Annotated in this window: 59 protein-coding genes and 1 pseudogene (2 of these 60 only partly in view); 23 read left to right on the top strand and 37 right to left on the bottom strand. The window is 64.5% G+C overall.

Going from position 1 to position 55,712, the window contains the following annotated elements; translation table 11 throughout:
* From ACLJO0_RS36675 to ACLJO0_RS36690, 4 genes are all read left to right on the top strand, one after another.
* Positions 1 to 306 carry the 3' portion of a YfbU family protein gene (locus ACLJO0_RS36675; RefSeq protein WP_410583819.1) on the top strand. Its footprint begins 33 nt before the window's first position, so only the last 306 of its 339 coding nucleotides appear in the window; the start codon falls outside the window, past its left edge; its stop codon occupies positions 304 to 306.
* 58 nt (positions 307 to 364) lie between these two features.
* Positions 365 to 772 (top strand): hypothetical protein, encoded by a 408-nt coding sequence (locus ACLJO0_RS36680; protein ID WP_410583821.1) that lies wholly within the window; start codon positions 365 to 367, stop codon positions 770 to 772.
* On the top strand, positions 732 to 1,046 hold the full coding sequence (locus tag ACLJO0_RS36685; RefSeq protein WP_410583823.1) for a hypothetical protein: 315 nt from the start codon (positions 732 to 734) through the stop codon (positions 1,044 to 1,046). Before ACLJO0_RS36680 ends, ACLJO0_RS36685 begins: the two co-directional genes overlap by 41 nt.
* Before the next feature lie 136 nt (positions 1,047 to 1,182).
* On the top strand, positions 1,183 to 2,115 hold the full coding sequence (locus tag ACLJO0_RS36690; RefSeq protein ID WP_410583825.1) for a hypothetical protein: 933 nt from the start codon (positions 1,183 to 1,185) through the stop codon (positions 2,113 to 2,115).
* Positions 2,116 to 2,734: 619 nt separating this feature from the next.
* Here ACLJO0_RS36690 and ACLJO0_RS36695 read toward each other — a convergent pair.
* From ACLJO0_RS36695 to ACLJO0_RS36710, 4 genes are all read right to left on the bottom strand, one after another.
* Entirely contained in the window at positions 2,735 to 3,082 is a 348-nt protein-coding gene (locus ACLJO0_RS36695) for a hypothetical protein (RefSeq protein ID WP_410583827.1), read from the bottom strand.
* A 4-nt stretch (positions 3,083 to 3,086) separates the two neighbouring features.
* Positions 3,087 to 3,653, bottom strand: a complete 567-nt coding sequence (locus ACLJO0_RS36700) for a hypothetical protein (protein ID WP_410583829.1) — start codon at positions 3,651 to 3,653, stop codon at positions 3,087 to 3,089.
* Positions 3,654 to 3,781: 128 nt separating this feature from the next.
* Positions 3,782 to 4,951 carry a 3'-5' exonuclease gene (locus tag ACLJO0_RS36705; RefSeq protein ID WP_410583831.1) on the bottom strand — a complete coding sequence of 390 codons (1,170 nt, stop codon included), beginning with the start codon at positions 4,949 to 4,951 and terminating at the stop codon, positions 3,782 to 3,784.
* Positions 4,952 to 5,165: 214 nt separating this feature from the next.
* Complete coding sequence (locus tag ACLJO0_RS36710) at positions 5,166 to 6,131, bottom strand: hypothetical protein (protein WP_410583833.1); 966 nt, start codon at positions 6,129 to 6,131, stop codon at positions 5,166 to 5,168.
* A gap of 161 nt (positions 6,132 to 6,292) precedes the next feature.
* On the opposite strand from ACLJO0_RS36710, the gene ACLJO0_RS36715 reads away from it, so the two are divergent.
* Together ACLJO0_RS36715 and ACLJO0_RS36720 are read left to right on the top strand one after the other, a co-directional pair.
* On the top strand, positions 6,293 to 6,838 hold the full coding sequence (locus ACLJO0_RS36715) for a hypothetical protein (RefSeq protein WP_410583835.1): 546 nt from the start codon (positions 6,293 to 6,295) through the stop codon (positions 6,836 to 6,838).
* A gap of 28 nt (positions 6,839 to 6,866) precedes the next feature.
* Entirely contained in the window at positions 6,867 to 7,511 is a 645-nt protein-coding gene (locus ACLJO0_RS36720) for a hypothetical protein (protein WP_410583836.1), read from the top strand.
* A 213-nt stretch (positions 7,512 to 7,724) separates the two neighbouring features.
* Here the strand turns inward: ACLJO0_RS36720 and ACLJO0_RS36725 are convergent, their stop codons facing one another.
* The 4 genes from ACLJO0_RS36725 to ACLJO0_RS36740 form a co-directional block, all read right to left on the bottom strand.
* Entirely contained in the window at positions 7,725 to 8,720 is a 996-nt protein-coding gene (locus ACLJO0_RS36725) for a DUF4238 domain-containing protein (RefSeq protein WP_410583838.1), read from the bottom strand.
* A gap of 498 nt (positions 8,721 to 9,218) precedes the next feature.
* Positions 9,219 to 10,574 (bottom strand): hypothetical protein, encoded by a 1,356-nt coding sequence (locus tag ACLJO0_RS36730; RefSeq protein WP_410583840.1) that lies wholly within the window; start codon positions 10,572 to 10,574, stop codon positions 9,219 to 9,221.
* A 246-nt stretch (positions 10,575 to 10,820) separates the two neighbouring features.
* Positions 10,821 to 11,546, bottom strand: coding sequence for a hypothetical protein (locus ACLJO0_RS36735; protein ID WP_410583842.1), 726 nt, complete (start codon positions 11,544 to 11,546; stop codon positions 10,821 to 10,823).
* 268 nt (positions 11,547 to 11,814) lie between these two features.
* Positions 11,815 to 12,444, bottom strand: coding sequence for a hypothetical protein (locus ACLJO0_RS36740; protein ID WP_410583844.1), 630 nt, complete (start codon positions 12,442 to 12,444; stop codon positions 11,815 to 11,817).
* A 529-nt stretch (positions 12,445 to 12,973) separates the two neighbouring features.
* Here ACLJO0_RS36740 and ACLJO0_RS36745 point away from each other — a divergent pair.
* The 3 genes from ACLJO0_RS36745 to ACLJO0_RS36755 are packed head-to-tail and all read left to right on the top strand — an operon-like array spanning position 12,974 to position 15,272.
* Complete coding sequence (locus ACLJO0_RS36745) at positions 12,974 to 13,237, top strand: hypothetical protein (RefSeq protein ID WP_410583846.1); 264 nt, start codon at positions 12,974 to 12,976, stop codon at positions 13,235 to 13,237.
* Complete coding sequence (locus tag ACLJO0_RS36750; protein WP_410583848.1) at positions 13,234 to 13,920, top strand: RNA polymerase sigma factor; 687 nt, start codon at positions 13,234 to 13,236, stop codon at positions 13,918 to 13,920. The genes ACLJO0_RS36745 and ACLJO0_RS36750 overlap by 4 nt, the downstream gene beginning before the upstream one ends.
* Entirely contained in the window at positions 13,917 to 15,272 is a 1,356-nt protein-coding gene (locus ACLJO0_RS36755) for a sigma-70 family RNA polymerase sigma factor (RefSeq protein ID WP_410583850.1), read from the top strand. Before ACLJO0_RS36750 ends, ACLJO0_RS36755 begins: the two co-directional genes overlap by 4 nt.
* A 243-nt stretch (positions 15,273 to 15,515) precedes the next feature.
* Here ACLJO0_RS36755 and ACLJO0_RS36760 read toward each other — a convergent pair whose 3' ends face one another.
* Entirely contained in the window at positions 15,516 to 16,205 is a 690-nt protein-coding gene (locus ACLJO0_RS36760; protein WP_410583852.1) for a hypothetical protein, read from the bottom strand.
* A gap of 444 nt (positions 16,206 to 16,649) precedes the next feature.
* Here ACLJO0_RS36760 and ACLJO0_RS36765 point away from each other — a divergent pair, with 444 nt between their 5' ends.
* The gene (locus tag ACLJO0_RS36765; protein WP_410583854.1) at positions 16,650 to 16,856 is read left to right on the top strand and encodes a hypothetical protein; all 207 of its coding nucleotides are present in this window, start codon (positions 16,650 to 16,652) and stop codon (positions 16,854 to 16,856) included.
* A gap of 323 nt (positions 16,857 to 17,179) precedes the next feature.
* On the opposite strand, the gene ACLJO0_RS36770 is transcribed toward ACLJO0_RS36765, so the two are convergent.
* The 3 genes from ACLJO0_RS36770 to ACLJO0_RS36780 form a co-directional block, all read right to left on the bottom strand.
* Positions 17,180 to 17,371 (bottom strand): hypothetical protein, encoded by a 192-nt coding sequence (locus tag ACLJO0_RS36770; RefSeq protein ID WP_410583856.1) that lies wholly within the window; start codon positions 17,369 to 17,371, stop codon positions 17,180 to 17,182.
* A 424-nt stretch (positions 17,372 to 17,795) separates the two neighbouring features.
* Positions 17,796 to 19,637, bottom strand: coding sequence for an ATP-binding protein (locus tag ACLJO0_RS36775; protein ID WP_410583858.1), 1,842 nt, complete (start codon positions 19,635 to 19,637; stop codon positions 17,796 to 17,798).
* Between the two features lie 185 nt (positions 19,638 to 19,822).
* The gene (locus tag ACLJO0_RS36780) at positions 19,823 to 20,170 is read right to left on the bottom strand and encodes a hypothetical protein (protein ID WP_410583860.1); all 348 of its coding nucleotides are present in this window, start codon (positions 20,168 to 20,170) and stop codon (positions 19,823 to 19,825) included.
* 166 nt (positions 20,171 to 20,336) lie between these two features.
* Here ACLJO0_RS36780 and ACLJO0_RS36785 point away from each other — a divergent pair, with 166 nt between their 5' ends.
* Both ACLJO0_RS36785 and ACLJO0_RS36790 read left to right on the top strand, forming a co-directional pair.
* A complete protein-coding gene (locus ACLJO0_RS36785) occupies positions 20,337 to 21,476 on the top strand; it encodes an IS701 family transposase (protein ID WP_410583862.1) in 1,140 nt (379 codons plus the stop codon).
* On the top strand, positions 21,473 to 21,637 hold the full coding sequence (locus ACLJO0_RS36790; protein WP_410583864.1) for a hypothetical protein: 165 nt from the start codon (positions 21,473 to 21,475) through the stop codon (positions 21,635 to 21,637). The genes ACLJO0_RS36785 and ACLJO0_RS36790 overlap by 4 nt, the downstream gene beginning before the upstream one ends.
* On the opposite strand, the gene ACLJO0_RS36795 is transcribed toward ACLJO0_RS36790, so the two are convergent.
* Positions 21,626 to 21,796, bottom strand: coding sequence for a hypothetical protein (locus ACLJO0_RS36795; RefSeq protein ID WP_410583866.1), 171 nt, complete (start codon positions 21,794 to 21,796; stop codon positions 21,626 to 21,628). The two genes, ACLJO0_RS36790 and ACLJO0_RS36795, sit on opposite strands and share 12 nt — an antisense overlap.
* Positions 21,797 to 21,875: 79 nt before the next feature.
* Here ACLJO0_RS36795 and ACLJO0_RS36800 point away from each other — a divergent pair, with 79 nt between their 5' ends.
* Positions 21,876 to 22,079 (top strand): hypothetical protein, encoded by a 204-nt coding sequence (locus tag ACLJO0_RS36800; protein WP_410583868.1) that lies wholly within the window; start codon positions 21,876 to 21,878, stop codon positions 22,077 to 22,079.
* Between the two features lie 97 nt (positions 22,080 to 22,176).
* On the opposite strand, the gene ACLJO0_RS36805 is transcribed toward ACLJO0_RS36800, so the two are convergent.
* The 3 genes from ACLJO0_RS36805 to ACLJO0_RS36815 all read right to left on the bottom strand — a co-directional run bounded on the left by ACLJO0_RS36805 (position 22,177) and on the right by ACLJO0_RS36815 (position 24,750).
* Entirely contained in the window at positions 22,177 to 22,674 is a 498-nt protein-coding gene (locus tag ACLJO0_RS36805; protein ID WP_410583870.1) for a hypothetical protein, read from the bottom strand.
* Positions 22,605 to 23,513: a hypothetical protein gene (locus ACLJO0_RS36810; RefSeq protein ID WP_410583872.1), complete on the bottom strand. Its 909-nt coding sequence runs from the start codon at positions 23,511 to 23,513 to the stop codon at positions 22,605 to 22,607. The genes ACLJO0_RS36805 and ACLJO0_RS36810 overlap by 70 nt, the downstream gene beginning before the upstream one ends.
* A gap of 952 nt (positions 23,514 to 24,465) precedes the next feature.
* Positions 24,466 to 24,750, bottom strand: a complete 285-nt coding sequence (locus ACLJO0_RS36815) for a hypothetical protein (RefSeq protein WP_410583874.1) — start codon at positions 24,748 to 24,750, stop codon at positions 24,466 to 24,468.
* Positions 24,751 to 26,135: 1,385 nt separating this feature from the next.
* Here ACLJO0_RS36815 and ACLJO0_RS36820 point away from each other — a divergent pair.
* Together ACLJO0_RS36820 and ACLJO0_RS36825 are read left to right on the top strand one after the other, a co-directional pair.
* Positions 26,136 to 26,501, top strand: coding sequence for a hypothetical protein (locus tag ACLJO0_RS36820; protein WP_410583876.1), 366 nt, complete (start codon positions 26,136 to 26,138; stop codon positions 26,499 to 26,501).
* Positions 26,502 to 26,646: 145 nt separating this feature from the next.
* Positions 26,647 to 27,276 (top strand): hypothetical protein, encoded by a 630-nt coding sequence (locus ACLJO0_RS36825; protein WP_410583878.1) that lies wholly within the window; start codon positions 26,647 to 26,649, stop codon positions 27,274 to 27,276.
* A gap of 42 nt (positions 27,277 to 27,318) precedes the next feature.
* Here ACLJO0_RS36825 and ACLJO0_RS36830 read toward each other — a convergent pair whose 3' ends face one another.
* The 5 genes from ACLJO0_RS36830 to ACLJO0_RS36850 all read right to left on the bottom strand — a co-directional run bounded on the left by ACLJO0_RS36830 (position 27,319) and on the right by ACLJO0_RS36850 (position 31,181).
* The gene (locus ACLJO0_RS36830) at positions 27,319 to 27,663 is read right to left on the bottom strand and encodes a hypothetical protein (protein WP_410583880.1); all 345 of its coding nucleotides are present in this window, start codon (positions 27,661 to 27,663) and stop codon (positions 27,319 to 27,321) included.
* A 186-nt stretch (positions 27,664 to 27,849) separates the two neighbouring features.
* A complete protein-coding gene (locus ACLJO0_RS36835; RefSeq protein WP_410583882.1) occupies positions 27,850 to 28,527 on the bottom strand; it encodes a hypothetical protein in 678 nt (225 codons plus the stop codon).
* A gap of 519 nt (positions 28,528 to 29,046) precedes the next feature.
* A complete protein-coding gene (locus tag ACLJO0_RS36840; protein ID WP_410583884.1) occupies positions 29,047 to 29,634 on the bottom strand; it encodes a hypothetical protein in 588 nt (195 codons plus the stop codon).
* Positions 29,635 to 29,940: 306 nt separating this feature from the next.
* Positions 29,941 to 30,222: a hypothetical protein gene (locus tag ACLJO0_RS36845; RefSeq protein ID WP_410583886.1), complete on the bottom strand. Its 282-nt coding sequence runs from the start codon at positions 30,220 to 30,222 to the stop codon at positions 29,941 to 29,943.
* Between the two features lie 596 nt (positions 30,223 to 30,818).
* Positions 30,819 to 31,181 carry a histone-like nucleoid-structuring protein Lsr2 gene (locus ACLJO0_RS36850; protein WP_410583888.1) on the bottom strand — a complete coding sequence of 121 codons (363 nt, stop codon included), beginning with the start codon at positions 31,179 to 31,181 and terminating at the stop codon, positions 30,819 to 30,821.
* Between the two features lie 648 nt (positions 31,182 to 31,829).
* Between ACLJO0_RS36850 and ACLJO0_RS36855 the strand changes: the two genes are divergently transcribed.
* Positions 31,830 to 32,564: an endonuclease gene (locus ACLJO0_RS36855; RefSeq protein WP_410583890.1), complete on the top strand. Its 735-nt coding sequence runs from the start codon at positions 31,830 to 31,832 to the stop codon at positions 32,562 to 32,564.
* Positions 32,565 to 32,724: 160 nt separating this feature from the next.
* Positions 32,725 to 33,324 carry an NUDIX hydrolase gene (locus tag ACLJO0_RS36860; protein WP_410583892.1) on the top strand — a complete coding sequence of 200 codons (600 nt, stop codon included), beginning with the start codon at positions 32,725 to 32,727 and terminating at the stop codon, positions 33,322 to 33,324.
* Positions 33,325 to 33,348: 24 nt separating this feature from the next.
* Here the strand turns inward: ACLJO0_RS36860 and ACLJO0_RS36865 are convergent, their stop codons facing one another.
* The 6 genes from ACLJO0_RS36865 to ACLJO0_RS36890 form a co-directional block, all read right to left on the bottom strand.
* Entirely contained in the window at positions 33,349 to 34,197 is an 849-nt protein-coding gene (locus ACLJO0_RS36865) for an endonuclease/exonuclease/phosphatase family protein (RefSeq protein ID WP_410583894.1), read from the bottom strand.
* Between the two features lie 5 nt (positions 34,198 to 34,202).
* Positions 34,203 to 34,901: a hypothetical protein gene (locus ACLJO0_RS36870; RefSeq protein ID WP_410583896.1), complete on the bottom strand. Its 699-nt coding sequence runs from the start codon at positions 34,899 to 34,901 to the stop codon at positions 34,203 to 34,205.
* Positions 34,902 to 34,918: 17 nt separating this feature from the next.
* Positions 34,919 to 36,253 (bottom strand): formyltransferase family protein, encoded by a 1,335-nt coding sequence (locus ACLJO0_RS36875; protein ID WP_410583898.1) that lies wholly within the window; start codon positions 36,251 to 36,253, stop codon positions 34,919 to 34,921.
* On the bottom strand, positions 36,250 to 37,491 hold the full coding sequence (locus ACLJO0_RS36880; RefSeq protein WP_410583900.1) for a DegT/DnrJ/EryC1/StrS family aminotransferase: 1,242 nt from the start codon (positions 37,489 to 37,491) through the stop codon (positions 36,250 to 36,252). The genes ACLJO0_RS36875 and ACLJO0_RS36880 overlap by 4 nt, the downstream gene beginning before the upstream one ends.
* Complete coding sequence (locus ACLJO0_RS36885) at positions 37,488 to 38,261, bottom strand: dTMP kinase (protein WP_410583902.1); 774 nt, start codon at positions 38,259 to 38,261, stop codon at positions 37,488 to 37,490. The genes ACLJO0_RS36880 and ACLJO0_RS36885 overlap by 4 nt, the downstream gene beginning before the upstream one ends.
* 127 nt (positions 38,262 to 38,388) lie before the next feature.
* Positions 38,389 to 40,572 (bottom strand): B12-binding domain-containing radical SAM protein, encoded by a 2,184-nt coding sequence (locus ACLJO0_RS36890; RefSeq protein WP_410583904.1) that lies wholly within the window; start codon positions 40,570 to 40,572, stop codon positions 38,389 to 38,391.
* A gap of 194 nt (positions 40,573 to 40,766) precedes the next feature.
* On the opposite strand from ACLJO0_RS36890, the gene ACLJO0_RS36895 reads away from it, so the two are divergent.
* From ACLJO0_RS36895 to ACLJO0_RS36905, 3 genes are all read left to right on the top strand, one after another.
* The gene (locus ACLJO0_RS36895; RefSeq protein ID WP_410583906.1) at positions 40,767 to 41,621 is read left to right on the top strand and encodes a hypothetical protein; all 855 of its coding nucleotides are present in this window, start codon (positions 40,767 to 40,769) and stop codon (positions 41,619 to 41,621) included.
* Entirely contained in the window at positions 41,618 to 42,748 is a 1,131-nt protein-coding gene (locus tag ACLJO0_RS36900) for an aldo/keto reductase (RefSeq protein ID WP_410583908.1), read from the top strand. The genes ACLJO0_RS36895 and ACLJO0_RS36900 overlap by 4 nt, the downstream gene beginning before the upstream one ends.
* A gap of 380 nt (positions 42,749 to 43,128) precedes the next feature.
* On the top strand, positions 43,129 to 43,860 hold the full coding sequence (locus tag ACLJO0_RS36905; RefSeq protein WP_410583910.1) for a class I SAM-dependent methyltransferase: 732 nt from the start codon (positions 43,129 to 43,131) through the stop codon (positions 43,858 to 43,860).
* 1 nt (position 43,861) lies between these two features.
* Here the strand turns inward: ACLJO0_RS36905 and ACLJO0_RS36910 are convergent, their stop codons facing one another.
* The 7 genes and pseudogenes from ACLJO0_RS36910 to ACLJO0_RS36940 form a co-directional block, all read right to left on the bottom strand.
* Entirely contained in the window at positions 43,862 to 44,236 is a 375-nt protein-coding gene (locus ACLJO0_RS36910) for an NUDIX hydrolase (RefSeq protein ID WP_410583912.1), read from the bottom strand.
* Positions 44,237 to 44,300: 64 nt separating this feature from the next.
* The gene (locus ACLJO0_RS36915; RefSeq protein WP_410583914.1) at positions 44,301 to 48,437 is read right to left on the bottom strand and encodes a trypsin-like peptidase domain-containing protein; all 4,137 of its coding nucleotides are present in this window, start codon (positions 48,435 to 48,437) and stop codon (positions 44,301 to 44,303) included.
* Positions 48,438 to 48,441: 4 nt separating this feature from the next.
* Positions 48,442 to 48,894, bottom strand: coding sequence for a CU044_2847 family protein (locus ACLJO0_RS36920; protein WP_410583916.1), 453 nt, complete (start codon positions 48,892 to 48,894; stop codon positions 48,442 to 48,444).
* 383 nt (positions 48,895 to 49,277) lie between these two features.
* Positions 49,278 to 49,436, bottom strand: a pseudogene (locus tag ACLJO0_RS36925) (HNH endonuclease); the annotation flags it as partial.
* A 122-nt stretch (positions 49,437 to 49,558) separates the two neighbouring features.
* Positions 49,559 to 49,711, bottom strand: coding sequence for a hypothetical protein (locus tag ACLJO0_RS36930; protein WP_410583918.1), 153 nt, complete (start codon positions 49,709 to 49,711; stop codon positions 49,559 to 49,561).
* On the bottom strand, positions 49,677 to 49,973 hold the full coding sequence (locus ACLJO0_RS36935) for a hypothetical protein (protein ID WP_410583920.1): 297 nt from the start codon (positions 49,971 to 49,973) through the stop codon (positions 49,677 to 49,679). Before ACLJO0_RS36935 ends, ACLJO0_RS36930 begins: the two co-directional genes overlap by 35 nt.
* Positions 49,970 to 50,347, bottom strand: a complete 378-nt coding sequence (locus tag ACLJO0_RS36940; protein WP_410583922.1) for a DUF1524 domain-containing protein — start codon at positions 50,345 to 50,347, stop codon at positions 49,970 to 49,972. Before ACLJO0_RS36940 ends, ACLJO0_RS36935 begins: the two co-directional genes overlap by 4 nt.
* Before the next feature lie 171 nt (positions 50,348 to 50,518).
* Here ACLJO0_RS36940 and ACLJO0_RS36945 point away from each other — a divergent pair, with 171 nt between their 5' ends.
* Positions 50,519 to 50,824 (top strand): hypothetical protein, encoded by a 306-nt coding sequence (locus ACLJO0_RS36945; RefSeq protein WP_410583924.1) that lies wholly within the window; start codon positions 50,519 to 50,521, stop codon positions 50,822 to 50,824.
* A 96-nt stretch (positions 50,825 to 50,920) separates the two neighbouring features.
* Here ACLJO0_RS36945 and ACLJO0_RS36950 read toward each other — a convergent pair whose 3' ends face one another.
* Together ACLJO0_RS36950 and ACLJO0_RS36955 are read right to left on the bottom strand one after the other, a co-directional pair.
* Positions 50,921 to 51,883, bottom strand: coding sequence for a recombinase family protein (locus ACLJO0_RS36950; RefSeq protein ID WP_410583926.1), 963 nt, complete (start codon positions 51,881 to 51,883; stop codon positions 50,921 to 50,923).
* Positions 51,880 to 52,149: a hypothetical protein gene (locus ACLJO0_RS36955; RefSeq protein ID WP_410583928.1), complete on the bottom strand. Its 270-nt coding sequence runs from the start codon at positions 52,147 to 52,149 to the stop codon at positions 51,880 to 51,882. Before ACLJO0_RS36955 ends, ACLJO0_RS36950 begins: the two co-directional genes overlap by 4 nt.
* Positions 52,150 to 52,446: 297 nt before the next feature.
* Between ACLJO0_RS36955 and ACLJO0_RS36960 the strand changes: the two genes are divergently transcribed.
* Positions 52,447 to 53,679: a DNA sulfur modification protein DndB gene (locus ACLJO0_RS36960; protein ID WP_410583930.1), complete on the top strand. Its 1,233-nt coding sequence runs from the start codon at positions 52,447 to 52,449 to the stop codon at positions 53,677 to 53,679.
* A gap of 133 nt (positions 53,680 to 53,812) precedes the next feature.
* Positions 53,813 to 54,373, top strand: a complete 561-nt coding sequence (locus ACLJO0_RS36965; RefSeq protein ID WP_410583932.1) for an NYN domain-containing protein — start codon at positions 53,813 to 53,815, stop codon at positions 54,371 to 54,373.
* Positions 54,374 to 54,519: 146 nt separating this feature from the next.
* On the opposite strand, the gene ACLJO0_RS36970 is transcribed toward ACLJO0_RS36965, so the two are convergent.
* Positions 54,520 to 55,712, bottom strand: partial view of a Tn3 family transposase gene (locus ACLJO0_RS36970; protein WP_410583934.1) — the end only. The gene runs 1,954 nt beyond the window's last position; only the last 1,193 of its 3,147 coding nucleotides appear in the window; its start codon lies off the right edge, out of view — the gene reads right to left on this strand; the stop codon is at positions 54,520 to 54,522.

Consider the following 55,712-nt stretch of genomic DNA (forward strand, 5'->3'; position numbering starts at 1 on the left):
CTGAGCTTCGCGGGGTTCGACCACAACCACGAGCGGGAGAGAAACCTCGCCAGCTTCGCCGAGTGCCTCATCGCCGCCGGCCGCTGGGAGCCGCTCGCGTACCACTTCGACGACGAGCACGAGGGCGGCAATTCACATATGCCGGTACTGCACCACTACGAGAAGATGCTCGGGGCTTACCGCGCGATCATCGATGCCCGCAAAGCCGACCGCGGCTTCACCAGCCACGACACCTATCACCTCGACGGCGACGACCTGAGGACGATGCTCAACCCGCCCCCGCTGCGCACGTCGCGCGATTGGTGACATCCTCGTCAAGCTCGGCCGCCGAACGCCGAAGCCCTCAGGGAAGGCCGGGACGTTCATGAACGGTGTGCTCCAGAGCGGCGCGTGGATCGCCACGATCCTCGGCGGCCTCTCCGTCCTGGCGGGCGTGGTCGTGTGGATTTGGAAGCAGTTCGGGGAATGGCGTGAGCGTCGGCGTATCCGACGGCATCGTGACTGGCACGGGTACATCGACGTCGGCGGGGTGTCGAGCTGGCACGTCCGGCTCGTGGACGCCCCCGACGCGCCTGCGGGCCAGGTCGTGTTGGACGTGCTCTCCAAACCCGACGGCGCACCAGACCTCAACCGCGCTCATTCGCTTCGCCAGCAGATCATCGGTGACGGCATTCTCGCTCGTGTCCCCACTCCTGATGAAGACGACTTCCTCAAGGCGCTTGGTCGGGAGCGTGGCCGCGGGAACGACCCGGAGGGTTTTCCGCTCCGCTGACCACGGGCCTGTTCGAGAGCGCATCGTCACCGAACTCGCGACCACCAAAGCACCCTCAGCCAACACCGCGACAGCGGCCGAGAGCTACAGCGACCTGCGCAAGGACAACGCCCGGCTCCGCCGGGCCAACCAGGAGCACACCGAGCACCTCGAGCTCGCCATCGCCACCATCCAGCGGCTCAGCATCGACAACGAACACCTCCGCGCCGCTCTCGACAACGCCCGCAATATCACCCACCTGGGGCCCCGACCAGCGCAAACACCGCGCCACTAGGCCGAAAGGGTTACCGTGCGAAGAGAGGGCGACGACGCCGACGCAACGGAGGTGACCGGCCCATGGCCTCCCTGCCCGCACCCGGCCCGTCGCGGCGTCGTCACGCGTCGGAACGTCCGCGTTCGGCAGGTCGATGATGGCCGCGCTGCGCCCGCCGGTGGCGGTGGTGGAGGCCAAGCCGGTTCCGGAGATTCCGACGTCCCGGACGGGACGCTGGGCCTATGAGCCGAAATTCGATGGCTGGCGCTGCCTGCTGTTTACAGTGGACGGGTACTTGCAGTCCCGCCGGGAGACCGACCTAACGGGACGCTTCCCGGAGATCTCGGCGGCCGCGGCAGCGCTCGGCGACGTCGTGCTGGACGGCGAGCTCGTGGCCCTCAAGGACGGACGGCTGGACTTCGGGGCGCTGACCTCCACACCGCGCGGTCGTGCGGAAGCGGGCATCACGATCTACTTCGTCGCCTTCGACCTGCTCGCCGACGGGCGTACCGACCTCCGGCCAAAGCCCTACCGCGATCGCCGGAAACGGCTGGAGAAGCTCTTCGCCGTAGTCACGCCGCCCTTGCAGCTCGCTCCAAGTACCACCGACCAGTCCGTCGCCCTGACCTGGATGGATCCCGGCGCTAGCCAGGTGGGAATCGAGGGATGTGTTGGCAAGCAACTCGGTTCGCCTTATCGAGCCGGGAGGTCCGGATCGTGGGTGAAGATCCGGCAGATGGTCGTCGTCGACGCGGTCGTGGTGGGAGTGACCGGTACCCCGGACTGTCCCGACGAACTCGTTCTGGCCCGCCCCGACAGCACCGGACAGCTCCGCAAGATCGGACTATCCCAGCCGATCACCCCGGAGATCGCCTCCGAGGTCGCAGGCCAGGTGAGGCTGACCGGGGAGCCGCCGCAGAAGGTGTCGTCAGGGGTGTTCGGCCGCGGCCAGACACAGTTCCGGCCGGTGATACCGGATGTGGTGGTGGAGGTCCGGGTAGAGGCCACCATCGCGACGTTCACGAACCGCCTACGACCGAAAGTGCACCGGGTGCGACCCGACCTCACCGTGCACGACCTGCAGGTATGAACCCGCCGAGCTTCTGCGTGGACTCCGGCGGCGGCCCCACCGCGGCCGTGGTCGGCGGGGCCGCCGCCGACGTAGATGCCCGCGAGGCTGGCGCACGCCCCACCTGACGGTGCCCTGCGCGACGTTGCCCGACGGGATGTTCAGGAAGCCGGTACGTCTAGTCGTCCTCGGGCTCGTCGTCGCCGGGAGAAGGAGCCGCAGAATTGCAATTGAAAATGTCCCCCGCTACGGGAACGCCGCCTAGGACGCCGCACAGGAAGTTGCCCTCCCCGCCCTCGCTGCCGCAGTTGCCGAGTACGGCACAGGGAGGCGTCGCGCTCGCCGGCCTGCGCCCGCGATCAGGCCGGCGGTCACCACCCCGACCACCGCTGCCATCGACATAGCCCGATAACGCATCGTCAATACTCCATTCTGTGCAACCATCCGGCCACCACCCGGCCAGCGCCACACATCTTGTTCACCCCCGCCGCCTCGGCTAGCCGCCTCACCCATCCCGGTGTCACCCAGCCAGTCACAACACCTCACGACACCACGGCAGGGCGTTTTCCTGGTCGTCGTGGTGACGGGCCACAAACTGCTCGGCCAGCGAACCGGTCAACTGGCCAGCGGCAAACCCTGTCTACAAAAGGCCTTCGAGTCCGCGGTCCCTCGCGACGTCGAGCAGGGCGTGCGGACCCATGCCGGCGGCCGAGAGGCCGGCGTGGCTGTAGGACGGAGTGATCGCGACGAGGTTCTTATCCGGCGGCTCGATCCCCTCCAGCACCGCCCGCCGCCGCTCGTAGGGTTCATCCAGCAGCCGGTCGCCGCCGAGCTGCAGGACATCGAAGACGAAGTACGCCACGGCCACGTCGCCGCCAGCGGCATTCTGCAGCAGCCCGAAGTCCGGGCGGCCGAGCTGTTCGGGCTTCATGGCCTGCCGTCGGCGGGCTTGGTCCGTGGGCAGTTGCTTGGCAGACGGGGGCAGCACATGGTCAATCGTTGAAGTTGCGCAATGGCGGGAGCTTCCAAGCGTCGTATGTCGCCGAGATGGCGGCGTTTCGGCGCCAGAATTTCCAGCGAGGCAGCGTGTACAGGTGTTCGGCCTTGTTGCGAGCGCGATCAGCGCTTTCCAGGTAGCTAGTGAGGGTTTCAAAGGCGCGGGCGGACTCCGCACCCTTGACGTCGACTCCTCGAAGTTCGGCGACCAACTCGCAGTGGTGGCGGAGGTCAACTACCGCATTCAAGGCGGTCCGACGAAGCTTGCGCGGAACCGTGCTCTCTGCGTTTACCGCTTGTCGGTGGGCTGTCTGGGCCAACGAAACAATCTGAGCTGCCGTCTCGGCCCTCGGCCGCTCACCTACCTGGGTGTCTAAACGTTCCTCGTACAACTGGTGGCCCAGCTCCACCAGGGTGGAAACCAGCGCGCGGAACTCTCGATGCGCGGACACCACCCGGTCCTTGCGCGCTTCCAGCCGTGGCTTCGCGGCGAATTCGATCCCCAAGGTCACGACCGTCGCTGTGACGACGCTGATCAAAGCACTGAGGACGGCGGGGTTCATCAGCAGCTTTTACCACAATTCGTTCCGCGAAGGGTGTCCCTCGTGGCGATCGGTGACGCGCCGTCCCCAGCTTGAACAGGCGGCGTCCCCTCTGACCTTCCCCTGCTCCAGCCCAAGTTGGTGCAGTCTCAAAATGGCGGCGTCGTCGACGACGACGAGGGCTCAGGTGGCGTGATCAGGCTGAGCCGGGCCAGGCGCGCGGTAACGCCGCCTTCGTTTCGGCCGAACTCCTCGACCAATTGCTGAATAGAGGCGCCTTCGGCGTGACGGCGTGCGAGGCGTTGTTCTTCCTCGTCGGTCCAGCGCTTGTGTGAGTTGCGGTGAACGGTCCTCAGCTCGTCCATCGTGTAGGCAGGCTCAGCTTTCGGCGTCGTGTGAGGAGTGACGAGGTCTGAGGGAAAGTCGCCGAGGTCGACTTTATACAGCCGCCAGCGAACAGAGGTTTCCGTGCGGCCAGTACGTTCGGCGATCTCCGTAGCGCTGAGGCCGGCTCGGGCCATCATCTCCAGCTCGGCCTGCTCGTCTGCGGTCCACTCCCCGCGTTTCTTCGGCGGCGGCGGAAGTTCGGGGTTCACGGCCATCTCCCGCAGCCGGGTCAGCATCGCGGCACAGTCGCTGAGCGCCCGGTGACCGCCGTCGAGCCTGTGCGTCCCGTAGCCGTTGCCCTCTGCCGTGCGCTCTCCTGACCACTCGGCGTGGCGGGCCATGGCGTCTTCCCACTGGGCGGACACCCAGTCGGTGGAGACGGCTGTGCTGTAGCTGGGCAACAGTCGGTCAGCCTCAGCAGTGAGGACCCGGCGATCGAAGTCGGCGTTCCAGCACACGATCCGTTTCCCAGCCAGCAGTTCCACCAGCTCGTCGTGCACGGCGGCAAAGATCGGCACGAGGGGCTCCGTAACCATTTCCGCAGTGATGCCGTGCTTGGCGGCCGCGAACGGCGAGATCTGCTCCCCTTCGGGGTTGACAAGGGTCTCCAGCAGCACCTCGCCGCCGCAGGACACCACCGCGATCTCCAGCACACGGCCATGCAAGTCGGTAGTCTCGGTGTCCAGCAGCACGGAAGTGGGATCCTCCAACACTTCCTGCGCCCACACTGCCGCGCGATGCCTGTCAACCGCGCGACGATCGAACTCCTCGACAAACCCTTCGCTGCGCAACCGAGAGTCGAACAGCTCCACCAGCATGTAGGCGTCGGGGCGGCCTGGACTACCGGCGCCCCTCCCTGCCGCGGTCAGCTGTCGGCTGGTCATCAGGTGCTCGGGCACCTCGCTGCGATGGTAAATCGGGACATCGGACATCGGACAGCTCCTCCTCCAGCATCAACGGAACCCTCCGTATACACGAGGGCACCGACAGTTCTAGCGGAGTAGGAAGTCCAGCAATCCGGGCGGGGTGTTCCGTTTCAGCCCAGTTCCTCACGGCGCGCGTCACTGGAGTTCGGTGCGCCAAGGGCGGGGCAATCCGTACCACGAATATGGCACCGCGGCCCCGAGCTGCGCCGCGGGGCGCCGGTCAGAAGATCACGTTGGATAGGGCGTTAATGGCGTCCTGTGCCCAGTCCTGCACACCGGACTGCGTCCCGGCAGCCGCTCCTGCGGCGGCAGCTTGACCAAGGTGGAGCAGCATGCCAGAGAGAGCTTTGGTCGCGCGGCGCACCTTTCCCCGTTGCGGATCCTCCGACTCAGTGACTTCGGCAAGGACATCGAGGGCGGCAGTTTCAACGTCCTGCCGGTTCTCTTCGTCAACATCGCGCTGCTCGGGGAGCTGCTCCAGCAACTGAGCAACGATCCTCGCTAACTCCTGGTACTGCTCGGGGGCCCTTGCGATCGTGTTCTGCTGGTTCTGGGTGACCTGGGCGTTACCGCTGGCAAACTGCGAGTTGGACACCGCACCGTGGATCACCGGAGCGAAGTAGTTGGTGGTGGGTGCTCCGTCCGAGGCAGGCCCGCCGGCGAGGTAGCTCCGGACATCACCGTCATGGTCGAGTACACAATCGCGGCCGGCCGAGGTGAGCCGTGGCTTGAGTGTGCCGTCGGGCCGCTGATCACCGGCGAGCGCCTTGATTAGCCTCTTGTTCGACAAGTAGGTCGCTTCGTGAGCGATGTCGTCCCAGGTGAAGTCTCCGTCGGCATACCTGGCCTGGTCACTATGCAGGAACGATGTCCAATCCAAGATGTCGCGATGGCCCTCCAGCCACAGGAGCATCCGCTGACGTAACACACTAAGGCGTCGGGCCGGTCGTTCTTTGACGAGTCGCTGGGCCTGCTGCTCACCACGGCCGGTCAGACGGCAGGTTGCGATCCCGCCTGACCCGAACAGCGGCTTCACCAGGCCGTCCTGTTCCAGGTCCTTGACCAGGTCCACTGCCTTCTCGTCGCGGAGGCCTCGCTCGGCCAGGAAACTGTTGATGTCTTGAAGGTCGGACTCATGCAGACGGATGAGCAGGGCGTTGCGGTGTTCGTCGAAGTCGGTGGTCATCGCTCTGCCTCCATCATGTGTGTTCACAGGGATATCGTCACCTCATCGCGAAACGCAACAGGATCGTCGAATGTCGCCCAGGTTGACGACATTGTGGACGGTGTTCTGTCGGTGGTCACGCGTACAGTTCCGAGCTATACGTTCAGCGGGAAGGAGTCAGCATGGGCGGGAGCTCGATCGACAAACGCGCCATCGCGAAGTTCACGAAGGACCTCCAGCGCGAGTTCGACAAGCAAGGGCCGATCCGGATCCCGGTCGAAACCGACATGCCTGAGCTGCCTCCTCTGGGCTCCGGCAGCTCAGGCACGACCGTGAACAACTACGGCCCGGTCTTCCACGGTGACGTCTCCGGCGCGCAGATCGCGTGGAACAACGAGACGGTGACCCAGAACCAGCAGAACGCCACCAACACCAGCACTGTCGCACCCGGCTACGAGCCGCTAGCCAAGCTGGTCACCGACCTACTGGAGCAGCTGCCGCAAGTCGGCCTGGACGAGCAGGACCGCCTCGAGACCGCCGAGGCAGCGAACGACGTACTCAAGGAGATTACCGGCGTCGAGTCACCTGAACCGGGCAAGCTACGACGCGCGATCAACCTGCTGCGTGGTGCGCTGTCACCGATCCGCGATGGGCTGATCACCGGTCTCGCCGCCGGCGCCGAAGACTGGGCGAAGGCAGCAATCGCCGGACTGACCGGAGTCAGCTGAACACCAGAACAGGTCACGGGAGGGCACCATGACGACTTCCTTCGATGAACACTGCGACGCGCTGATCTTGCACATCCATGAGACTGGTCAACAAGTCGTCGTCGACGACTTCCTTACCGAGCGTGGATTCGACGAGGCGACGCCAACCGACCTGGTACAGGACCTGGAAAATCGCGGCCTGGTCCACCCCACCTACACCCTGGGTGAGGTGCGCTGCCGACTGACCGGAGCTGGTGTCCGTCGAGCGCAACAGCTGATCAACGAGCGGCCCAAGCGCCGCGCAACGACACTGCGGCACCGTATGCTCCAGTGGCTTGAAGAACATCCCGAGTCCCCCAACTGGGACGAGTTCCTCGCCAGCGACCAAGTCCGCTTCGAGGGAACTGCCTTCACCGAGGCGCAGCTCAAACGCGAAGCAAAACATCTCTACGACCTCAGGTACATCACCGCCGCAACGATCGATGAGGAAGTCGACGGCGTGTTGTGGCCCGACATCACGGCCTCCGGCCGGGACTTCCTCTTCGATGGCAACCAGCGCTCCGGCAACACCTTCACAACGACCATCCACCACGGACCAGTCATCAACGGCCCAGTCACCAAATCACAGCTCGCCTGGGAGAACACCACTGCCCACCAAGACCAGCACCCTCGTGCAAGCAAGGACGACAGATAGCCGCAACGCTTTGATCTGGACGTTATCGATATATTGAGGAAAGTCCAGAACTGTAACCGACCTTAATCAACGCTCAAATAGGTGCCAGCAATTTGGCGCAACGGCCTAGAGCTCGTCTCGCAACGCACTTGACATGTCGACGTGCGGGTGCCTCGTCCAGCGATCGTGTTGTACGGCCCGGCAATCCCGGCGTCACACTCACATGTTCTTCTGCTACCGGTCAAGGAGAGCGGCGAGGTCGTCAGGACCGAACCCGGCCTCCAAGAGCACCTGCCGGTCGTCCTCGGCGATCCAGCCCCACAACTGGGCGTGAACCACGACCTCGCGCTCACGCGGCTGCGACAGATCGAAGCCGTCGAGCGGCGCGTCGTCGGGGTGATGGAACAGGAACCGGCGGGCGCTGTTGACGACGCATGAGTTGCTGTAGAGCGCAGTGGCGACGACGCCTGCCTGCCGAATGTCGCTTCCAGGGGCGGCGAGCTGCGATGGCATGGCGGACGGCTGGTACATGGCCAACGAGTGGCGGCGGGTTAGCGGCACGTGGATGGCCATCGCGTTCTCGATCCCCGTCCCCATGCCCATCCGCAGCATCTCTTCGTTTGGAACGAGGTGGACCGGGTGGTCAGAGGTCGCGAGTGCCTTGCGCTTGAACACCGTCAGAATCCACCAACGGTCGAGGAGGGACTGTGTGACCCGAGGTAGCATGTTGACGAGATGCTGCATGTGATGGTTCGTAGCAACCTCTGCGCGAATTGGGTTCGTGAAGAGTCCGATCCACTCGCGGTTCACCGCGGTGTCGTCTACGGGTTCTCCCCCTGCGCTGAGCGCCTCTCGCAGCCGTGTGCGCCCTCCAAGAATCACTTCCAACAGAAGTGCATGGGACGCCAACTCGCTCATCCTGTTGCGAACGCTGCTCCCGCGCAGTAGCTGAAGCGCGATCCACGCAGCCATGCTCTGCCGGTGCTCGTCGCTAAGCGGCCATGCCCCCGCCGCAACTTCTCGCCATGCCGCCGCCGCGGGTGCCTCCACGAGCGAGAGAGCTTGCTCCACTACGTCGCTCTGCTGTCCCGCTTGGTCGATCACGGTGTAGTAATCGACCTGGACGGACGCGTCACCAATGCTCTGCTGGAACGTGCGATCACCGGGGAGCATGACGGTCGTGACCCGCTCGTTGTCGTTCGCGAAATAGCGCAAATAGAACTTCGACACGACGTGGTGCCGTCTCGCCTGCCCTGGCATTCCTCATCGCCTCGTCCCAGATGTTTGCGTCGAAGGCCTAGACGTCCTCATTCCACACTGACCAACCAGCGCGGCGAGAGACCCCACCGGTACGCGAACCGTCGGACTTAGGAAGCGCCCTCCGCAGGTAGATGCTCCCGCCCGCGCCATTCCAAGCGGACCACACGCGTCAAGCTACGGGAGCGCTCCGCCCCAGCCCCCAGGGCCTCGCGAAGTGCTTCGGCCGAGATCGGCCGCTGGTGTACTTCTCGATGCTGGGCGTCTATCCGTTTAGCCCGCTCAACCAAGTCATCAGCAAGTCCGGCGCACGGACATGCAGCAGGCCACTCCATGTCCTGAGCGGCGGAACCTGCTGTGGCAGAGTGCACCACAATATCGATCTGTCCTGGCGCGACGTATCCTTCTGCGGGACTCGGGAAGCCCTGCGGGCCATCTAGAGGTGTCGCCTTCGGCAAGCGACTTGCTCGGTCACGTGCGCCGCCCACCAGGATTCGTACTCAAGCTACCCGCCCAGCGCTTCAGGGCTCGTTCGGCTAGGAAACGGACGACCTCGATGTCTGCGCCGAGATCACGAGCTTCCTGGTCGTAGGGCAGCAGCAAGTCCTTGTTCTTTCCGCCGTCACTCTCCTTCGCGTGCACGATCCGGCAACGGATTTCGTAGACGCGTTCCGAAAGATCTTGCCGGTAGTTTTTCCCCCGTACTGGGTTTCCGTTCTGGTCGGCTGCCAGTACCCGGACATCTCTGATGACTTGCCGGTCACTCAAGGTTGTTAGCGCATGGCCGCCGCGAAGAAATCCAGTGATCTGCACGTCAGTGACGGAATCGTCGATTACCGCGGCGAGCTTATTTCGCTCGGCATTGAGCCTGTCGTTGTCGCCGGTCGGATAGGGAGTGATCGCCTTGTTGACCTTGTCGACCCCTTGCTTCTTCCTAAGGTCCTCCGCGGCTCGAGGCATGTAGTACTCAAGCACCTGGTAGAACTTCAGGTACCTCTCCAACGGGTCCCGGTCGGCAGCATTGCCGGCTGCGTACAAGGCAGCGGGGATGGGATCGTATCTGTGTACAGGAAACCGAACCTTCCTATCCACATCCGAACTCGCCATACACGTCATGCGGTAGCCAGAGTTCCAGAGCCGAAGCGAGACACCGGACGACCGTGCGATCTCATGCAGGTAGCTTGCCCCATACTCGGCAAGTACCTGTTCCGCGTCGTGCACATCAGACATGCCGAAGTCCCGCAGCTCCACCGCGAGCCAGCGCGCGCCCTGGTACCCGCGCCGATAGAGCGTGCCGAGCTCCGTGCTTGCCAATTTCAACCGCAAGGAACGCTCCTGCCCCGATGATGTGGCTGCGTCATCTGTAACAACGAGGACGCCACTGGAGGACATTAGACCAAGAACGTCACGCCCAAGCGGACTCTCGATCGATGTTCTCGTCCTGGCCTTGAGGTGGGCAATGCGGCGGGCCACCGCACTGATCAGATCGTCGTAGTCTCCAACGAGGCGCGCTACGATGACGTCTTCCCGCGGGTACCACAGGGCATGCCAGCCCGGCATCGGATGTGCACCGCGGACAACAGCGCCGAGGGTTTCCGCCTGCTCAGCCGAACCGATGCGTCTTGCAAGAATTTCGGCTCCGCCCTTATCCAAAAAGGCCAGCCGTGCGTTCTTTCTGGGCCCACGCTGCCCACTCCATTCGAGCTTGACATCCACACGTGAAGCAACGTCCCTTGCCAGGCGGGCCATCGCCTCTGCGTATGTCAATCGCGGTTCGTCGAGCCAGCTGTCATCCCAGTCCTCTTCGTCAAAATCTTCCACGTTCACAATATCCTTAACATTGTTCGATAATTTCTAGCCACGTTCACGGTTGGGCGTCGCTCGCCGCAGCGCGGCCGGATCGAGGCATACCGCTAAAGGTTAGTTAACCGGACAGCCTTCCGATCTGCCAGTACTCGGCCTTGCCCTCGTGCTCGGGCTACCCTCAGGCTCTGTGTCGCCAGTCGGCGACTACACCGGCTAGATAGAGCAGGGGGTTTGCAACGCGGCGCTCGCTTGGAGCTCAGCATCCGGCTATTTTCGCGCCTGCCCAGGAGGTAGGCCTTTCCGGCTCTCCCACATCTCGACGTAGCCAAAGAGTTGCTCGGTTGCTTTCGTCATCGCTGCCAGCAACTCCAACCAAAGCCTTCCAGGGATTACGTCGGGTCGGAGCGGAACGCCGGCGCTGACCTGGGAGCCGGTAATCTGCCACGCGGCGTGGAGATGATTGACGGAGAGATGCACCCAACCCGACGTTTCTTTGTAGACTGGTGGAAGCCACGGGTGATGCGGCGTCGCAAGCTCGACCAGTCGCGCGTCGGTCAGTGGCTTCCCATCCGAATCCTTCATCCTGCGGAACTCGGTTCCCTCCAGCATCGCTGTGACCACGTCATCGGCCAACGCCACACGCGCCACGTAGCAAGCGCGCACGAGGGTGTCGAGTTGCATTCGGAGCAGCGGAGCCGCCGCTGCCAAATTGTACCCGTCAACGCAGTCAATGACCGCTTCCACCAGGCCGTAGCTCCGCTGCATCATCGATATAACTAGGAGGTCAGGCAAGTAGATTTTGCCGTCATCGACTTCAAGCACACGGTGCGCTAGGTCGAGATGGTGAACGCGCAGCCGGTCGAGATACTCACGCGGCGCCTGCAGCTCGGGGAAGCGATGCGCGGCAGTACCGGCTAAGACCGGGCGTGACTCTCGTGCCGGTCGGAACGCGGGCAACTTCACATTTCTGTCGGTCCCTGCTTCGTTCGTCACCCGTTCATGATTTCACCGTGAGACCACTCGAGCATCCCGATTTCGGCATGAGCTACAGGTGAAACGCCGATACCGGCGCCAGCACCCGACGTTCGTCGCCGACCTGGCGTCGACCAGGTGGTCTCACACCACTTTCAATGGCGTACCTGCCGTCGTTGCTCGTCGGTGCCGAGCGCCTCCCACAGGTCCGGGTCGATCGCGGGGTTCGCCGCGTGAACCCTCATGCACACGACTTCGGTTTTGAACGTCGCGAGTTCTTCCCCGCCGTTCAGGATCGCCCGGTTCGCAGGACCAAGCAGGGAGTTGAGCGAGATCCGCTGGCCGAGGTTAAGGTTCGCCGCGGCGAGCGCGTCGACGTCGGTGGGCTCGGACCCGGCGGGGCGGACCATTCGAGGATGCACAAGCGCGGGTCGCCGTCGCCGGTCTCGATGTCGTCGAGCGCCGAGTTCCGAAGCGAGTTCGTGATGGCGACCGCTTGCGCGTCCGGGACCGCGTTCATGGCGTTGGTGGCCGCGCCCCACGCTGACCAATCGGCGTGCTCGCGCAGCTCGTCGAGGATGAGCCGGTTCAGGGTGAGGGACCGTCCGCCGCACCGGTTGGACGCCTTGATCAGATAGCGGCACCCGTCCACGGTCGTGAAGCACTCTTCACCCGCCGCCTTGTGGCTACCGTTCGTCGGGATGTCGACGGCAAGGGACGGCGTCTCTTCCGCGAGATCGATGGCCTTCTGCCAACTCTCCTTCACGTACCCGAGGTTCGTGCTCGTACCGACAATGAGCCTCTGCCGCTCGATGAACTGCCAATACAGCGTGAGCACGACGCACAGGTGGGTCGTGCCATTCTGGCGGCCCACAATAATGAGCACCGTCCGGAACCGCGGCGTCGCGCTGTCCGGCAAACAGCTTGCCGGGCCGGATCACGGCGACCTGTTCCCACGGGTCGAGCGGAGCTTTCAAGACATGCCCGGTGAACCAAATGACGTCGAAGCCGTACGACGGGCGGCAGAACCCGCCGAATTTGGATCGTGTGCCTGGTGGGATCGTCGAGCCTTCGCGAGGCCTCCATGCGGGTGAAGTATGTCCGGCGGGTAGCGACTTCGCCGTTGCGTCGGACATGTAGGCATGTCCTGAACTTCTAGCGCGAGCCTCGCGGAGGAGCCACCCAGGTCGTGGCGAAGATGTTTCGATAATAGGCATTATCAGAACATCGGGCCGTGCCGAAGGGTGCCGATGACGATGACATCCACACCGGGCCCTTTCGTCACGGTGACGAAAGGGCCCGGTGTGGCAGCGCTCGACGCGCAATGGTAGAGCTTCCCCACTGAGAGCAAGTTCTGGGGCTGGCCGGAAGAAATTTCAAGATCTTTCGCCGGTACCGGTTCTTCCTCACCGGTCGGTTCGGTATGGGAGCAGGAAGGGAGGCCAACAATGGACACAGGCCCCGCCAACTCCCCTGATGCAGACTGCATCATGATTCCCCGCCCCCGCTCGGTAATCCGGGCGATCCTGGACGTCGTCACCCTGCACACCAGGCGCACCATGGCCCGCGACCGCCATGACGCCCTCGTCGACGCCACGCAGGTCCTCAGCGACTCCGGACGCGCCGCCCACCTGATCAGCCGCGACCCGGTCGGCGACGAATGGGCCGTCACTCTAGGCCCGGCCGCACCGTCGACCTCGGAGTCCGCATGACGGGCGCCCAACTCACTCCGAGCGGCGATCATGAAAGCCCCGACCCGGACCCCGGCGAGTACGAGCATCAGCCGCGGATCCGGTACGACCGGGACGAAGTCCTCCGCGTCCGCGACGGCGGCGTGCCCGGAGCAATCGCCTACGCGACGAAACGCCTTCACGGCGACCACGCGGCCGCCGAGGAGGTCGTGGCCACCGCTTTCCATGAACTCGTCCGGAGGTGGCAGGAACAGGGATCGCTGCGCGAGCCCCGGATTCTCTTGATCCAGATCGTTGAGATGAGGGTCAAAGACGAGCTACGCAAACGGACGCGGCGTCCGACCCCGAGCACCGAAGAGGACATCTCGGCGGCCCTGCACCGCGATGCAGTGAGGACCAAGGACGCGGCCGAAGACGCCGCGATCCTGCGGGCCACGGCAGCGAACGTCAAGGACGACCCCGACTTCGCGAACGGGCTGTTCACCGACGAACTCCTCGTGAAGGCGCTCCGAACGCTGCCCACCCGGCAACGTCAGGTGCTGATCCGGCTCTACGGCTACGAGGACAGCCTCGACGAGGCCGCGGCGCTTCTCGCAACGACGAAGCCCAGCGTCAAGGCGCTCCGCCAGCGCGGCCTCGCCGAACTCAAGGCTTCCCCCCTGCTTGCGCACTACCGCAGTCCCGCACCGGAGGTTCAGCGATGACCCCACCCCCTGTACCCGACGATCTCCGGTTCGACGTCGACCACGTCATGAACCGCGCCCAGGCGGCCAACGACGCCGACCTCGCCGAGCACGGCCGCGTGATGCCCACCATGGCCCACGTCGCCGAGATCGCCTACCAGGCCTTCGAGATCGGCATGCAGATGATGGCCACCGAGCGATTCGCCGACGCGATCCCGTGGCTCTCCACCGCGGTCGATTACGGCATCGACGACGCCGAGCCGATGCGCGCCATCTGCGTCACGAGTACCGACCCGATCCCGCAGCGACGCGAGGCGCACGCCGACGAGCAAGAGACGAGCCTAGCCGCCCAGCTCACGAAGGACGCTGTCCCTGCCGAAAACCGGGCCGAGGCGGAGACACCGCTCTTCGACCAGGTCGTCGCCGCTCAGCTGAACAACAGCCCCGACGAGCCCACTTCCGCCGCGCTGGTGCCTGACGGGAGTCGGGACATCGTGATCTGGGGCCACCGGACAGGAAAGAGCTGGCAGACGGCCGCACCTCGACTCGGCTTCCACGCGCTCGCAACGACAAATCTGGCGGTGGAACTGAGCCGCCGGTTCAAGTGGGATCGTCTGATCACTCCAACCGACAGTGGTTTCGACTTCACCTTCACCTCCCAGTTAAGCATCTTCTTCACCGACACCAAGTGGCTCTACTGCACGGATCCCGTCAACAGGAACGTCCGCGCCGCCAACGCCCTCGACGCACTCAATCGCGCGGAGGACACATCCACCTCCCCGACTCGACGAGTGTCCACCAAGGACCTCACCAAGTTGGTGATGGACGCCAAGGACGGTCAGCCGCTCGCGGTCCGCGCCCTGCTCGAAGTCATTCAGCCGGCGGTCGTCACGTACTGCCGCGCCCGGCTAAGCGGACAAACGATCTCTTCCCTGACCGCGGACGACGTCGCCCAGGAGGTTTGCATCACGGTCCTCACTGCCCTGCCCCGGTATCACGGCACCGGTGACTCGTTCCTGCGCTTCGTCTACTCGATCGCGAACAACAAGGTCACCGACGTACGTCGCGCAGCTCAACGAGATAGCCGATCCGGACTTGCGCGGCTGCAGGAGCCAGCCGGTGTCGAGCTGTGCTCACACCACGCTCGTGACCTTCAAAGCCGTCTCTCCGGTTCGCTCGGGGCGCTTACCAAGACCCAGCAAGAAGTCGTCACCTTGCGGATGATGGTCGGCCTTTCGGGCAGAGAAACCGCCGAAGCGCTGGGCCTCGCGCCTGGTGCCGTACGGGTCATACAGCACCAGGCGATCGCCCGGATGCGCCAACAACTCGACCGGGGAGAGTCAACGCCGATGACGCTGATCGAGACCGTATAGGCCGCGGGCCGACGGCCTCGCGCCCTGCACGCCTCGTTTGATAGGTGATCCAGGCTGCATCACCTATCAACCGAGGGGGGGTGGGTCACGGTGGATGGAGGTTTACGACATCTCCGGAGAGATGGATGGGGACCAGGAAGCGGTACTTCGCGCCCTTGCGAAAAATGTACGCGGCCCACAGGATGCAACTATCGCCGTACTCAGGCAGGCGAAAGAACAGCTAGAGCCGCAAAACAGTTCGGTCTAGGCAACCGACTCTTCAGCTAGGTCCGACGATCCGCACCATTCAGCACGCACCAAACGCGTCAGAGCGCGAGAGCGCTCAGCCCCCACGCCCAAAGCTTTACGAAGCGCTTCGGCTGAGATCGGCCGCTGGTGTAACTCCCGATGCTGAGCATCCAGCAGCTTCGCGCGCTTAACCAAGCCGTCGTCGAGCCCTGCTGGAGCCACAATCGATCTATCCGACAAGCCTTCCTTCGCCGAGTTCACCGACACAACGACGGCAGGGGATTGAACATCCTTCCGAAGGTCAGGGAGCGCCTGAAGCAAGCCCGGTCCGACCTCGGACCAGCCGATCAGCAACAACGGCCCTACCGCGTCGAACAGCGCCTTGCCGAGCTCGCCAGCAATCAGGGGCTCCGCCACGTTCAACGCCAACGTCACCGCGCTCGAGAGCACAAGGAGCCGTCGCGCCGAGCGCTGCACTTCAGGCGCCGCCCCATGCGCCGAGAGGCGGCGGATCGCAACGAGCAGCGCCACGACCGTCAGGTCCACCGCAGGCGCGACCAAGGGCGCGACCCACACCGGAACCCCCAACCGGAGTGCGAGCGCGAAGACATTGCCGAACCCGAAGAGGAACGTCAGGCCGACCACGGTCCCCACCATCGTGCTCACAGCCGACACAACCGGATCGCGCCGCTCCTCCACCGTCATCGTCCGCACCGCCCAGCGACGCAGTCCTTCAAGGCGGCTGGATTAAGCGACAGAGCCCGACATCCGCGAGCCCGAGACGAGCCCGAGAGATCCGAAACATTCCGACACCAGGCGACATACCCCGACACCGACGATGTGCTGTGACCAGACGAAAAGGTCTTGTCCGGCATCACTCGACATCATCCGACATAGAAAGCAGCTCACTCTTAACCAGCGGGTTGCCGACATGGGCGCTGCCATCGGGTCGCACGCTGCCATCGGGTCGCATCCTGCGGAAGTTCCTGTGTCATGTGGGCTCCGGTCGCAGGTAGTCCGGTTCATAGGGCTGTCTGAGCATGCGCAAGCGCCGCCGGACCTCGGCGGCTTGTGGCGTGGCCGGGTTCACGGACGCAAGCCACCGGGTTCTTCCTCCGGGCCGAAACCGCCCACAGGATGCTGGCCTACATGACCGACATAGGCATCTCCGGCTACGGCGACCGGCCGTCCTGGGAGGTCAGCCACGGCGAGTCCTACCTGCAAGCCATCACTGGCCGCTTCGACGGCCCGGGCGTCTACCTGCTCGACGAGGCCGAAGGGCCGCTGTCGTTCCACTCCGCCCTGCTGCTCCTCAATCACCTGCGCGATCTGGTGACCATCCCAACGCGCAGGTGATCTACTCGCCCCACTCTCCCCTGGTCGCGGCACTACCCGGCGCGCAAATCCTGGAATTGTCCGAGGACGGCATCCACGAGCAGAAGTGGGAAGACCTGGACACCGTGCGGCTATGGCAGGCGTTCCTCCGTCACCCGCAACGGAGGTTCGCAACCGACTAACGGCTCGGGCTGCACTGCATCCGCCGGCACGAGCTGTCGGTCCGCGTGGAGCGCCGACGACTCGGCCTGGGCAGATCGGGCAACAGAACTGGTCCACCGGCTTGCACTGCGCGGGCGCACGGCGAGGTCATGGGCTCACACCGCGGTCCGTAACTGACCGGACTACAGTTCGGATTCGTCGGTGCCTAATTGCCTGATCTGTTCGCGCTGGCCGACGTTGTGATCTCCCGTAGCGACGCTGCTCGCCACGGCAATCATGGCGGCGGGCTTGCACGACGCCGTGACGCGGCTGCTGGCAGAACCGCTACTTCGCTCATGCACCCGATCCAGCTGATCCATCACCACATCGACCACCACCAGAATGATCTACCACAAGCCACCCGAGTGCCGTTGCAGTATTAGAGCGGACCGAAGGAGACCTCGCCGCCGCCCAACACTAGCTCAACACCGACGCCCGCGACGCGTTTGATGCACAGCCGACTACGCACTGGGGCCCGTGGCGACGCCGCACGCGCCGATCAGGACCTCAGCATCGCGCTGGTGAGGATAGAAACCTCGCGGCGGGTGCCCGCTTCACGCCGGTGCGCGGCGGGCAACCACGTCCACGTACTGGGCCAGTTCACTAGAGACATCAAGGATGGCTTGTTGGCAATCATACGGGTCCTCACCGAGGTAGGTCTTGTGGTGAAAACACCTCTTACGAGGGCCGCCGCGCCTTCCGTCAGTGCCACCCCATTCGCCCTCGGAATTGGCGTGCCTGTCGCAACCCTTGCTGAGATCAGCTCAATGCATCGATTGTCTTCTTCTGAATATCGATTGTCCGCTTAAGCGCTTCGATTGATTCGTTTTGCGCTCTGATAGTTCGTTTGTTGTGCTCCAAGCTTTGCCCCTGAGCTGCAATCGCCTCTTTAAGGTGATTAATCGATTCCTTTTGCGAGGCTATAGTCTTCGCATCGGCGCTATTGATCTTAGTATACGCTAACTCCAGATACCGAAGATCTGCGAACCGCATGAGAATATAGAACATAATCTTTAGCGCCTGCTGACTCGGCGCACTGATGCTATACTGGATGGCCAGCAAATTAGCTCGCTCAGCGGCAAGCCATGCAACACCTTCGCCTGAATCGCGAAACTTCAGCGGCGAAATATCAATGGGTGACGGCTTGAGGTCCAGCGGCGGGTAGCGGTGATTAGCAGCAGCCTCCGCGGCATTAGCTGTGATCATATACCAGTATATTAGGCGAAGAGCGACCAGTTCTCGCTCGTCGTTCGTACAGGATTCTTCAGCCATGTCCTTCGCGTACGCTCGCAGCAGATCGTGGATGCGAAACCGGTCCGCTTCGACGTCGACTAGGTGAGCGTTCGCGAGTTGTCGCAACGCATTTCCAGCCGCAGAAACGGTGGTGCCAGCAAGAGCCGCCGCAGCGTCCAGGCTAATGTCAGATCCTGGCCACAGGCCAAGAAGTCGGAACATTTGAGCGACTGCTGGAGACAGAGTGCGAAATGACCAAGAAAAGACAGTACGAACGGCGGTCGGGGCATCTACTTCAATTAAGGTAAGCGAGTCGAGACGCGACCTCTCGTCACTGAGTCCCGCAAGAAGATCGTCGATATGCATTGACGAACTTGCTGCGTGCTCGGCCGCGATCCTCAAGGCGAGAGGCAAGCCGCCGCATAGGTCGGCCAGTCGTTCTAGGGATGCAGCAGGAGTCCTCGTAGCGTCAAGAACATTGGCTAGGAGCTCGGTCGCCTGAACGGTTGGGAACACGTCAAGTCTAAGCCGTTGGGCGCCATCGCGGGCAACCAAGCCCGGCAGGGCGTTCCGACTGGTTACGATTACGCAGCACCCTGACCCCCCAGGAATAAGTGGGCGCACCTGCTCGACGCTCAGAGCATTATCAAGGACCAGTAACACCTGCCGGCCGGAAAGCATCGAATGATACAGGCCCGTCCTGGCGGCAATACTCGTCGGCATCATGATCTCCGGGCCGCCAAGTGCTCGGAGAAGGTCTTCAAGGACGTCTTCCCATTCAACTGGGGTGCCACTCGCGTCATGACCGCGAAGATCAACGTAGAGTTGCCCATCGGAAAATCTGTCTTGGACTCGATAGGCCCAATAGATCGCCAAGGCAGTTTTTCCTACGCCAGGCTGACCCACGATAGCTGCAACGTTCGCCGATTCATTGCTATCCTGAGTGATGATATAGTCAAGTTTTGCAAGACAGTCGCTGCGCCCGGTAAACTTGGTCGGCTTGGGTGGCAGTTGCCTCGGACGCGGGTAGGTGGGTTTCTGATGGATATACAAATCGCGCGCCTGAACGATTACGCCGCTGGAAACACCGGAGAAAACATTGCGAAGATTTTCGCCATCCACTGATCTGCCTTCCTGCTTCATGCTGCCGAGCCAGTGCAGGGTACGACGCGGGACGTGGTCACAAGGAACGGGGCCGGATGACAGGTCTCCAATGTTGGCATCCCTGATGATGTACGACTGTTCCAGGCTCGTTCGAATGGCCCGGAGCACGTCATTCCTCGGCGCCGCGCGGCCCGCCAACGCCGGCCCACTCGTCTCCCGGTGTTGCGTGCCGGCACCACGCGAAACCGCATCAGCGATCGTCAAGACCGTGCCCTCGCGGCGTAAAACTCCCGGTGTTCGGCTCCCAGGGGACTCATCTGTCGGTATCCGACCTTGCCGCCGGTTTAGCATCCTGCCAAGTACAGTACATTCTTGCACGGCGACGGCCGCGGCACTGATAGCGGCCTGGTGATTGCTAGCGGAACAGAACGCCGCAACTCCATCCGAGGTCAGAACGAGATGTTGCCGTGGATGTCGCGGGCCTGCACGACCTTGCCCGTAACCTGGCCATTCACCAAGTTGTTCACTCCTCCAGCATCCGCATGCTGCTTGACACTGACTCGAGTCCACTCCTCTCGCAGTCGGTCACGGAACTCCGGATCTTCCCCTTCGACCCCCTCGATCACGGCCGCGAGATCGAGGATCTCCGACGCGTCCTCCGCCGCACCTTCAGCTGCTTCCAGCACACTTATAGCTTCCGGGCTGTGAGCGAACTTGTCCTTGACCAGGCTATACAAGCTGACGACACCACGGGCAGCCAGCGCAGCAGCGATCGAGATCAGAACGGGTTCGGGCACGGCAACTCCTTCGTAGCAACGGACGGCATGATGATCGACATACAGTTAACTCCGCCACCCTGACGGCTGAGCAGCCGACGTGGCCGGACGCGTCGGTCCCTGGCCAGTGTCGAGCGTCGCTCTAATACCGCAACGGCACTCGGGTGGCTTGTGGTAGATCATTCTGGTGGTGGTCGATGTGGTGATGGATCAGCTGGATCGGGTGCATGAGCGGATCGCGGGTCGGTTCACGCGGTCGGAGCCGCGGGCCCGGGCGCGGGAGTACATGTCCGGGCTGGTCGCGGGTCTGGAACGGAAGAACGGGTGGACGCTGGCCGAGCAGGCCGGCGAAATGTCCCCGGACGGCATGCAACGGCTCCTGCGCTGGGCGGACTGGGACATCGACGGAGTCCGCGACGACGTGCGCGACTACGTGATCGAGCATCTCGGCGAGCCGGGTGGTGTGCTGATCGTGGACGACACCGGGTTCCTGAAGAAAGGTGTGCGGTCGGCGGGGGTGCAGCGGCAGTACTCCGGGACGGCGGGCCGGATCGAGAACTGTCAGATCGGCACGTTCTTGGCCTATGCCTCCGGTCATGGCCATGCGTTGATCGATCGGGCGCTGTATCTGCCCGAGCCGTGGATCGCCGACCCCGATCGTTGCCGGGGGGCCGGGATCCCGGACGGGACCGAGTTCGAGACGAAGCCGCGGCAGGCGATGGGGATGCTGGCGCGGGCGTTCGAGGCGAAGGTGCCGTTCGCGTGGATCACCGCTGATGAGGCTTACGGGCAGGTCAAGTACCTGCGGGCGTGGCTGGAGGCCCACGAAGCCGCGTATGTGCTGGCCACCAAGGTCAACGACCGGCTGGCCACCACTGGCGGCGCCGAGGCCCGGGCGGACGAGCTGATCGAGCAGTTGCCCGCACGGTCGTGGCGGCGGTTGTCGGTCGGTGCCGGTGCGCACGGCCCACGCGAGTACGACTCGGCCCGCCAGCCGATCCCGATCGGGATCGGCTGGCGGGCCGGGCGCGGGCACTGGCTGCTCGCCCGCCGCTCACTCTCAGACCCGACCGAGATCGCCTACTACGTCTGCTACGGACCCCGCCGCTCGACACTGCTGGACCTGGCCTGGATCGCCAGCACCCGCTGGCGGATCGAGGAATGCTTCCAGCAAGCCAAAAACGAAGCCGGACTCGACCACTACCAAGTCCGATCCTGGCGAGCGTGGTACGCCCACATCACCCTGTCCATGCTCGCCCACGCCTGGCTCGCCGTCACCCGATCCCTGGCCATAAGAGGGGAATCGGTGTCAGCGAGCCGGGCATGATCGGATTCACGCTACCGGAGATCCGCCGCCTGCTCACCAAACTCATCCTGCGTGTCACCGACGCCGCCGAGCACGTCTGGGCCTGGTCACGCTTCCGTCGCCGACGACAACACCAAGCCCGCCTCAGCCACTACAAACGACGAGGCTACCTACTCACCTGACTGCCGTTGCAGTACTAGCTCGGTGGTTTCGGTGACGTACTTGAGGAACATCCCGGCCAGCAGGCCTGCCCATGTCGCTGCTTCAACGAATGCGACCGCGGCGAAAACCTTTCCGATGCGGGCGATTGGGCGAGTGGCAACATCGATGTCGAGGGTCACGTTCCACATCCGTTCGTTGGGCAGTCCATTCAGCGATTATCCCGGACAGCCGTGTGGTTCTGTCGGAAGCCCGGCGGGCATGCCCGCCGCGGTCGCCCACGGCCAGATCATGAACGCCTGGCTGGTACCGAGCCCGGACTTCGAGGAGAACGCCAGCGAACCCGACAGCCGCAGTCGGTACCGGTTCTCCGCGTCGATGAAACCTGGTACGCGTGATAAATGGGCTCCCTACCGGCTCACCGCCGCCGAACTCCCGGCCCGCACTCTCGGCCGACTCACCTGAGTCGGCCGTCGGGCGGCGAAGCTGACCACGCAACGCCACCCTGGTTTGCGGAGTGGGCAAAGGTGTCCCCTGCCGCGGTCACCGGGGGCCTCGGCTGTTAGGCGGGTGTGATGGACAGCTCGGTGGCGCCGGCTTGGATGAGGGCGTCAACGACCCGCCTGGTGGCGGCGAAGTTCCAGAATTGGGCGCCGTTGCTGACGTGCAGGTCCTTGTCCGTGTCGCCGTCCTCGATGGCGAGCCCGACGAAAGCGCCGAGTGTCGCTCCCGTCCGGTCGACGACCTCGACCGGGAAAGTCCGGTAGCCGGTGGCGTCGATCGAGGCCAGGACATCCACGAACCGGCGGCTGGCGATCTTGGTGTCACCGGTCGTCCAGATGAGGTCGCCCAGCCGGGTTCCCCGGTTCGTCTGCACGAACCGGGGAACGAAGCCGAGCGCCTCGGTATGTCCGTTGTCGATCAGCTGGAAGACATCGGAGCCGTCGGGCAGCAGCCATGGGACCGGCGGCGGTTTCCCATCGTGCTCGATCAGGACCCAGACGTCACGAGCTGCGGAGCGGGCCTCGAGGATGTAGCGCCGATCGTCTTGGGTGGGCATGTGTAGGTGTACCTGCCTTGGATCGATGCGCGATAGGACAGGACCTCGGCAGCTGTCGGGTTCGGCTTCTGCGCGAAGAACGTGTCCCATAGTGCGTTGTACTCAGCCGCTTTGCTGGGGTGGTTTCCCGGCACACCCGGACGCGAGCACCACCAGCGCAGGTAGATCGGGTCGTGAATCGTCGGGATACCGGCCTTGTTGAACTTCGCCTCGACCTTCTGAGGCAGCGTGTGGTGAGCGGCCGACTCGGCGGGCTGGCCATGCGTCTGCAAGATGAGGTTGTCTTTATAGTAGGCCTTGGTGAACGGCTTGCCGATCCAGTACAGGGACTGTTTCAAGCCGGTCGCCGCGCCGGCCGCCGGCCCCATTTCCGCCGCGAAATCACCGTCATGGGTGATCGACCCCTGATCGGGCTGCGGGGCACACGTCGCGGGCAGCGTGATGCTGGCACTGACCGTTTTGAGGTCCTTACCGCCCTTCGGCGGGTTCGCCGGATCGCCCGGAACCGTGACGATCTGCGGATCGGACCAGGCCGTCAGGAAGTCGATGTCCTTCGTGATGCACTTAGCCCGGAACCTGACCCTCGCCTGTGACGGCGTCGCGCTGTAGTTCCCCAGGGCGATCGACAACGACACTGTCATGCCAGGCAGCACCACCACCCGGGCATTGACGTTCACCGAGGAACCCGGGCTCACCGTATAGGCGGCGGCCGCGGACTGAGCGCCCGCCGCCGGCTGAGCCGACACAGCGGCCGCCGGCGAGGCGACGGTCAGCGCGGCCGCACTGACCGCGGCAGTCAGGACTATGACGCCCTTTTTTACTGTCGCTGAGATTGACATCATTATCGTCCTTTACCCGCAGAAACAATTCGACGACACCCAACGCCCCAGCCCCATTGAGCGTGTGGTGTCACACGAAAACCGATGTGAGCCCCTGATTCAGATACTGATGCGACGCGCGCTCGTGACACGCCGTCTTCGTCACGCACCGCGTTCGGATTTCCTGCGTGCGACACGCGCCCCAATACAGCACAACGAAAGACCCCACGCCGGGCGGGACTTCCCCAGTGCAGCGAACCTTCCGGAACGCGACCGATCAGAATGTGACGTTGTTGCACTACCTGTCACATGACCTTGGCAGGAAATCACCGACTCGTCAAGACAGCAGCGGGCCAGCCGTCACTCCAGCTCCCATACAGGACGGGAGTCGGGATGCTTCGACCGTGTAGCGCCGAGCAGGCGAAGCGCCAACGGCACATGGCCTGTCCGCTCAGTGTGTTCGACGAGTTTCAGGTCGGGCAGCTCCAGCCGATCCTCGAGCGTCGCCTCGCCGGCCTGAATCTCCCGCGTCAGCCCGAGGTCTGCGTCGCGGACCCGGGCCCGCACGATCTACAGGAATTCCTGTTGGTCTTCCACCCCAACACCTTTCGATTACGTCGGCTTACCGGCCTGTGAACTGGGCGCTGCACAAGCGCGACACCCTCGCGGGTATCACGGATCCACGTCATCGACGACGGCATCGACTCCGGCCCGATCCTCGCCGAGGCGCTGTTCTCCATCTAGCCGGACGTCGACGAGGTCGCCGACGTCCGGGATCGGGCCATGGACTACGGGCGGCGGCTCATCTCCGATACCCTGCCCCGGCTCGACGTCATCACCCCCCCCCGACCCCAGGACGAGACCACGGCGACCACGCGTTACCGACGAGACAGCCACCTTCTCGGTATCCGCGATGGCCGGACCAGAAGCATCGCTGGCGCCGGCAGCTGAGGACACCGCTCAGCGACAGCGCCTATCGGTCGCCAGCGGCGCCCAGGACGACATCGACGAGGCGACGCGGCCGATCTCGGTCAGCACCGCCGAAACAGTGGGCCGCCAGCCGAGGTCGGCGTCGTGGGCGAAGCCGAGCGGGTTGGGTCAGCTGTTCCAGCCGTGCCGCCGCGTAGCACAGCTCGTCGCCCGGCTCGACGACGTCGCGGTGATGGGCGACCGGGTCGCCGTCCGCGCGAGCCGCGGCGTCCACCGCGAGCATGTAGCGCAGATTGTCGGCGGTCTGCTCCTGCAGCTCGACATCCATCGAACGATGCTCGTCGTAGCGGCCCCGCAGGTGCCGGTCGCCCCCCCGGCACCTCGCGCTCCCCAGGTCCTGGCTGTCGAGCCACGGCCAGCTCGTCCATATAGACGCTCATGCCGGTCACAGTACGAGCGGGCACCGACACAATCCGTACATCAGGCAAGCGTGTTGTCGGCAAAGGGTGCGGTTAGGGTTTCGATTCGGCGGATGGTGACTGCGACGAGAACTACGGCAACGGTTGGACGCCGCGTGGCGACACAAGGGCTCGGTGCGGTAGAGGTGATCGGGGCTGACTGTGACAGAAGAACAGCGAAGCGGCATCGACTGTCCTTGCTGTTTCAGGCCGATCCTGCGCACCGAGGATCCCTTCTGCGAAGCCTGCGGCCGCCGGTGGAAAGACTTTCCACCCCCGCGGCAAGCGGCGCCCAAACCGGAACTCAAAGAGGCTGCGGGCTACTGCCCTCAGTGCGGCGGACTAATCACTGCGCAGGTGCCCCACAACATGCTAGTGAGCTGTGGGCGCCTCGGGTGCCGGGCGTCCGTCTTTGTCGCCGTCACCGGGGAAACCCGAATCGAGGTCAGCGGTGACAACGCCGAGGAGGTGCAGACCGTCACTCACAACCTCACCGCCGAGGCCCTCCGCCGCCGGCCCGCCGCCGATCCGACTCTCACCGAGCCGCCATCCGCGGCACCGGAGACCTCCAACGAGGTCACCGGGGATGTCAACGGCAATCTCGTCCAAGCCAGGGACATCCATATCCACTACCCCCACCCCGCTAGCACGGCTGCGCACACCACCTCACCGGCGGATGTCTCATCGACCGCACTGCCGCCTTCTGCCTCGCCAAAGGCCGGAGGCTCGCGGCGGCGATGGCTTCGCCGAGCCTGGTCCTGGCGGCGGGATACCGACAACCGGTAGCGGTCAACTACCGCTGCGGGGGGGGGCGGACCGTGAGTGAGTCCGGAAGCCGAGTCCTTCGCGACGACCAGTGATCACGCTTGGGTCAGTTCCCTGCGGTAGCCACCGCGCGGTGGCCGAGTCCCTGCGGCGACATGCGGCTCGTGGACATCCAGGGCCACAATCGGGCCGTCGGCCTGACAGGCGGCGCGAACGGCGGCCGCTCCCTCCCCTCCGCGAAGCAACCGCACTCGCACCTCCGGCCTCTGTGCGCGGACGTCGAGCGACGAGCGCTGGTGCGGGTCACGGTGAGGGGTTGGGGCACAGCAGGCTCCGATCGTTCCTGGCGAGGCTAACGTGTCCCCCGTCGAACCGGATCGACGTGTCCCTCCGCAACTCGCCTTGCGTTCGACGTGCACGAACGCAGCCCATCTGGGCGTGGCCGCCGCGGTGCGAAGTCTCGTATGCCCGTCGCAGTACCCTTGCCCGCATGGTGGCAGCTGACCAGCCGGACGATCTTCCCGCAGGCGACCTGAAACACCTGCTGGCGGTCCGGACAGAACGTTTCGCGACAGAGCAGGCGGTCGCACGCCTGCGTCAGGGGATCAAACTCGGGCACAGCGACCAGATCGCCACCGCTGTGAACGCCGCGATCGAGTCGGTGCATCACCTCGCCGCTCTGGCCGCCGCGCCACCAGACGACACGACGTCCGTGCGACTGCGGGCCCAAGTACGCGAGTGCCAGAACTCCTTCCAACGCGCCCACCTGCGGGGCGACACCGACGGAGTCATCGGTCGCGGCGAGCTCGTCGGCGACGCGGTCATGAACTACGCGATCCACCTGACCAACCTCTAGCCGGGCACTCCCGCTCGCAATTCATACACCGCGCCAAACACCACGGTCGGACTCGACACGCGAATCGACATTCCCGGAAGCCGGTTCGCCACAACGATGCGCGGCCCGTGCCCCTGGCACTCGCCAATCCAGCAGGAGGCCACCGATGCCTGACCCACAGCTTCAGCCCCACCACTCCGCGGAACCGTCGAACGAACCGCCCGACGACCTCGACATCCCCGTCATTCTCGAGGTCGTCGAACTGGCCGCGCACCTGATCAACCGCAGCGACACGCTGACCACGGAGCAACTCGCAGTGGCGCTGTATCGGGTGCCCGGCGATGACATGCCAGTCCTGCTCGACGCCCTGCACCGGCACCAGCTCGTCACCGATCACGCGCTAAGCGGCTTCGTTGGGCTCGCCTGGTCGAACGCCGAACGCCCCGACCTGGCGCTCCCCCGCGACCGCTGGCGGACATTATTCGCAGCTGCGGGCTACACAGAGGACGGGCGCCGGGTCCCGCGCCCCACGCAGCCGTTGCGGCTGTACCGGGGATCGGTCGCCGACCGCCGCGACGACTGGTCCTGGACCGAATCCCGCGACGTGGCCCGCATCTACGCCGCCGGCGGCTTCGGCGGCCGCCTCCCTGGCGCGATCTGGACAGCCCTCGTCGAACCCGGACGCCTGCTCGCCCGCAACACCGACCGGGATGAAGCCGAGTGCGTCATCGATACCGTGGGCTTGGCGATCGCCCCGGTATCCGGCGGTGCTGTCCTGGTGGACCACGGCACCTGAGGCCGTGTGCAACAGCCGGTTCGCGTAGTCACGCCTGCCAGGTCACGTGCGGGGCTCCCGTTTGACCAGACGGACTTGCTCGCCCTCGAGAAGCAGGGAATCGACCAGGTCGTCGGTGACCTCGTCGTGCTCGCTCGCCCGCACCGTCACAGTGATCGCGAAGTCGTGCAGGGCCTGCCGGAGCGGCTGAGGAACGGTGGCGAAATCCGCCGTCTCCTCGGCGTTGCCGCTCAGCACCACCAGTGCTTCCCTTGGCGCCTCAATCCCGGACACGCTGGTGTCCACTATGGACGCCAACCCGGCCTCGCCGACCGCTTTGCTGGCCGATTCACGCAACGCGAGCGCGGCGAGATACTCGATGACCTGGTCACGACCGAACGCGGGCATCGCTGCAGCCGCCACCGTCCTCGCCGAACATCCTCTCCAGGAAGTCGTACCTCATCGCGTCGATCAAATTTCGCCGCGCACCCACGAAGTCCGCCCTCGACAGTGGTGGTCGTCGCCGTCCTCGGCTTCTTCGGTCTCTCTCACACGGCCACGCTGCAGGTGTACTGAATCCAGGCCGACCTGAATTCAGTACACTTGTTGGCGAATCTCGCGCTCAAGCTCGGCTTGCGCGTCGTCGTCGTTGGTCCCCAGGATGGGCGGGTCCGGCTCTTGCGGCGCCGAATCCGCCGCCAGGAGCTCGCGGTACCTTTCCAGCAGTTCATCGCCTGTGCGATATCGGTACAGTCCGCGGGGCTCGGTCAGCTGCAGCGTGTACACCAGGTCTGGCCGGTCCGGCCGCCACTGCAACCGGTACGGACCGAATCCGGCCAGCGCCGACTCCTCACCCCGCAGGTCCCCCGCCCGTACATCTGCCGCCAGCCCGTCACCGTCATGCCTGCGGCGCCCACCTGGCGATGACAGGAACGGGCACACGATCGCCGAGTACACCATGCACACCTCGTGCCCAGGCACCTCGCGGGTCACGATCGGCTGCGCGAACTCCCCAGCCCGGCTCAGGACATACGCGACCCGCCTCGCCGTCGACGTCCCCACGGCATGCCACTCTGTCTCGCCCTCACGCATCCGCCGCCCGCACACCGAACACCGCCGCTGCACCGCGCACAGCACTTGACGACTGCCCGACGATTCGGCCCACTGCGGAACGCCATCATCCCAATGCGTGATCGCCGGTACAGGCACACCCCGGCGATCACGAGGACGCGTCGCGACCGCCTGAGGAACCGGCACAGTTTCGATACGCATACGCGCAATCTAGCCGCAGTGGACCACATCGCCTCACATGTCGGTGGCCTGCACGGAACCCGAACGCCTGCCGGCCCGCGACACCGACCGCCAGGAAGCCGAGAACGTCATCGACACCGACGGCTTGGCAATGGTCTTGGCCGCGAGCGGACACGTTCTTGTCGATGTCGCGCGCCGAGCGTCTCCGCTTCTGCTCGCCTGCCAGCGGTTGGCATGCAGGGGTCCGCGCCCTCGATGCTGGAGAGACCGATCCGAAGGCGAGCCTGGCGGGCCACGGAACGGTGGCTGCCACGCCCTCCGCAGGCAGGATCGCGAGGTGACACTTCTGCACCCTCATCGGAAGCTGCGGGGCGGCAACGACCTTTAGACGACCTGAGACGCTCTTCGCGGGGTGCACATAGCGGGCTCGCACACCACCTCAGCAGACACTTACGTTAATTGGCAGGTATCTTTGAAGACTTTCACACTGGGATTGTTTGCGGCACCAATCTTAAGCTGGACGAGTCCAATAAATGTTTACTATATGGGCTTTCTCCCGATCTCAGTAGCCGGTTTGGCTAGCTCCGCAGCAAGGTATCTCGTCCACGATTGGGCGTTCTTCTCGATCTCAGCAATGCTGACCTGCTGAAACACCTTTGCATTAGTTTCGCTGAGGACAACGTCGAGCGGAAGGAACCCACCGACAAGCTTACGGATGTCCCACGCGCCCACGGCTTTCTTCCCGTCAGCGTCGAGCCGTGTTCTTGCGTGTCCAAGGGACAGGACAGCCTCGTCAAGGTGCGTCAGGCTGTTACGCAGTTTGGCAAGCATGGGTACGGGTTTCGGTGGCTCGGTGCTCGCTACTTTCCTGCCCCAAACCTCGAGCTGATGGGCTGCTGTGACCAGCAGATGCCCGCACGTGAGCACTCTGCCGAAGCGAGCCCGGATCTCGATCTCAGATGCGACGCTGTCCAGGGCATGGGACTCGATCAGTTCGCGGAGCACCTGCCTGTATTCGTTGGCTTGGCGTGGAACGGCACTCGCCCAGTAACTCGCCAGGTCGAGCGCGACCATGTGCTCGAGCACGTCCGCGGCGGTGAACCGGATCACCAAGCCATCGTTCTCCATGAGTGCCCCCATCAGCGCTTGTGGCTACCAAGTCGAGGTAGTCGGCGCATTTGTTACTGCGACGTGCGACTGATCCGACGGCGTCGGGTCGGTCGAAGAGCCTACGAACGGTTTATCCAGCCGTGCGCACTTCGTCGACATCTGCCCACTTGCGTCGCGTCCCGTCCTTGATCCCGAGAACTCCCTGTTCGGCGAGCACGGCTCGACCAGTCACGACGTATTCCGGCGGTAGTGTTTCTTCGCGAAGCCGAGGTCACGCCGCACAGCTAGCACGTAGTCTTTCTGCGCTTCACCGAGCCGGAACATTCATCGACTCGTGTCCTCGAACGACGACGCTGGTACTGTCGCCTTCTTCGCGCCGGGCATTACGTCGAATAGCTCACCGAGTACCGCGGTGATCTCCTCAGCGGCGGCGCGCGGCTCCGGGTTGCCGACCATCCGGATCTCCGACCACGCCACGAGAACCGCCGCCTTCGCCTTTCGCGTATCTGCGGCCTGATAGATGGCGGTCGTGGTGTACCGCCATGCGAACGACTCCCACCGCTGCACAGCCACAGCAAGTCCTCCGATGTGGCTATGCCAGGTCATCAGGTCACCGTAGCGACGAGAAGCCGAGGTAGGCGTCACGACGCTCCTGTTTGCTCTCCGAGCCCTTGTCCGGGCCGGGCGGCATAATCGAGAACACACTGCACGCTGTCTTCAAACCGGCGGCGCTACCGCCGTCGACCTTCGAGATCTCGTCGAAGGCACGCCTAACACATCGGCAGTACATGCACGCAGGCAAGCGCTCGTCGAGGGCAAGCTCGCTTACACTGACGGCACGCAGGATTGACCGAAGCCCAGTCTGTCCTTGTCTGGGCGTGCGGTTGCGCCGGTCAAGGACCGCGGTTCTAAAGCCGCCCGATCTTCATCAGGTCCAGCGTCGCCAAGGCCACCATCGACGAACCTTCACCGATTTGGCAAGTGGCGCGTCCGGGAGCGGCGTACTATCGGGTCCGCTTACGCTGATCCTGCACTGCCAGCCCGTGCGATATAGACGTGCTGGAGCCCAATCGCCAACTGGTGGCTGCGTAGCGTTAGGAGCAGTAGCGGAAGACCGCCGATCCATGGCCTGGGCAGCGATCGATCATCGGAAGGTGCCCTGACCCACCCGGGCTTTCGATAGTCGACCGCTGCATCAGCGGCTACTTCTTCTTGTGATACGCCTCAACGACCTCGGACGGGATGCGACCACGATCCGACACCGAATACCCGTTCTTCCGGGCCCACGCGCGGATTGCCTGGTTCTGCTCACGATCGACGGGTGTCGTTCCCTTGGGTGCTGCGCCGAACGCTGCCGCAGCCGGGATGACCTTAGCTGTGCGCTTGCGGCCGCCTGCCCGTCGACCGCGATCGACGTACTGCGCCAGCGCGTCACGAAGCTCTTCGGCGTTGTCCTGGGAGAGATCGATCTGATATGTCACGCCATCGAGTGCGAATTCGACGGTCTCGTCCGCTTCCGAGCCATCGATGTCATCGACAAGACTCACCAAAACCTGCTGGGCCACGCTGCGTCCTCCAGAATGAGAAATATGAGATTCACTCGATAGTAGTATGCAGCCTGCCCGGTCGCACAGGCATGTCTCGAATTCTGCAATTCGCGGCCTCGGCAGCCTAGCCTTGTGAAGCCGCCAGCCACCCGCGCAACCAACGCGGCATGGCGGAATGCCCGCCATCACCGGCATGGCCGCGCTGACGCCATTCACCGACCGAAGTCCCATGCGCTTGAGCGACCGCGCGACAGAGACAATTAGCACTTTCAGGCCGGTACTCGGACGACTACGCGAGCGCGTTCCCATGGCTGCGATGGGCACCGTGTTGGGTTGGCGAGGTGCCCGAGCGCAACGTTCATCGCGCGGGCATAGGACTGTGCGGCGGTCGACGCGGGGCATGCTCCGGGCTAGAGGCTGGAGACCGGTCTGTGCGCCACCGGTCAGGTCGAGGAAGTCTCGGCGGAGCGGAGTGTTTCTGCCAGAAGCGCGGGCGGGCACGTCCACGCTGCCCTGGAGATTCGGCCGGAAGCGCAGTGTCCTGCACGACATCGGCGGCGACTCGGATGTGCCGTCTGCGTGGGTCAATGGTGGCGTTAGAGTCGGCCCACCATGAGCCGAACATGCGAGATACAGGTGCTCACCTGCAATGTCCAGCGAGCCAGCGTGTCGAGGACTCGCCGGCAAGCCGCGTGGTTCTGCGAGAATGGTGCCGACGTCCTGGTTCTCACTGAGGTGTCGGCCGGCGAGTCCGGTGACGTTCTGGCTCAGTTGCTGGTGGACGCGGACTTCGGTGTGGTGCTCCCCGAGCCGTCCGGCGATGATCGGTACCGGGTTCTCGTGGCCAGCCGCGGTGTCGATCCAGCAGTTGTTGACGTCGGGGCAGGTGCGCTGCGGCACCGGTGTGTCGCCGCACGCATCGGCCTGCCTGCGGGTGAGATCGGGGTTACTGGCCTTTATGTACCGTCGCGAGGCTCTGCGGCTCGGCGCAACGTGGACAAGCGCGCATTTCAGGAGCGGGTCGCAGCGGTGTTGCCGACCGTGGCGGCATGGGATGTTCCTGGACCTGTGGTGATCGCTGGCGACCTCAACGTGCTGGAGCCGTGTCACAAGCCGCGCTATGCGGTGTTTCGTGATTGGGAGTATGACTTCTACCGGGCCTTTAGCCGAACCGGATTTGAGGATGCCTTCCGCCTCGTGGAACCGGACGCGATGGACTACTCGTGGTTTGGCCGGCCTTCCGGGGACGGCGGGCGTAACAGATACCGATTCGATCATGCCTTCGTCAGCCGCTCGCATCGCTCTGCTGTGGTCGCGTGTAGCTACGACCACTCGGTGCGAACAGCTGGTCTGACCGACCACTCCGCTATGACTGTGACACTCGACCTGACTGGCGTGTGATGGCGTAAGCCTTTCGTGCAACGACGCAGGCGGTCGGCGTGGGCTGCGCACACTGCTGTTGGAGCGCTGCTAGGGTCCGCCCCACGCCTTCGGGCGTCAGCAAGCATCGTTGCTGGAACAGTGGGCGAACTGAGCGCGGTCGTGGTGGAGGACTTCGAAGATGACAGTGGCAGAGCAGAATCCGCGCGACGTGGTGGACAGCCTCGTTGCAGGTGTGACCCCGCTCGACGAGCATGAGGTTCACGACAAGACTGCGACGTTGCAGTGGATTCGATCGGGTGCGCCGCTGTTCCGAATCACACGCCCGGCGACGCCCGACAAACACCTGTGTGTCTACTTTGCGTTGCTCGATGATGCGCGGCGCTCAGTGCTGTTGGTCGACCATGTGAAGGCCGGCTTGTGGTTGTTTCCGGGCGGCCACGTCGATGATGGAGAGGATCCGCGCACAACTGTGCTGCGTGAGGCTTTCGAGGAACTGAGCATCGACGGCGAGTTTCACCCGCGTTTCGGGAATGAGCCGCTCTTCCTGACTGTGACCAAGACGCGCGGCGAACACAGTCACACAGACGTGTCGTTCTGGTTCGTGCTGGCCGCTGACCACGACATGCGCATCGAGGCGGACCCGCGTGAAGCGAACGAGGTGCGATGGTTCGATTTGGACGACCCCGCAGAGTGGGCGCACGACAGGTTCGACCCACACATGAAGCGCTTCCGTGACAAGCTGTTGGCTCGTCTGGGCACTCCGGCGATGGTGGGCTGAGCGTCTCCAAGGACCGCCACGTGCCTACATGGCGGGCTGGCCGTTCGCGGCCGCGGTAGCTCCTCGTAACTTGATGGTGGTGAGCAGTGCCGCGTGGTCGCTGAGGTCCTCGCTGCGGGTGGCGTGGTCGTATGCGCACGTGTGGATGTCCCCCGCTGCAGCGCTGATCAAGGTGTGATCCAGTCGTTGGCTGCCGAAGCGAGGATTGATCCAGCTGTGGTCGCCGCCCGCGGGGTTGAGTTCGCGGTAGGCGTCGCGGAGGCCCGCTGCCAGCAACCTGGAGTAGAAGGCGTAGTCGTGATCTTCGAACGCCGGAAGATGGGGCCGGTGGTCGGGCTCAACGACGTTGAGGTCGCCCACCACACACAGCGCTGAGGTGCTGATCTCGGCGAGATACTGGAGAAACCGCCCCTGAAACTCGCGGCGACGGGAGCTGCTCTCCGCGGTCATGCCGTTTGTCGGCCCATACAAGCCCACGAGGCGCACGGTTGTGGTGTCGTTGGTGAGGTCCGCGGCAACGACGCGAGGATCGAACCCAGCCGGTTTCACCGATACAGCCGTGATTCCTCGAGCGGCGACAGTGGCGAAGTAGCGGGCGTCTCTCCAGCCGGGTGTGCAGGTGGTGGTGAATCCTTCCGCTTGGAGACCTGCCAGAATGTGGCGTCCTCCTTCGGAGGGCTGCATCTCGGTCAAGACCAGCGTGTTGCTCTTGGTGGCCAGCAGCCAGTTGACGATGCGTTGCGCACGGCTGGGGTTGGGGCTGTTGACGTTCAGTGCGCACACGCGAAGTTCGTCGACCGGGCCGTCCTGGTTGGCCTCGTTCTCGACTGTGGTCGCCCCGAACAGCATTCCCTGCCAGGCGTCGTCGCTCACAGTGTCTACCTTTCCTTGAGAGCTGCGGATCGGATCGCCGGATCGGGATCGGTGATCAGTCGCTGGATCCGGGTGATGGTGTTGGTGAGTTGACCCGCGGTCAAGCGCTTGCTGGCGCGTTGTTCGGGTGATTCTCGAGCTGCACCGTAGACCCAGAAGAAGCCCCCCGCAGCGGCGTCGAGGATCAGGAACCGCTCTTTGGCGGAGGGGCCCCGCACGAGCAGGGAGATGGTGTCGGCTTGGGCTTGCACAGTGTGCACGCTGGTGTGATGCAAGGCGTAGGTCGAGCCCGGCTGTTCGACCCGTTCGTGGATGGGGAGCAGGCTTTCGGGGTCAGTGTCTTCGCCGAACTGGTCGTCGCGGCCGAAGATGCGGTGGTGGTATCCGCCTCGGAGGATGTGGCTGGCGAAACTCCATCGGTGGTTGTGCGGCCGGTCGAAGAATCCTGGCTTGTAGTGATGCAGCCTCAGCCGGACACCGAGGTCGGCCGCGTCGTAGAGGACCAGCTTGTGCATGAAGTCGTATCCCTCGCACATGTCGGCCAGATGGGGCTCATCGGCGACTCCCGCGACGAGGGTGGACAGCAGGGCGGGGTCGCTGGCCAACGCGTGGAATAGCGGGGTGCAGCCGCGCAGAATCGAGGCGGTGTCGTTCCAGTCGATGTCGCCGAGTGCGGCGAAAGTGGGGTGAGGCGCGCTGGTCATGGCTGGTTCACCGTCCGTCAAGGTCCGTCGTTGAGGGCGTAGGGCGACGCGTCGAGGAGGCGTTTGAGGTGAGGGTGCAGGCGATAGAACTGGGTGCCGTTCGTAGGTTGCGGGGTGAGGTCGGGTAAGGCGCCAGTGGCGGCGACGTGTGCGGCTCCGTCCAGCAGAAGCTGGAGCTGGGTTGTTTTCACCCTGGCCGCCAGCGTGGCGAGAGGAACGATCGGGACGGCGTGCGTCGCGATGAGTTCGCCCGCGTCGACCTCGGGACGCGCCATGTGCAGGCTGCACACGACTGGCTCGTCATGCAGTAGCGCCCAGCCGACAGCGTCCATGCCGCGGTAGGTGGGCAGCGCGCCGTTGTGGGCGTTGAGGACGCCCGAGGGGGCGGTGTGAAGGACGAAGTCCGGAACCACGGGCATGCCGACGAGGAGCACGATGTCGGCCCCGGCGGAATGGATCGCTGCGGCTACTTCTTCCCAGGTTCGGGCCGTGGTGGCTTGCACACGGCGCGGCATGTCGACCGAGGGTGAGGGGTGTGACTGGCCGGGTGGATACCAGGCGCTGGAGTAGTTCGACGGTTCGGTCAGCGGACTGCGCGGAGGTGCGTACCAGCACACGGTCTCGATCGGCAGCCCCGCGGTGGTCGCTGCGGAAACGAGACGTCCGGCGCTGCGCGAACCGGCGCCGGCCAGCACGACGATTCGAGCCTGGCTTGTCGTGACAAGCCGGTCTGGCTTCAAGTCCTCTTCATCGGCGCCGGCGGGACTGGAAGGCATGGACCGGGTGGTCAGCCGCCGTTGAAGCCGGTCGGTGGCCTCACCGAGCACGCGTCCGACGGCCGCTAACTGGGCGGTTAAGCCGGGTTCGTTCCACTGCCGGTCGCCGCTGGGGGTGTGGTGCGCCCAGACGGCGCCGATGAGTTTGCACGCCGTGTTGAGGAAACGCAGATCGCCGCTGGACTGGGAAAGGTCGACCCAACGCGCGGCCAGTGCCAGCCAGGCCGCTCCTGCCTCAGGGCTCAGTCCCGTGATCTGTTCTCGGACAGGTGGCTGGAACAGGCCGCTGACCTCGAATCGGCGGAGGAGAACGGCGTCGGCCCCGGTCGGGTTAGACGGCGTGCGGGCGGGGTCGCAGTGCGTATCGGCGGATGTGTCAGGGGCGTCGGTAGCGCGAAGGTGTTCTAGCGTGTCCAGGGTGGTCGGCACCGAGTGCAGCCGGCGCGCCGGGCCGTCTGCGGGGAGGGCCAGTAGGTCATCGATCGCGAAGTCGCCATCGATAGCGACCCGGACTGGGTGGCGTGCCACCGCATGTCCGCGCGTGTGGGTCTGTTCGGCCGCGGGCGTGACTGTCACCGTGCCACCGCAGCGGAGACCTTGGCGAGAGCATCGAGATAGCCGGCTACGAAGGGCTCGTCGCCCTCGTATCCCCACAGTGGGAGTTTGACGAAAGTGTCGGCGAATCCGGTTACTCCCGGCATTCCGGTGAAAGACGGTGTGGTGGGTGTCCAGGGCGCGAACGGGTCACGGCGCGCGAACAGCGGCTCCGAGCTGATGTCGCGAGTCGATCCTGGCACGTCCACCTCGGAGGCTCCCTCAGCTTGGCACAGAGCGACGAACTCGTCCCGGGACACCGAGGCATTCTCCGGGTTGAATCGCAGCCCGAGCACGTAGAGGCCATGCTCCCCCTCTGCCTCGGGCACGACGGCAGGGGCGATCACCGGGTTCTCGGCCAGGGCGGCGGTGTAGCGGGCGAGGATCGCGCGGCGGCGGCGTTCGGTGTCGGTCGCGTGGTCGAGTTGGTGGACGCCGATGGCGGCGCCGAGAGTGGTGATGCGGTGTTTGAGGCCCATCCCGGTGAAGGCGTACGGGTAGTACTCGGCCGCGGGGTCGATTTCCTTCAGGCAGCGCTTGTTGTAGTGCCCGTAGAGCAACGCCATTTCGCGGTAGCGGTCGTTGCTGGTGACGAGAACTCCGCCTTCGCCGGTGGTGATCGCCTTCTGATTTGTGGAGAACACCGCCATGTCTCCGAAGGTCCCGACTCGCCGCCCCCGCGACGTCGCGAAGTGTGCGTGGGAGCAGTCCTCCAGCAGCAGCAGGCCGTGAGCGCGGCAGAACTCGACGATCTCGTCCATCGGGCAGGGGTTGCCCCACATGTGGGTGACGATGACCGCCCGGACCGCTGATGTCAGTTTCTCCGCCAGGGTCGCGGCCGTGACGTTGCCGTAGTGGTCGGCGTCGGCGAAGCGGACTTCGATGCCGTCGTGGGCGAAAGGACTGGCCGTGGCGAAGAAGGTGTAGGCCGGGGCGAGGATCGCGTCTCCTGGCTGAAGACCAGCGATGCGGCTCATCGCGTGGATGGCCGCTGTGCCGGACGCGAACGACACGGCGTAGGGCGTGCCGACGAAGCGAGCGAAGGCCGACTCGAACTCCCCGATTACACCGGAGGAGTCCCGGTCGGACAGGGACCGGTGCAGTTGTGCGCGGACCGCCTCGTCCAGGTCGGGGGTTACAGCGGGCCACTTGTAGTGTGGTGGCTGAAGGTTGAGGACTCGTGTTCCACCGTGGGCGGCGAGCGGGCTGGTCATGGTCATCGCGACGCTTCTCCGTTTCTCGGTGTGGCTGTCGCCGCGTGGGGTGGGGGCGGGGTTCGAAGAGGGGTCACGATCGGTGCGAGCCGCCGAGCGGTGTCAGGTATCGGCTCGTCGGGGTCGAGGTCCGCGGTGTGCCATCCCTCCCGTGTGGCGAACGCGTGCAGGTTGGCGGCGGCCTTGCTCTGGTAGTCCACGAACGTCTCCCGGCCCAGTTCGTCGAGACCGCCGTAACGGGCGTGCATCCCCAGCTCGGCCGGCCGGAAGTTCCGGCGGCGGTCGTACAAGGCGCCGGCGTCGGCCCGCAGCAGCACGACCGCGTCGGGCATCCTCACGCGGTGGAAGATCACCGCCAGATCTGGCTCGCTGAATCCCTGCAGGAGCAGTTTGGCGAAGAACTTGTACACCCAGCCATCGACGATGATGTCGAATCCCGCGTCGAGTAGCGGCAACACCACGGTTTCGGTGTGCGCGGTGAACCACGCTGCCTGCAGTGACACCCAGAACGAATCGGAGAGGTCCGGGGCGTCTCCGCTGTGCCAGAGCATGGTGGACAGGTGTTCCATCAGCGTGGCCGCGTAGGTCGAGGTCGCCGAGATCTGCCTGCGCGGAACGAACACCAGGGCCCCGGTACCGGCTGATGTCGGGCGGGGCGCCGCTGGACCCTCGAGCCGGGCGATCGCCGTCTCATAGCTGATGTCGGCGAGGTGACACGCCAGGGATGTCTTCCCGACGCCGTCTGTTCCTTCCAAGGCGATGAAGCGACCAGGCACGCGCGCGGCTCCTCTCGCTGGTGGCCACACCCTGGCGAGTGCGCGTCCATTGATTGTCGTGATGGCGGGCAGACAGGGCAATATGTCCGCGCCGCAGGACTGCAAGGGGGCGGCGCGGCGCTGGAGGTCAAGGGCCGCATGGGTCGTTCGCGTTGATCAGATGCCATCCGTCAGTGTCAGACCATCGGGTGAATTCCTGGTCGAGCAGCTGCGCGCTCGACTGCCGCAGCGTGGGACGGACATGGTCTATCGCGAGTGCCAGTGCGGTGGCCAGGTCACCCGCCGCAGTGTCCAGGAGTGCGAGCACCGCGGAATCAAGGCTGGAATCAACCCGGTCCGAGCTGTGGCGGCTGAGGAGATCGAGCATGCCGGTGAGTACGCGGAATGAGCTGTGTTTCAGGACGCCCCGCGCTGCGCGCACGCGACGGCGGGAGACGCCGTCCAGGATTTTCTCCAGGCTCTTGAGGGTGTAGTCGAGTGCGAAGTGGCGATCGACCCACATTTGCGCACGACGTGAGCAGACGCCGATCCGCCAGTCGGCGAACTGTGCCTCGACCCGCCCCATCGCCGCGTCCGCCGCGCCCGCGAGGCCTTGCGCTTGCACCGCACGGGTGTAGGGGGCGCCGATCAGGCACTCCATCGACACCAGCATGTAGGAGATCTCGGTGTAGAACGGGCGGCCTGTCGTGTGCTTTTCCACGAAATCCGGGTCGGTGACGCCCTCCACGATCTGCTCGACTGACAGGTCCGGCAGTGGACGCAGCAGTAAGTCGGTGCGGGCCTGGAATGCGTGGCTCGCCGCCAGTTCGTCAGCGGTCATCAGGTGGTCGAAGGTGATGTAGGTGAATCGCGTCGGCACGCCGAGGGCGGACAACGTGCGGATCGCCAGGGCGTTCTGTTCGGCGGTGCTGCCTTTGGCGAAGCGTTCCAGGATCGAGGTCACCCCGGACTCGACACCGAACAGCATCCTGCGCAGACCGGCGCTCAGGAGCCGGCGCCACATCGAGGCGCGCTCCATGTGCCAGGCGCGGTCGCGATCCGGGCGAACGACCTGGTCGATTCTGCACGACGATTCCCAGGTGAATCCCGCGTTGCTGATGGTGGTCGCGATGTCGAGTGACCGGCTGACAGCGTCGGCGCCGCGGCCGATGAATTCCTCGTCGACGACGTAGAGGGTGCGTGAGATTGCTGGGTGCCGGTCGGCGACCCTGCCGATTTCGGCAAGCATCCAGGTGAGGCTGTCGGTGTTGCCGCCGGACCAGGAGCCTTTGTGCCCGCGGGGGCAGAACGAGCAGTGGCTGGTGCATCCCCGGGAGATCTCCAGCTGCGCGACACCGTTGCGCGCGAATGTGGCGTCCAGGAGGTCGAGCTCGGGCAGGAAGTCGTCCTGGAGCCGGTTTGGCTGGATGGCCGTGTGCCGCGGTCTGGTGCCGATCGCGATGGCTCCGCCCCGTGGAGCTCCGCGGTAACCGATGCCACGGACACTGGCGAGGTCGCAGTCGCCGTGGACATGCGACATCGCGTCGGTGATCGTAGGCTCACCGGCTCCGCGGGCAATGAGCAGCGTCGGGTATCTCTCCAGCAGCATCGTCTCGTTGCGCACGGTCAAACTGCCCCCGGCGAGCACCAGCGGCGGGTCGGGGAGGCGGTCTAGCCGATCGAGGAGCTCGGTCATCAGATCGTGCTGGCCGAAGGTGGCCGAGATCCCCACCATGTCGGGACCGTGATCGTGGACCCAGCGCATGATGTCGTCCAGCGAGGAGCCCAATTGCATGTCGATCAACTGCACCTGCCCCATGAGCGTGAGCCGTGCTGCCCGGGCAAGGTCAGAGATGGCCAGCGGAAACCGAGGCAAAGGAAACCACTCGGGGTGGTACAGCGACGTCAGCAGAACCTTCGGGCGTGCCAGCCGTGCCGGGGCGTCGCCGGACAACTCCGCGACGGACAGCCAGTGATCTGGGTCGGAGAGACGCACCGTGCCGGCAGTCCACGCCGGCCATTCACGGCTGCTGTGCGGCTGGCCGGACAGGTCGGCGACCACCCAGCCGCGTAGCTCGGCGGTTCGTTCCGCGAACAGGAGCCGACGGTCCAAGCCACCCGTGAGACTGAACCTGCCGGGTACGGCACCGGCCAGCAGCTTGCTCAACCTGGTCACATCCGTCTCAGGGATCTCCGGCAGCGCTGCGAGGATGTGGTCGGCGACCGCCTCTCCCGTCGTCGCGCGCAGCGCCTCGACAAGCCGAGCGAGAAACGGAGAAGGTAGTCGCCCGCGTGTGGTCGTTGAGGTGGTGAAATCCTGCAGCATGCGCATACCGTGCTCCCCGCCAGGATGTGCCGTGGATATCCAGCACACCTGCACGAGGGCGTGGCCGGCAAGAGCGTCGGACACACCCGGACTGTCCGACAATCCACATGTCCTTCACCTGCGCGGATACAGACCAACCGGGCCACTCCACGTAAGGTTTCGGACAGTATGGGACACCCACCGGCCCACCACAGAGATCGATGACATCACCAGCAGACGACATTGACCCACTCAACGCCGCCAGCGTCGCCGAATTCGCTGAATGCCTTCGCGCCGTGCGGCTCCGAGCGGGCAACCCGTCCTACCGTGCGCTCGAGCTATGGGGCGATCGCAACAACATCGCACTCCCCCGCAGCACCGTCCAAGACGCTCTCGCCGGACGTCGACTACCACGCAAGCCTCTAGTTCTCGGGCTCGTTCGCGCCTGTGGTATTCCCGCCACCGATCACCGCTGGGACCTCGCCTGGACTCGCCTGGCAGCTCACGCGAGCACAGCCTCTTCACCGCGAACCAATCTCCAGCAACAACTGACGCGTGACTTCGCGTCTGCGGGCCTCCTCCGGATCGGCTCAACCTACCTCGGTGAGCTGGAATGGAAACAGCTCTTCGCCGAGGTCACCGAACTCGACATTGTCGTGGCCTACGGCCAAACCTGGCGCAACATGCACGCCCGGGAACTCGCCCAAGTCGCCGCCAGGCCCCACAGCCGAATCCGTGTGTTCCTGGCCGACCCCGACGACGACCTCACCGTCGCGGTCCTGGCCGACCGTTTCGACGCGACTCCCGACGAACTACGTGAGCGCATCACATCAACTCGACGCGCATACGAGGCGCTCAGCCGGTCCACCCACAATCCCATCGAGGTGTACTACCGACCGGGTGATCGCGTGTTCAGCTTCTACCGATTCGATGACATCGCCGTCGTCGGGCTTTACAGTCACTCCCGTGCCCGCGGCGCAGGCGTGCCGGTCTTCGTCTGCGCACGGCCCGGCGAACTATTCGACTTCGTGCAAGACGAACTCGCCGTCATCCTCGACCAGAGCAGGCTGGCATGACCTCACCCCACTCTGATGACCGCCCCACTCCCTCACCGATCCCGACCCGGCAGCTCGGCACCACCGGTATCACCGCACCCGCCATCGGCATCGGCTGCTGGGCCATCGGCGGCTCCGACAACAATCTCGGTATGCCGATGGGCTGGTCGACCGGCGACGACGAAGCACGCTCCCTCACCGGGCTGGAAAAAGCCTGGCAACTCGGCGCCCGCCTCTATGACACCGCCGACGTCTACGGCCACGGCCGCTCCGAACGCCTACTCGGACGACTGGTCGCACAGGTTCCCCGCCACGAGATCGTGCTCGCATCGAAGGTCGGATACTTCGCCGGTACCGCCGAACACGGCTTCGAACCGCGCCACATGCGCCGCCAGCTCGAACAATCACTGGACAACCTTCGGACCGACCACCTCGACATTTACGCCCTCCATCACCCAGACTTCGGAGTCAACGACCGCTGGCTGTACCCCGCGATCGAGGCCATGCACTCGTTCCGCGATGAGGGCCTGATCAGAGCTATCGGGATGCGCGGTCCGCACCGCTTCGCGCTGGATCGCTTCACCACTACCCCCGACCAGCGCGGCGACAAGATCGCCCGCTTCCGCGCTCTGTTCGACATCGTGCGACCTGACGTCCTGGCGATCCGCGACAACCTCCTGACCCCCACGTCACGATCGGCAGGCGTGTTTTCCTTCGCCGACGACCACAACGTCGGCATCCTGATCAGCAAACCCCTCGGGCAAGGGCTGCTCACAGGGACCCGTCGCTCCGATGCACAGCAGGCATTCGGCGAGGGAGACCACCGGCTCCGTAAACGTTGGTTCGCCCCTGACGCCCTCAAAACCATCAACACGGGACTCGATCGCGTCCGCGCCATCGTCGGCCAACGGACCGAGGATCTCATCCGAGTCGCGCTCTGGGGATGCCTTGACCGCTCGCCTAACGCTGTCGCGCTCGTGGGATTCACAACCCCAGATCAGGTCGAGATGAACTTCCGCTCACTCGGGTCGAGGCCGAGTGCCGCCGAAATCGCCACGGCACGGGAGATCATGGCCGACGTGCAGGTCCACCTCGACACAGCGGGCGAGGCCGTTCTGACTACGCCTGCCCCTTTGCCTCCTCGCTGAACAACCGCCACGGCTACTGGCCAGCGTCGTCGTGCCGATAGCTGGGCGCCTACCAAGACCATCTGCCTGACGAAGATTGTCGAGGGAGGTTGTCGCTGCTCGCTTCGCGCACGAGCGCATCGTCTCGTCACTGACGAGAACGGCCATGTCCGCGGAACGCGCAGACAACCAGGTGAAGCGGAGCGTGGGCACCAGAAGCTGTCGGTGCGCGTCGCTAGCGTAGGGCGTGTGTCCGCCCACACCGTGAACAAGCCGACAGTCTCCAGTCGCGACCCAGCGCCGACCCGCCAGGGCTCTCACTGGCTTTCGCCCGTGCCGATCCGATGGTCCCGCAGCGAGAAATGCGCTGCCGGTCTCGCCGAACTCGGCGACGCCAACCGATGACAGCGGCTTACTGGAACCGCTACGACGTGCGCACGGCCAGCACTGACCATGATGAACAGGCCGCACACGCTTTGGGATGGACTCAGTATCGCGGCAACGGTCCCGGGGCCGAACTTCTCGGTGACCCGCGCACCACTCTTGAGCTGGGGTGCGGGCGTGGTGACGCAGTCGCGGCACTGGCCAGGCAGGGGATCGACGCGACCGGTGTGGACCTTTCCGCTGTGCAGTGCGAGCAGGCACGGAGCCGCTTCGGCAAGGTCGCGGGCGCCCACTTCGAGAATGCCGACGTGCTGGAGTTCCTCGCAGCGGCGGACCGGCGATGGGACGCCGTCTACTCGATCTGGGGCGCGCTCTGGTTTCCCGACCCCGCAGTACTACTGCCGCTCATCCGCGACCGCCTGGCGCCGGATGGAAAGCTGGTGTTCTCCCACGCTCCCCCAGTTCCCGGAGCCTACGGAATTCAAGGAATGTACGGCGCCGCATTCGCCGAAAACCCGTATGGATACACCGGTGGTCGTTCGAGCCAGACATGTGGGCAGAGTTGCTGCGCCGCAACGGCTTCGGAAACATCCGCGCACGAGTCGAGACCGGTCCGGAACCAGGGAAGCTGGGAACGCACATCGTCGAAGCGGAGCTGCGACCCGGCTCGGCGAGAGTCGTCGCCGATGGCTGAGGCCACCGACTCTGCTGACTTGCTGGTGCGTCATGTCGAGAGCGACCAAGACTGACCTACCCGACCGTATTGCCCGCGCCGAGCCGAGTGAACCAGGCGGCGATCGAGCGTTTGTAACCGTCCGGCATGACCAGGCCCGGCAGCTCGTCGGCGGTGAACTCGCCGACACGCTTGTGTTCATGGCTCAGGACAGGCGCAGCATCGGTGGCGGCACGGCAGCCGTAGGTCACGATGAAAACGTTCTTCTTCGCCACGGTGATGTCGTACATCCACGAGTCGAGGATCTCCACGACATCGACACTGATCCGCGTCTCCTCGTAGATCTCGCGGGCAACGCAGAACTCCGGGGTCTCGCCCAGTTCGAGGCGGCCGCCCGGAAGCTCCCATTCGCCGCGTTCGTTGTGCAGAAGTAGCACTCGGCCCGAGCGCACTACGACACCTTTGATGGAGACGGGGCAGTCAGGCATATGCAACGTCGACGTTTCCGCCAATGATTCACGTCGGTTCTATTTGACAAGGTCGCGCCGTATCGGCACCAGGAATGCGTTCTAGTACAACCTTATCCCCCGCCGTATAGTCGACGTCGAATTTGGCGCACAGCTCGTTTCGCCACCGACTTTGGTTGGTATCCAATGTCAGCAACCCTTCATCGGCAAGTCCGTAGATTACCTCTCGATCGATAATCCATTCAGTTGAGCCCGAGTTAGCGTTGACGGAGCCAATTTTTCTATTCTTGGCGAGATCCCACATCTCCACTTCCCCGGAAGTGGTGGGTACAGTTACAAAGTATCCTGCTGACGTGAATCCAACACCCCTTTTCCCTGCGCCGATAGGGAGGGCTGGTCGCACTCGGTCATCAGCGTCGGGGTTCCAAGACTCAATTCCTTCGGTCGTGTGGATGGCAAGGTCGACGCTGGACTCGGCGACGGTGATGTCGTCAATGAGAACCTGACCTTGCGTCAGGGTAGACTTAATCTTCTGTCGCGCCGCGATATCCCATATCTCCGCGCGGTCACTGAAGATGGCCACCATCTTACCCGGATGGCGCGGCCATGCGGAGATTCGTGCCCGCTTGATGCCTGGTTCAGCCTCCGACAGCGACTCGCCCCGGAGACTGAACACGTCGCCCACAGGGACCCCCTTCTCCACGTTCCACACCTGCAGCATGTCGCCGACCTGAAGGACGACCTCTTCGCCCTGAAGCGGCACTATCGACACCTGCGCGCCGAGATTATCTGGGCGATCGAACGCCGAACCTCGCAGGTTGATTTTGCGAGCACTCGCGAAGTCCGGCATGGAAATGGCTGACATCCCGAGGCCATCGATTCCCGTCCACGCACTCACTAGATACCTTCCGGTAGCAGTCGCCGTTTGAGGCCAGGGGCCGTCTACCCTGATCGACGCCAACGTGTCGACAACAGCGCCGGTGACGCGCTTCTGTCCGGGAAGCTCGATCATGTCTAGGCCGCCGCTCGCTAAAGCAGCGTAGATAAGACGTCCATTATTGACCGTCACGGCGGTCCGGACTCTGCCGAGAGCCAGGAGGTCATCCTTCGGTACAGCTGGCTTGTATCGGGTAATCAGAGTCGACGTAGCGTTCAGGAGCCGGATTTCGCCTTTGTCGCGCGAGACAGTGGCCAGAGCCGGCCTGCTGGGTTTCTGAACCTTCTGAACTTCGGAACGCTTCAATGAGCTATAGGGTGCCATCTGAATTTGATAGCCCTGACCAGTCCCTAGATCCACCAGGGTCATAAGTTCAATATCCGCGTCGATCATCGAAAAATCGAAATCCGCAAAAAAAGCCTCCGAACTGTCGAATGATGGCCCGGATATATTGTTGCACTGGGACACCTTCTTGCGAAATCGCTCCGCAATCGGCATTCCACCGTGTACCACTAGCTCATTCTCGGGTAAGCATTCGACAACATAGCCTTGCCTACTGATCACACCAGACGGGAGAGTCGAGACGAGACGGCCGGTGGTGACATCAAGGATGGCGTTTCGCTTCTTGACACCGGTCCCACCGTTCTGGACAACCCACACGGTGTTTCGAACGCTATCCACATAGTCAAGTTGAAACCATGGCAACTCGCGCGGTGCTACCATTACCACGGGGGGCGCGCCTGGAGTACGGGTGTCGTAGACTTCTATACGATCCGGGTTGTCGGGCGTAGCTTCACCCTTGACTGCTTTTATTTCTGCCGCTAGCTTTCTGCCGTCCGCGGAAAAGGTGAATCGGACTGGCATCATCGGCGGAAGCTGCGCGCCAAGTGGTACAGCGTCGCGGAGCCGGATCGGCCCGGTCCTATTGGGAATGTTCCAGGCGGTGATGCCTCCACGTTCGTCGAGCATGGCCAGAGTCGTTCCGTCTCCGCTGAACAGGATTCCCCGTGCGGGGGGCATCTGCCCCAGCGGGGCAGATGCCGTATGCGTGGTCGCCAGATCGGACCAGACCACAACGGCGCCCGTATCGTCCTGGGTAGCGACTTTCGTTCCACTGTCATCCGCCGCGATGACCTTGAGGCCGGCCCACGGAGACCTCTGAATCCGTTCGGTGGCGTCAAAGCGGGCGTGTTGCAGCATCATGGCCGACATCGCCTCGGGGTTGGCCGGGTCGTGGCGCCACGCCGCGAGAGCGAACTGCAAGGACCCGGTGAAATCGATCGACGCCAGCGACGAGGACTGCTGAGCGAGCGCTGACGCGGCTTGTCGACGGACCATCGAGGCGAGCTCGCGATTACGTTGCTGGGTGATGACAGCCAGGACGCCGGCGGCTAGCGCGAGCACGGCAATAACGGCAGTGACAGTCCGGAGGCGCCGCAGTCCACGGCGTCGACCGGCTTTACTGGCGTCGAGGAAACGTCGCTGCTGGGCACTGAGGTCCGCAGGACGTTCCGCCGCGCGCCCGTCCGCGATCGCCAGATCACGGCCCCGTAGAAGCCGACCGTTGTCTTCGCCTGACTCAGTCCAGAGCCGGACGCTGGTGTCGAGCCTGTCGCGCCAAGTGATGTGCTCCCTGTCGTCCCGACACCAGGCGGCCAGCCTCGGCCACTGCGAAATCAGGGCCTCGTGTGCGAGCGCGACCGTCCCGTCACGGATGACCACAAGGCGGTCTCGGCTCAGCAAGTCTGCCATCGTCTGGAGTTCAGGTGCGAGACCGTCGATCCCAGCACGGTGGAGGGTGAACGTGTTCGACTCTGTAGGGCGTACGAGCTGCAGGAACAGCCGCCGCGCGCGGTCCCGGTCTTCGGGCGTCAGCAGGTGATGCTCATAGACAGTATCGGCGTAGTCGGCAAGGGCGCCTGCAACTCGGCCGATCGACTGATAGGCGTCGTGTGTCAACACGCCATGCTGGTGGCGTTCCCAGAGCATGGTTAAAGCGAACTCGACCAGCGGGAGCTGACCGGGAGCCTCGATCGCGTCCCGCACGATCGCTTCGGGTAGCCCTGTCTCGAACTTGATCAGACCGGCAGCGCGTACCGGTTCCACGACGACGTCACGAAGGTCGGACTGTCCCATCGGGAGAAGATGAATGCTGCATTCACGCAGAAGGCCGGCGTGTTCGGAGGTGAAGACTCCGTCGAGGTCGGCAGATCGCAGAGTCAAGACCACCTGGACAGATGGCGGCTTTCCTGGAACACGACGTACGGCCTCGAGCTTGCTGACCAACCCCGCGATCAACGTGCGGGCTGCGGCGGGGTCCGCGGCGACGGCTTCCTCAAACTGGTCGAGGAAGATCAGGACCCGCTCCGCCGATGTCCGCTTCTCATCGAACAGTTGTTCCAGCCTGTCACCGGCTGCACTCAGCGACGCCGGACTGATCTCGACGACATCGAAGTCCTGATTCCGCACCGCAGGAATCAGTGTGGCGCGAACCAGTGATGATTTGCCGCTCCCGGAGCCACCAGCAATGACAACGAGGCGCCGGTGGGCTACGTACTCGGCGAGTTGTGCCGCTTCCCGGCTTCGACCGTGAAAGAACGCGGCGTCGGTCTCGCGGAACTGTTCCAGCCCGCGGAACGGGTTACGTGGTGTCGTAGCGGCCCGGATTTCTGGCGTCAGGTCAAGCAAGGCAGGTAACGGGATCATGTACGCGGTCGTGCCCGGGTTTTCCGAGGCTACGACCATCCCGACGACCCCATGCTCCTGCTGCGACCACACCGCACCGCCGGAATACCCACGCGAGATCACGGGCCCGGACGGAACCTCGATCTGCGTCCAGCCCGTTGCCTGGGGGCCACGAATACGGCCGGCGACCCACATCCCGGCGTCCCGCCGGACCGGGAACCCCAAAATCCGGACGTCGTGGTCCCACGTGTCCGTCGCAGTCGCCAACCGCGCAGGTTGCGCGGTCTCGGGCACGATGCCAAGTTCCAGTACCGCAAGGTCGCCGGTGCCGTCTGGACCGATCGGTGTCCACCCGACGATCACCCCCGACGCTCTCGGCGCGCCGTCAACTAGCGGGAAGTCGACCACGACCGGTCTGGAGGGCGGCGGCCCGTAGCCATCGCCCTCATTGGCCTGAGCGACCACGTGAGCGCAGGTGGCGACCAAACCGCCGCCGAGCAGAAACCCTGTTCCAACTATCAGGCCGTCCGGGCCGTACACACGAACGACCGATCGCTCAAACATCGCGTTACGCCGTTGCCGTCACGGGCGGCTTAACCCATTCCACAGCGAGTTCGAAGTTCGCCTCACTCGCCGCTTTGGCGATGACGACACCCGCCGACGCCGTCACTTTGACCCCGAACTTGATCGTGACCTTGTCCGGCGGCTCCGCCAACTCCCGCATCTGTCCCAAAGTCGTCTCAATAGCCGACCGCGTCCGCCGCAACGCCTCTTGCAACGTCTCACTAGCCTCCGAAAGAACCCGGGGCGTACGCCCCACTCGGCCTGGTTCCCCAGTTATGTCACCGTCAACCTCGACATACACGACATCACCATTGCCAAGGGGCAGCTCAACGACGTCCGACACGTGGTACCTCCCATACCTCAGTCGACCAATGACAGAGGGTAGCGGTATCGGGACGCGCACGATAGGCAATTCCGCAGTCAACCACCCAACTCGATGAGAAGCGCTGGTGGACACGGTCGAGCGCAGGATGAGTAACTCGTGATGGTCGACGATCGCATGTTGCGAACGGAGGCACGATCACGACTCCGTGTGCGATCGCGCTGTTTTCGCCCTTCGGCAGCCGTACAGACAGTGCCCATGACCCACTTTCGAAGAAGGCGGCGACGTCGACGAACGATACGCAGAGCCTCGACCGATGCACACACCTGGGAGGCGACCACGTCACCTGCTTGGCCGCCGAAGGCGAGCGTGGCGATGCCAATGAACACTCGCCTCGCCTATGGGGTTGGCTCCTCCGGCAAGCCGTGACTGGACTCGGGAAGCAACTTAGGGAAGCTGCGAAGCTGAACGAACGCGGCCCCTACCACGACTCAAGGCTCGAGCGGACAACCGCGGCGTCAGCACCGGTCCAGCATGCTCGAGAGCGCGGCCCGTTCCGGCACGGTGATCGTCAGCGCGTAGGCGTGTTTGACCATGACCCAGTCGGTCGCGTAGGTGCACCAGTACGACACCAGCGGTGGTTTCCACTGGTCCGGGGCCTTGTCGCCCTTCTCCTGAAGCGCGCAGGTTCGCGAAATCCTGTTGCTGTAAGGGACGAAACCCGCGCGTGGGTGTCGCATGTGGACCTGTCCTGCGTGCGAGTTCGCCGTATCTGGGACAGCTGTCGTTCGTGTCCGCATCACAGAGTTTCCTGCTCGATGCCGTCCGCGACCTTGCGCAGCATGGCCACGACCTCGGCGCGGGAGCGATGGGACGACCATTCGACGAGGCCGTCTCCTCCGACAAGCACGACGAGGTCAGTGCGTTCGAGGACCTGTTGGGTGATCTTCATCTGTTTCCTCTCGGTTCGGGTTTGCGTGGTGGTCGAGATCAGGGGTGGAGCGCAGCAACTCGTCCAGCTCGATGAGCAGGTCGGCGCAGGTACTGGCCGTGGCGATCTGCTTTCCGCCGACGGTGCTGAGCCGCCAGTACCGGTTCGTCACGGGTGCGATCCGGTAGCCGTGTCCGGCATAGGCGTAGTCGCGCGGCCCCAGCCCAGTCCCGATCCGGGACAGGCCGAGCGCTTTCGGAGTCAGCTTGGCCGGGCGGCTCATCGGGCCGGACCGCAGCGGCGCAGGACGGAGGCGATCGCGTCGTGCTCGGCCTGGTCGATGGTGACCTGGTAGCGGGCTTTGATCGCGACCCAGGCCTGGACGTATTCGCAGCGGTGAACCGGCAGCCAGCGCGCTGGGTCCTGGCTTCCCTTCTGCCTGTTCGACTTCGCGGTGACCGCGATCAGCACCGTCGGGTCGTTGGCGTAGGCCTGCCGCTGTGCCGGGGTCCAGCCGCGGGTGCCGGACCGGGCCATCTGCTCGAGCGGGATCCAGTGGTCGACGTCCAGCTGGCCGGGGTCGGTAACGGTGACGTCGTCGTAGAAGGGGGGCCGCCGGGATACGCGAGAAACCTGCCAAGTAGGCGTGTAGGGCATAGGAGGTTGCCGTAGTTTCGGCGGAATTTCGGGCGGATTTGGCTGACCAGGGACGATGCTGGCTCAGCGCAGTGGTTATGGCCGTGGTCGTCTCGCTCCAAAGGCCGCTCTGCCAGATCGCCCTGGTCAGGTGATACCGGTCGGGGAGACGGTGGGAGTTCACTGGATGACGTGCCTGGACCACGCAACGAGTTCGAGGAACACCTGATCCAGCTGGCCGATGGTGATCCGGGGTTCCTCGCTGACGTCTCGGAACTGCTCGGCTACGACTTGGAAGAGCCGCGCGTTCCGGTGGTCTGTCCGCGGTGCGACCGGACGCTGGATGAGGACGAGGAAGACGCGATGGTGGACTCGAACGCGGTCGGAGGCAGAGGTGTGCTGATCTGCCATGACTGCGAGTGCGCCGAGGAATCCCTCATGCTGCGTGGCCGCGTACTGCAACCACCGACCGACTGGCCAGTCCCACGGGGGCGCTGACCCGCGCGGTGGTCTGGGCGACAGACGAACATCGCGGCGGGTCAGCCGGATCGACTGGACGAACCCGCCGCCGATCGCTTCGGCCCCGCACGCGGCTCATGCCGGAACCCCGTTGTCGAGCCGGAGTGCGGCGAAGTCGGCCTGCGCGGCCGCGACAGCCTCGGGGTGGCGCTGGCGTTGCTCGTGCTCGGCCAAGGCCCGGTAGATGCTGGCGAGGCTGGGGTTGTTCCCTTTGCGTTTACCGGTGGGGATGATGAGGTCCTTCCGGATGTCGGCGAGGGATTCGCCGCCTGCGCGGCGGCGGAGCACGGTGTGCAGCATGTCGTCGGTGATGACTGGCGGCCGTCCGCCGTGGTTTCCCTTGCGGGCGGCGGCGTTCAGGCCTTCCAATGTGGATTCGCGGATGGTCTCGCGGTCTGTTTCGGCCATCGCGGCGAAGAACGCGAACAGCATCCGGCCGGTGCCGGACGGGTCGTAGATCCCGGCGATCGGACCGGCGAGCATCTCCAGCAGGATCCCGTGCGCGGTGAGGTGATCCGCGAGTGCGGTCAGTTCGGCGGAGTCGCGGCCGAGGCGTTTCATCTCGTAGACGGTGAGGATGACCCGGCAGTGCGGGGCGTGGGCCTTGATTTGCCGGGCCGCGGTGAGGGCGGCTTCGAACTTGGGCCGGACCCTGATCCGGGTGGAGATCTTCTCGGCGAAGATCTTGTCGCGTGGGATGCCGTGACCCGCGAGCGCGTCGAGCTGGGACTGGAGTTCCTGGGTCAGGTGCGAGCAGCGGGCGTAGCCGATGCGGATGTCCGCGCTCGGGGCGTCCGCGGCGATCGGCGCCGGCGGTGGGGTGCCCGGTCGCCACGGCTGGCCCGGCCCGCGGTCGGCGGGGGTCGGCACGCGCAGGTTCTTCGCCAGTCGCGGCACTTTGGTGAAGCGGGCGGTGTGGTAGGTCCCGGCGACCGCTCCGGAGCGGGTCCGGCACGGCGAGCCCGGCTCGGCCAGGCAGCGCGGGCACGGGTGCCGTTCGACCTCGTCGGCGTCCGACAGCGGCTCGGCCGCGCTCACCGCCGCCACCATCCGGCTCGGCGTCGCTGGCCGAGGGCTCGCATCGTCGGCCAGACCACGCGCCGGGTGAACCCGGCGGGCAGCCGCACCAGCGGCCACCGCGGGGGCAGCACCGCTTCGCTGCGCATCCAGCGCGCGAACTCCGGCCACGACGTGACCTCCGACATCAACAACGCGCGACGTGGTGCCCACGCCGCGAACCGCCGCCGCGCGACACGTTCCTCATCGCCGACCGCCCGCAGCGGCCGCATCTCGTCCCCGTCCATGCCCGAAATCTTCTCACAAACATTTCTCAAAACTACCCCCGTCCACTGTTTGGGTGAGAACAGGTTTTGAGAAGGATTCTGGCCTTCACGTCGCCACCCCGGCCGCCCGCGCGGACCCTTCTCAGAAACGGTCGTTTTTGAGAAATTTCATCACGAGGTCCTCCGTGTGCGCCTTAATCAACGGATCATCAACCTAATCGGCGATTTAAGAACTTGTTGCGCAACGGGTAGTTAAACTGCTAGATTGCCATCTAACGGAACAAACTAGATCTAAAACCCTCAAGCAAGGAGTAAACCATGATCACTGTCGAAACGAGCAAGATCAGCGGCCCGCGTCGCGAAAGCACGTTCATCGCTCAGCGCTCGACTCAGGGCGGCCGCGTCGTCTACACGACCCGCATTCCGCTGACCAGCCTGGATACGATCCTGCCTCTGCCGGATCCCGAACAGCCCGATGCCGACAATCGCAAGGTGGACACTCGTCACGCCAAGTCTTTCGGCGAGTACATCCACCTGACCGAATCCTGGGTCGCACCGACGCTGCTGGCGCGCGACAACGGTGGCTGCACCTTCGAGGAGATTCCCGGCACCGATGGACGGTTCGGTTACCTCACCATCCCGTGGGCGATCGGCGCGCTCTCGCCCCTGTCCAACGTGGACGGGCAGCACCGCATCCTTGGTGTGCATCTGATCATCAAGTCGCTCGGCGAGCAGATCAAGAAGATCGACGCGGAGATCAGCAAGACCACCAAACCGGAGAAGATCGCCGACCTCACCGCTTCCCGGGATAAGTTGGCCGGGCACCTCAAGCGCCTCGAGGACGAGTCTGTCGGAGTGGACATCTACGTCGAGCCCAATAACGTCCTGGCCCGCCAGATGTTCGTCGACGTGGCCGACAACGCCAAGGGCATCTCCAGCGCCCTGCGCGCCCGCTTCGACAGCAGCAAGGTGGCCAACCGCATCCTGGACCGGGTCGTCAGCCACGCCCTCATCAAGGGCAAGGTGGACCTGGAGCAGGACCGCATGACCGTCAAGAACCCCAACCTGATGGGCGCTAAACACGTCGCCGACCTGACCCGCGGCGTCGCCGTCGGTGTGGCCGGCCGGATCGGCAAGCAGCGCGAACGCGAACTCGCCGACGAGGTCATGGTCGAACTGGTTCACGGCTACTTCGACTGCCTCGCCGAGGGCTTCAAGGACCTGGCCGCCGTCGCCGAAGGCACTCTCAAGCCCTTGGACCTGCGCGCGCACTCACTGCTCGGCTCGATCGGCATGCTGCGCGTCCTGGCCGGGGTCTACCACGAACTCAAGGAGAACCACGACGCCGACGATGAGGACGTCATCGCCTTCTTCACCAAGCTCGATCCGCACATGAACGCCCCGGTCTCCGACACCAGCATCTGGCGCAAAACTGCGGCCAGCGCCGACTTCGAAGTCAACGCCTCTGCACCGGTCATGCGCACCCAGAACCTGGTCCACCTCGTGAAGGTGATCGTCAGTTGGTACGGCACCCCGCCCGACCAGCTCTGACTTCACCCTTTACACCTGCTCGAAGGCGCTACATCGTCGCGCTGCAACCCGGCGGGTATCAGGCTTTCCACCTGATACCCGCCGGCTCATTCGCGTTGCCTATGTCCAGCACACAACAGAAAGCGAGCAAATCATGACTCTGTACGTCTACGTCGACAACTCCAACATCTGGATCGAGGGCCAGCGCATCCAGGCCGTCCGCACAGGCTTGGCCCCCGACATCCGGACGGCGCTCACCCAGAAACTGACCGCGCCTTGGAGTTATGACTTCGGCCGCCTCTACGGCCTGCTGTGTCCGCCAGGCGATTACATCGGCAGATCCGTCCTGTTCGGTTCTAAACCGCCCGCGAACGACAGCATCTGGCAACGTGTACGTGAGGCCGACTTCGAGGTCGAAACGTTCGACCGCAGCACCTTCACCAACAAAGAGAAGCAGGTCGACATCGCCCTGAGCACCAGGATGATGGAAGACTCCTTCACCTACATGAAGGCCGCCAACGGCGACACCGCTGTCTTGGCCGCGGGAGATGGGGACTTCCTGCCGACGATCAAGTCGCTGCAAGGACGGGGGCTTCGCGTGCGTGTGGTGTCCTGGTCGCACGCCGTCAGCCATCAACTCCGCGACAGCGCTGACGAGTTTGTCGAGCTCGACACATATTTCGACCATCTGACCAGGACAGCCCCGACCACCTGATCACTCGGATCCGGCCGGGTCATCGTCTGGTGCCCCGACCGGATCCGAGTGATCGGTCTCGGCGGATTCCGACGGGCGTCAACAGACCATTTGCGCCGCTGCCAACTCCACAGGCCCACCGGGCTCAGAATTGGTGTCGTCGCTGATCATGAGGGTGGTTCCGTACCGGTCGTAGTTGCGGAGGCGGTACGCGTCCGTGTCCGACGTGGCGTACCGGCTGGCGGCGTGACTGCGGTGATGTCGCCGGGGAACAGAGCGCCTGGCACCAAATCGAGGGTGGTGACCGGGACCGCGGCCGGCGGAGACAGGTCGAGCACCCAGTCGCCGAAGCGGCGGATGGTGTGGGTGATGTACGGGGAGATCGTGGCCAAGTCGTCGGTGTCGATCGGGTGCCCGTCACCGGCCAGGGCGTTCGCGGCGGCGGTGATGTCGCAGGCGTTGGAGTAGATCACGCAGTTCGCGAGGAGCTCGTTGAACTTGATGATCTTCTCCTGGTAGTCCGGGTCGTTGCGGCCAATCGCCTCGCCGCCGAAGCGCAGCCACGCGGAGAACCCGTGGAACGCCTCGGCCTTGTTGGTGATCGCGGTGATCTGCTCCCGCAGCTGCGCATCGGCGAGGAACCGCAGCAGTGTGATCGTCCTGATGACCCGGCCCAGCTCACGGAACGCCCGGTACAGCCGGTTCTTCCGCGAGTTGTTGCCCAGGCGGCGCAGCAGCGTCACCGACGACAGGCGGCCCTCGCTGATCGAGATCGCGGTGCGCAGCAGGTCCGTCCAGTGCGTCTCGATCAGGCCCCAGTCGATCACGTTGTCGCCGAACAGCGAGTCGATGTGCTCGAACCCGGTGTCCGCGCTGGGCCGGTAGAAGTTCAGGTCCGCCCAGTTGCGGATCCTCGGCAGAAGATCGAACCCGAGCAGCGCCGCGAGCCCGAACACCGGCAGCGACTGGCCCTGGGTGTCGGCGTGGATGGTGTCGGGCTGGATGTCGGAGTCGTTGCGCAGCAACCCTTCGATGATGTAGACGGCCTCCCACACCCCGCACGGGATGAAGTGGGAGAACAGGGCGATGTAGGTGTCGGAGATGTGCCGGTAGGCGATCCCGCCGTAGCCGCCGTAGCGGATGTGGGACTCGGCGAGGATGTTGTTCTCCCAGGTGTCGACCTGCGTGCCGTCCGCGGCGACCACCCGCCCGTCGCCCCACATCCCGGCCACGTCGAGCTTCGCGAACTCGTTGATCACGTCGGTCGAGGCGGCGTCGATCTTGGCGCAGGTGGTGTGCTTGTTCGCCGCGATCGACAGCTCATGGGCGGAGACCTGGTCGCGCATGTGCCGGGCGACCT

It is taken from the genome of Amycolatopsis sp. lyj-108 (assembly GCF_046549005.1).
Lineage (GTDB): Bacteria > Actinomycetota > Actinomycetes > Mycobacteriales > Pseudonocardiaceae > Amycolatopsis.

Excerpts from the sequence above, each read along its gene's own strand:
- ACLJO0_RS36710 (WP_410583833.1), bottom strand. The coding sequence starts at position 6,131 with ATGACCACCGACTTCGACGAACACCGCAACGCCCTGCTCATCCGTCTG.
- ACLJO0_RS36765 (WP_410583854.1), top strand. The coding sequence starts at position 16,650 with ATGACCGACATAGGCATCTCCGGCTACGGCGACCGGCCGTCCTGGGAG.
- ACLJO0_RS36845 (WP_410583886.1), bottom strand. The coding sequence starts at position 30,222 with ATGACCTGGCATAGCCACATCGGAGGACTTGCTGTGGCTGTGCAGCGG.
- ACLJO0_RS36690 (WP_410583825.1), top strand. The coding sequence starts at position 1,183 with ATGGCCGCGCTGCGCCCGCCGGTGGCGGTGGTGGAGGCCAAGCCGGTT.
- ACLJO0_RS36915 (WP_410583914.1), bottom strand. The coding sequence starts at position 48,437 with ATGTTTGAGCGATCGGTCGTTCGTGTGTACGGCCCGGACGGCCTGATA.
- ACLJO0_RS36955 (WP_410583928.1), bottom strand. The coding sequence starts at position 52,149 with ATGGACGGGGACGAGATGCGGCCGCTGCGGGCGGTCGGCGATGAGGAA.
- ACLJO0_RS36715 (WP_410583835.1), top strand. The coding sequence starts at position 6,293 with ATGGGCGGGAGCTCGATCGACAAACGCGCCATCGCGAAGTTCACGAAG.
- ACLJO0_RS36905 (WP_410583910.1), top strand. The coding sequence starts at position 43,129 with ATGACAGCGGCTTACTGGAACCGCTACGACGTGCGCACGGCCAGCACT.
- ACLJO0_RS36700 (WP_410583829.1), bottom strand. The coding sequence starts at position 3,653 with ATGAACCCCGCCGTCCTCAGTGCTTTGATCAGCGTCGTCACAGCGACG.
- ACLJO0_RS36830 (WP_410583880.1), bottom strand. The coding sequence starts at position 27,663 with ATGCCCGCGTTCGGTCGTGACCAGGTCATCGAGTATCTCGCCGCGCTC.
- ACLJO0_RS36860 (WP_410583892.1), top strand. The coding sequence starts at position 32,725 with ATGACAGTGGCAGAGCAGAATCCGCGCGACGTGGTGGACAGCCTCGTT.
- ACLJO0_RS36965 (WP_410583932.1), top strand. The coding sequence starts at position 53,813 with ATGACTCTGTACGTCTACGTCGACAACTCCAACATCTGGATCGAGGGC.
- ACLJO0_RS36790 (WP_410583864.1), top strand. The coding sequence starts at position 21,473 with ATGATCGGATTCACGCTACCGGAGATCCGCCGCCTGCTCACCAAACTC.
- ACLJO0_RS36760 (WP_410583852.1), bottom strand. The coding sequence starts at position 16,205 with ATGACGGTGGAGGAGCGGCGCGATCCGGTTGTGTCGGCTGTGAGCACG.
- ACLJO0_RS36825 (WP_410583878.1), top strand. The coding sequence starts at position 26,647 with ATGCCTGACCCACAGCTTCAGCCCCACCACTCCGCGGAACCGTCGAAC.
- ACLJO0_RS36880 (WP_410583900.1), bottom strand. The coding sequence starts at position 37,491 with ATGACCATGACCAGCCCGCTCGCCGCCCACGGTGGAACACGAGTCCTC.
- ACLJO0_RS36890 (WP_410583904.1), bottom strand. The coding sequence starts at position 40,572 with ATGCGCATGCTGCAGGATTTCACCACCTCAACGACCACACGCGGGCGA.
- ACLJO0_RS36705 (WP_410583831.1), bottom strand. The coding sequence starts at position 4,951 with ATGTCCGATGTCCCGATTTACCATCGCAGCGAGGTGCCCGAGCACCTG.
- ACLJO0_RS36960 (WP_410583930.1), top strand. The coding sequence starts at position 52,447 with ATGATCACTGTCGAAACGAGCAAGATCAGCGGCCCGCGTCGCGAAAGC.
- ACLJO0_RS36720 (WP_410583836.1), top strand. The coding sequence starts at position 6,867 with ATGACGACTTCCTTCGATGAACACTGCGACGCGCTGATCTTGCACATC.
- ACLJO0_RS36815 (WP_410583874.1), bottom strand. The coding sequence starts at position 24,750 with ATGGATGTCGAGCTGCAGGAGCAGACCGCCGACAATCTGCGCTACATG.
- ACLJO0_RS36805 (WP_410583870.1), bottom strand. The coding sequence starts at position 22,674 with ATGCCCACCCAAGACGATCGGCGCTACATCCTCGAGGCCCGCTCCGCA.
- ACLJO0_RS36870 (WP_410583896.1), bottom strand. The coding sequence starts at position 34,901 with ATGACCAGCGCGCCTCACCCCACTTTCGCCGCACTCGGCGACATCGAC.
- ACLJO0_RS36750 (WP_410583848.1), top strand. The coding sequence starts at position 13,234 with ATGACGGGCGCCCAACTCACTCCGAGCGGCGATCATGAAAGCCCCGAC.
- ACLJO0_RS36820 (WP_410583876.1), top strand. The coding sequence starts at position 26,136 with ATGGTGGCAGCTGACCAGCCGGACGATCTTCCCGCAGGCGACCTGAAA.
- ACLJO0_RS36755 (WP_410583850.1), top strand. The coding sequence starts at position 13,917 with ATGACCCCACCCCCTGTACCCGACGATCTCCGGTTCGACGTCGACCAC.
- ACLJO0_RS36840 (WP_410583884.1), bottom strand. The coding sequence starts at position 29,634 with ATGGAGAACGATGGCTTGGTGATCCGGTTCACCGCCGCGGACGTGCTC.
- ACLJO0_RS36935 (WP_410583920.1), bottom strand. The coding sequence starts at position 49,973 with ATGAGCCGCCCGGCCAAGCTGACTCCGAAAGCGCTCGGCCTGTCCCGG.
- ACLJO0_RS36810 (WP_410583872.1), bottom strand. The coding sequence starts at position 23,513 with ATGTCAATCTCAGCGACAGTAAAAAAGGGCGTCATAGTCCTGACTGCC.
- ACLJO0_RS36835 (WP_410583882.1), bottom strand. The coding sequence starts at position 28,527 with ATGCGTATCGAAACTGTGCCGGTTCCTCAGGCGGTCGCGACGCGTCCT.
- ACLJO0_RS36940 (WP_410583922.1), bottom strand. The coding sequence starts at position 50,347 with ATGCCCTACACGCCTACTTGGCAGGTTTCTCGCGTATCCCGGCGGCCC.
- ACLJO0_RS36930 (WP_410583918.1), bottom strand. The coding sequence starts at position 49,711 with ATGAAGATCACCCAACAGGTCCTCGAACGCACTGACCTCGTCGTGCTT.
- ACLJO0_RS36900 (WP_410583908.1), top strand. The coding sequence starts at position 41,618 with ATGACCTCACCCCACTCTGATGACCGCCCCACTCCCTCACCGATCCCG.
- ACLJO0_RS36800 (WP_410583868.1), top strand. The coding sequence starts at position 21,876 with ATGCCCGCCGCGGTCGCCCACGGCCAGATCATGAACGCCTGGCTGGTA.
- ACLJO0_RS36680 (WP_410583821.1), top strand. The coding sequence starts at position 365 with ATGAACGGTGTGCTCCAGAGCGGCGCGTGGATCGCCACGATCCTCGGC.
- ACLJO0_RS36745 (WP_410583846.1), top strand. The coding sequence starts at position 12,974 with ATGGACACAGGCCCCGCCAACTCCCCTGATGCAGACTGCATCATGATT.
- ACLJO0_RS36895 (WP_410583906.1), top strand. The coding sequence starts at position 40,767 with ATGACATCACCAGCAGACGACATTGACCCACTCAACGCCGCCAGCGTC.